Source organism: Streptomyces sp. NPDC002144 (assembly GCF_053593695.1).
Genome location: NZ_JBSFDB010000021.1, coordinates 1 through 56,899 on the forward strand (window position 1 = coordinate 1; position 56,899 = coordinate 56,899).

A 56,899-nucleotide genomic window follows, 5' to 3' on the forward strand; every position below is an offset into this window, starting at 1 on the left:
CCTTGCCGTTAATTCGGGGCAGCTGCTGTCTGAGAAGCAGAAAGCTCAACCCGCGAGGGAAGAATCTCCCGGCTTCAGCTGGGGGAGAAGTCAAGTGATCCTCTCGGCGGCCCGTGAGGGGGGCTCGGAGTGGGGTTCGGGGGAGCTCGTCGGCGCCGGGACCGCCGGGCTCCCGGTCGCTCGGGCCCGGAGTCTGGCCGCGGTCACCCGGGCGAGTCCGTCGGCGGCGACGACGGCACGGCGGTGGCCCGTCACGACGGCACGGCGGTGCAGCGAGCGGTAGCCGTCCTGGGCGACCGCGTCCAGGATCGCGCCGTACAGCACGAACGCGGCGCGGATGCACGGCCGGGAGACGGGGTCGAGCATGGCCAGGCCGGGGGCCGCCTCGCGGTAGAGCGCGCGGGTCAGCTGCTCGAAGTCCCTGAGCGCCGCGGTGATCCGGCGGTCGGGCCGTCCGGTGTCGCGGCTCCAGCGCAGCAGGTGCCGGTCCACGTCGTGTGCGGCCAGCAGATCGACGGGCAGGTAGACGCGTCCGCGGTCGAGGTCCTCGCCCACGTCGCGCAGGAAGTTGGTCAGTTGGAAGGCCACGCCGAGGGCGGCCGCGTGCGGTGCCGCCTCCTGACGCGGTACCACCGTGCCGAGCACCGGCAGCATCTGCAGGCCGATCACCTCCGCGGAGCCGTAGGTGTAGGTGCGCAGGTCGGCGTAGGTGGCGTAGTCCGTGACGTCGAGGTCGGCGCGCATGGCCGTCATGAAGTCGCTGAAGTGCTGGTGGTCGATGGCGTAGCGGTGGGCGGTGTCGGCCAGGGCGCGCACCACCGGCTGGGTGCTGTCGCCGTGGCGCAGCCCCTGTTCCAGCTCCCGCTGGAGGCGCAGGAGGGCGTTCGCGCGCTGGGCGGTGGTCGTGGTGCCGAGGGTGTCGACGATGTCGTCGGCCCAGCGGGCGAAGCCGTACAGGGCGTGCACGGCGGGTCTGCGGGCCACCGGCAGGAGGCGTGTGGCGAGGAAGTACGTCTTGCCGTGCCGGGCGTTGAGCCGCCTGCACTGTGTGTACGCCTGCCGCAGGCGCGCGTCGACGACGCCGGCGGCGTCGAGTTCACGGTCGGTCATGCGGGCCTCCGTTCCCGGGAGTTCGGTGCGGCGGGGCGGGTGCGGGCAGCGGTGGCCGGGGGCTTGCCGGCGCCCGTGATGCGGGCCGCGGCGAGCTTGCCCGACAGCAGGACGGTCGGGACGCCGACGCCGGGGGTGGTGCCGCAGCCGGCGAGGACGGCGTTGGCCGTTCCGCGCACCAGGTTGCGGGGCCGGAAGGGCCCGGTCTGGGCGAAGGTGTGGGCGGCGGAGAAGGGCGAGCCCGCCGCGTGGCCCTGGGCCTGCCAGTCGGCCGGGGTGATCAGGCACTGCTCCTGCACGGCGGAGGCGATGCCGTCCAGGCCGCGCCGCTCCAGTTCGCTCAGCAGGCGGGCGCGGTAGCCGGGTGCCAGGTCGCCCCAGTCGGCGGCGCTGGGGCCCAGGGCGGTGTTGGGGCAGGGGGCCAGGATGTAGTGCAGGTGACGTCCGGGCGGGGCGAGCGAGGGGTCGGTGGTGGTCGGTCGGGTGATGAGCAGGGAGGGATCGCTCATCAGGCGGCCCGTTTCGGTGAGTTCGGTGAACGTGCGGCGCCACTCCCTGCCGAAGGAGATGGTGTGGTGGCCCAGCCAGGGCCAGGTGCGGTCGGTGCCGGCGTGCAGGATCACGGCGGAGGGCGAGAACCGCAGCGCGGCCGGCCGCCTGGGGGCGCGGCCGAGCAGCCGGTAGGCGACGGGCAGGTCGGGGGTGAGGACCACGGCGTCGCAGGCGATGCGGTCGGTGTCGGTGACGACGGCCGTGACGCGGTCGCCGGAGCGTTCCAGACGGGTGACGGTCTCTTCGAAGCGCAGCTCGGCTCCCGCCTGGGCGGCGGCGTCCGCCATGGCCCGGGGCAGGGCGTGCATGCCGCCGCGCGGGAAGTGGACGCCCGCGACCGTGTCCATGTAGGCGATGACGGCGTAGGCCGCCAGGGCGCGTTCGGGTGCCACCCCCGCGTACAGGGACTGGAAGGAGAAGACCCGGCGCAGTCGCTCGTCGTGCAGGAAGCGTCCGATGCGCGCGTCCAGGCGTCCGAAGCCGCCGAGGGCGGCCAGACGCGCGAGGTCGGGATGCAGCAGTTGCAGCGGTGAGTCGAAGTTGGCGTCGATGAAGCGGCGCATCTGCACCCGGTAGAGCTTCTCCAGCCAGATCCGCAGCCGTCGGTATCCCGCTGCCTCACGGGCGCCCGCGAAGCGTTCGATCTCCGCCTCCATCGCCTCGGCGCCGGTGTGGACGTCCAGGGTGCTGCCGCCGGCGAACCGGGCACGGTAGGCGGGGTGCAGGGGGACGAGGTCGACGCGTGCGCGCAGACTGTCGCCGACCGCGGCGAACGCCTCGTCGGCGAGATGAGGCATCGTCAGCACGGTCGGGCCGGTGTCGATGTGGTAGCCGCCGCGCACCAGCCGCCCGGCGCGGCCGCCCGGTGACGCGTCCCGTTCGACGACGGTGACCCGGCGTCCGGCGCCGAGCAGATGCAGGGCGGCCGCCAGCCCGGACAGCCCCGCGCCGACGACCACGACGTGATCGGTGCGGCCGGGAACGGTACGCGTCATCGCTCGTCCCTCGGGTCCTGGGCGGTGAGGATCGGGGAGCCGGTGACCGTGCCGGACGTCAGGACGTCCACCACGCTCGTGGCCGGCACTCCGGCGGCGGACCGCAGCAGCCCCTGCAGGTGGTCGAGGGCCCGGGGTTCGAGCACCGCGCCGTCGAGGTGGCGCAGACCCTGGGCCACCAGACGGTGGATCTTGACCTCCACGGTGTCCTTGGCGCCGGTGGCCGCGAACACCTCGCGCACGGCGGCCACTTCGGCGTCGGAGGCGTCCCTGAGGCCGAGCGTGCCGCGCAGCACGGCCTGTGCGCGTTCGTCACCCGAGGCCTCCGCCCGCGCCTGGGCGACGGCGGCGAGGTAGGTGGGCTTGCCACTGCGGATGTCGCCGCCCGCGGGCTTGCCGGTGTCGCGCGGGTCGGCGAAGGCGTCGAGCAGATCGTCCCGCAGCTGGAAGGCCAGGCCGACGCAGCGGCCGGCCGAGCACAGCGCCCGGGTCGCTGCGGGTCCGGCGTCGGCGAGCGCGGCCCCCAGTGCGAGGGGGCGCTCCACGGAGTACAGGGCGCTCTTGAGGCGGGCGGCGCGGATCGCGCGGAGCAGGGAGCGTGCCGAGGTGGCCTCGCCGTGGACGTCCAGGTACTGCCCGGCCACCATCTCGGTGCGCATGGCGCTCCACAGTTCGCGTACCCGGCGGGCGGTCTCGCGGGGCAGTTCCGTGTCCGCCACCACGTCGTCCGCCCAGGCGAGGGCCAGGTCACCGGCCAGGATCGCGGCCGCTTCGCCGAGGCGCCCGGCCTCGGGGTACTGGGCGGCGACATCGATGTGCAGAGCCGGCCGTCCGCGGCGGGTCGGCGCCTCGTCCATCACGTCGTCGTGGACCAGGGCGCAGGTCTGGACGAGTTCGAGGGCCGCTCCGACGCGCAAAGCGGCCCGTGCGCGCGGGGGTTCGCTTCCGCCGCACGCGCGCAGGGCCCACCACACGAAGCGGGACCGGGTGAGTTTGCCGCCGTTCTCCGCGAAGCGGGCGACCCGGGCGGCCAGGTCCTCGCCGAACAGCGGATCGACGGCCTCGGCCGCCGCCAGCCGACGGGCGAGCAGGTCGCCGAGCACCGCGCGCACCGCGCCCGTCACGTCGGCGTCGACGGCGTGCGGGTCGGGGCCGTAGGGCGAGGGCGCCGGGCCCTCGCCCCGGTCGCCCAGCCCGGGGGCCGGTGCGCCGGCTGTGCGCTGCGCGGGCGCGGGGGAGCCCTCCTCGCAGCTCGGGTGCTCGCGTGGACGCCCGTTCGCACGGTGGTCCTGCGTCACGGTGGGGCTCATTCCGGTTCCCCTCATCGAGATCCTCGCGATCGGAGTTCGCGTCGTGGTCACCGGTTCGGCGGGAGCGGCCCGATCGGATGCGGTGGGGCTCGGAAACACCGGCAGGGGGCTTCCCCGGCCCGTTCGCCGGCGACCATTTCGATGCAAAGACGATGCGAGTTGTTCGCCTTGCATCGCTTCTGCACCGTGGAAGGGCCGCAGTAGCTCACGGCGACCAAAAGGCCCAGCGGAGGAGTAGCCATGACGACTGCCCAGCAAACCAGCGCGGACATCGGCGAGGCTCCCGCTCCCCGCCTGCCCACGCCCGGGTCGCTCCCCGGTCCGGACATCGATGAGGCCGATCTCGCCGATGGGTTCCTGGCTGGTGACGAGGCGTGTCTGGAAGCCGCGCACCGCCGCTGGGGCCCTTTGGTGTACGCCCTCGCCAGGCGCTCGCTGGGGGACGCGAAGGAGGCGGAGGACGTCACCCAACTGGTCTTCTTCGCCGCGTGGCGGGGGCGCTCGGGGTTCGCGCCCGGACGCGGCACGCTGCCCGGCTGGCTCATGGGCATCACCCGCAGGAAGATCGCCGACGCGCTCTCGGCCAGGACCCGGCGCACCGAACTGGTCGCCGCCGCGGGCGCCAGGCTGCTTCTGGTCGCCCCCGACGAGGCCGTGAGTCCGGAGGGCGCCATCGACCGGGTCCTGCTCGCCGACGAACTCTCACGGCTGCCCGCCCCGCAGCGACGGGTGCTCAATCTCGCCTTCTACGACGACCTGACCCAGACCCAGATCGCCGAGGTCACCGGATGGCCGCTGGGCACCGTCAAGAGCCACGCCCGCCGAGGGCTGCACCGCCTCGCGCGCCGACTCGGCACGGACGAACGCGTCGACTGCGCGGCGTGACAACGCTGCGCGACCGATGCGGCTGCTCCGAACGGACAACGGCAGGGTGGCGACCCGCACCCGAACGGGTACTGCACAGGGCATGTGTCCTCAAGACACGGCAGAAGACATGGCAGCACCGCAGGGGGAGTGAACCGATCGTGCCGGAGGCGGACATCGCCATCATCGGAGCCGGGGCCGCGGGCCTGTCCCTCGCTCACCGCCTCTCCTGCCCCCCGCCGAGGCCCGGCCGCCTGTCGGTCGTGCTGGTGGACGCCCCGCCCGGGCCACTGCGTCCGCCCCGGCGTACCTGGTGCTTCTGGGAGGCGGGCCGCGGACGCTTCGACGCGGCCGTCACCTGGTCGTGGCACCGCCTCCGCGTCCGCCACCCCTCCGGCGAGTCCGTCCAGCACGACATCGCACCGCTGACGTACAAGATGATCCGCTCGGACGACTTCGAGCGGCTCGTCGAACGCGACCTCGCCCGCAGCGCACAGGTGCAACGGCTGGAAGCCACGGTCGAGAGCATCGAAGACCTCCCGCAGGGCGCGCGTGTCAACACCCGCACGCCCGAAGGACACGCCGACTCCCTCCGCGCCCGCTGGGTGTTCGACTCGCGGCCGCTGGGCAGCCTTCCCGCCGCCCGCACTACCCTGCTGCAGCATTTCCACGGCTGGTTCGTGCGCACCGACCGGCCGGTCTTCGATCCGGCCCGCGTGGAGTTCATGGATTTCCGCACGGCGCAGCCCGCACGAGGCCTGTCCTTCGGCTACGTCCTGCCCACCGGTCCCCGCGCGGCCCTGGTGGAGTACACCGAGTTCTCGTCCGCGGTCCTGGCGCCGGACGTGTACGACAAGGCGCTGCGCCACTACACCGGCAGCGTGCTGGGCCTGGGCGACCTGGAGATCATCGGGACCGAGACGGGTGTCATCCCGATGACCGACGCCCGGTTCGCGCGCCGTACCGGGGCATGCGTCTTCCGTATCGGCGCGGCCGGCGGAGCCACCCGGCCCTCCACCGGCTACACCTTCTCCGGTGTGCAGCGCCAGACCGCGGCCGTAGCGGCCGCACTGCGCCAGGGCCGCGACCCCGTGCCGCCCCAACCCCACACCGCGCGGGCCCGCGGTATGGACGCCGTGCTGCTGCACGCCCTCGACAGCGGGCTGGTGGACGGCGCCGCCTTCTTCTCCCGGCTGTTCGCCCGAGTGCCCATGGCGCGCCTGCTGCGCTTCCTCGACGGGGAGACCCGCTGGCACGAAGACCTCGCCATCGGCCTGCGCACCCCCGTCCTGCCCATGCTTCGTGCGGCCCTGGAAGTGCCCGGGCTGCCCCGACGCCCTTTCCCCCGCTGACCCGCCCTGTGCCGCCACGGACTCGGCCGGCCCGCATCCCCCAACGTCCCGACGACCCGCCCCAGGAGGCAGCGTGACCGTGCTGCGTGACGCGGAGCTGGCCGCCGCATTCGACCATGCGGCGCACCGCTACGACCTGCTGGTGGCCGCCAACCCCGGCTACCACGCCCACCTGCGCCGCTCCGCGCGACGGCTGGGCCTGCCCGCTCCCGGCGCGGGACTGCGCGTCCTGGACCTCGGCTGCGGGACCGGCGCCTCCACGGCAGCGCTCCGGCACGTGCTGCCCGAGGCCGAGATCATCGCCGTCGACGCCTCGCCGGGCATGCTGGAGCGCGCCAGGGCCAAGGCATGGGACCCGCGCGTGAGGTTCGTGCGCGCCGCTGCGGAGGGCCTGACCGAGGCGGGCGTGGAGGGGCCGTTCGACGCGGTCTTCGCCGCCTACCTCTTCCGTAACGTGGCGGACCCGGACGCCGTGCTGGCCACCGTCCACCGTCTGCTCGCCCCGCACGGCCGGCTCGCCGTCCACGAGTACACCCTCAGCGGGCGCCCGGTCGACCGTGCCGTGTGGACGGCCGTGTGCCGGGCAATGGTGCTCCCCGTCGCCGCGGCGCTGGGCGACGGTGACCTCTACCGCCATCTCTGGCGCAGCGTCGTCGACTTCGACACCGTCGAGGAGTTCACGGACCGGGTGCGGGCCGGCGGATTCGACCGGGTGCGGGCCCTGCCCCTGCCCGGCTGGCAGACCGGCATCGCCCACACCGTCGTGGCCCGCCGCGCGGAGCCGCTCGCGTGGAGCCCACGGTGACCGGCACGGCGGCGCGCGGCCGCCGCCCCGGACGGGACCGGCAGGCCGTCCTCCTGCCCCCGCCGCCCGGAGCACCCGCGGTGAGCGGCACACCGCGCAGTACCGCGGTCGTGGGCGGCGGCATCGCCGGTCTCGCCGCCGCCACGGCGCTGGCCGAACGCGGCGTCGACGTCACGCTCCACGAACGCGAGGCCCACCTGGGCGGCCGGGTCGGCGGCTGGACGACCCGGCTGCGCGACGGTTCCACCGTGACCATGAGCCGTGGCTTCCACGCCTTCTTCCGCCAGTACTACAACCTGCGCGGCCTGCTGCGCCGCACCGACCCCCACCTCTCACGCCTCACCGGCCTGCCCGACTACCCGCTGCGGCACAGCGAGGGGCTGTACGACAGCTTCCGCAGGATTCCGCGCACCCCACCGCTCAGCGCGCTCGGCTTCGTGGCGCTCAGTCCGTCCTTCCGCTCCCGCGACCTGCTCCGCATGAATCCCGCCGCCGCGCTGCCCCTGCTCGACGTGCGTGTCCCTGAGGTGTACGCCCGCTACGACGACGTCAGCGCCCACGACTTCCTCGACACCCTGCGTTTTCCGCAGGCCGCCCGGCACCTGGCGTTCGAGGTCTTCTCCCGGAGCTTCTTCGCCGACCCACGGCACCTGTCGGCGGCCGAGATGGTGCTGATGTTCCACATCTACTTCCTCGGCTCCGCCGAGGGCCTGCTCTTCGATGTCCCGCGCGAGCCCTTCCCTGCGGGACTGTGGGACCCCCTCGGTGCCTACCTGGGGCGGCACGGCACCACCATCCGCACCTGCACCGAGGTCGAGACCGTCTCACGCACCCCCAAGGGCGCCTTCAGCGTCGTCGCCGACGGCCGGGAGACCGAGTACGACGCCGTCGTCCTGGCCCTCGACACCGCCGGACTGCGCTCGCTGGTCGCCCGCTCGACCGACCTGGGGGACGCAGAATGGCGGGAACGCGTCGCCCGGCTGCGCACCGCTCCGCCCTTCCTCGTCTCCCGGCTCTGGCTGGACCGTCCCGTCGCCCCCGACCGACCGGGCTTTCTGGGCACGGCCGGATACGGCTCCCTGGACAACGTCAGCGTGCTGGAGCGCTGGGAGGGCGAGGCGGCCCGTTGGGCCGTGCGCAGCGGGGGCTCCGTCGTCGAACTCCACGGGTACGCCCTGCCCGAACACGCGGACCAGGCCGTGGAGGTCAAACACCTGATCGAGCAGCTCGCGCACGTCTACCCGGAGACGCGGGACGCGCGGGTGCTCGACGCACGGCACGAGTGGCGCCAGGACTGCCCCCTGTTCCCCGTCGGCGGGTACGGCGACCGACCCGGGGTCAGGACGCCGGACCCCGGACTGGTGCTCGCGGGTGACCTCGTCCGCACCGACCTGCCCGTCGCCCTGATGGAACGGGCGGCCACCAGCGGCTTCCTCGCCGCCAACGTCCTGCTGCGGGACTGGGGAGTACGGGGGCACCCGCTGTGGACCGTGCCCAACCACGGCCGTCTCCGTCTGCGCCGTGCCGAGTACCCGAAAGGGGTATCCCGGGTGGGGCGGCCGGGGTGAGCTGTCGCCGGACGAGTGACCGGCCCGCGCACCCTTCGGACGTCACCACTCGTCGGCGCGCGGCGGGGCCCACTGCGGTGCGGCGGGTGCGATGCCGTACGTCTCCTGCCGGGCCCGCGCGGTCACGGCGGGACCGCCGAGGAGCGTGCCGTCGGGCCGGGGCGCGGGCGCGTCGGCCCGCGGGGGTGACGGCGACCGGTTCCACTCGCCGTCGCCCAGCACCAGCAGCGGGTCGAACATGACGACCACACCGGCCAGCAGCAGGAAGACCGCCGGTCCCAGCAGCATGGGCAGCAGCAGGGACGTGGGCGAGTCGCCCGCGAAGGTGCCGGAGCCGTGCACATGGACGCTGACCGCGGCCATCGCGGTGTAGTGCATGCCGGACACGGCCACGCCCATCACCAGGCTGGCGCCGAGGCTCGCCAGGAAACCGCGGATGGAGACCGCCGCCCACAGTGCGGCGGTCGCGGCGACGATCGCGATCAGCACCGACAGGCCGACGGTGACGGTGTCGTACACGATGTCCCCGTTGACCTGCATGGCGGCCATGCCGAGGTAGTGCATCGCGGCGACGCCCAGGCCGGTGATCACACCCGCGACGCCCAACGTCACGCGGCCGGCCCCCAGGTAGCCGACGATGAACACGCCGATGCCGACCACGACGATCGCCACGGCCAGACTCAGCAGTGTCAGACCCGTGTCGTAGCGGATCCCGGTCTGTGCGACCTGGAAGCCGAGCATCGCGATGAAGTGCATCGTCCAGATCCCGCAGCCGATGGACGCGGCGCCCAGCGCCAGCCAACCCGGCTTCCAGGACTGCTGGTTGAGCAGGGAGCGGACGATGCACCGCAGTCCGAGCGCCCCTCCCAGGCAGGCCGTCAGATAGGCCGCCACCGGGGTCACCGCGCCGTAGCGGAACCCGTCGATCGTGCCTTGCATACGCCAACTCCCCCCAGAGTCACCGCGGTTGTGGAGCAAGGTCTACGGGCAAGCACCGCACGGAATCAAGGGCTTACCGCCGGTAATTGAATAATTCTCAAATACCGACGATCGACTTCGGTCATCCATGGGCGAGTTCTCGCCATGATCGACCGTTCGGGGTCAGCCCTGCTGCACGGGCACCACCACGAGTTCGGCGATGTTGACGTGCGCCGGCGCGGCGACGGAGAAGGCGATCGCCTCGGCCACGTCCTCGGCGGCCAGCGGTCGCAGATCGCTGCGCATCCGGTCCAGCGTCGTCCGCATGTCGTCGTCCCGCATGTCCGCGCCGAGTTCCGTGACGGTCACACCCGGTTCGACGGTGCGCACGCGCACTCCGCGGGGGCCCAGTTCGGCGCGCAGATTGCGGGTGAGGTGGGCGATCGCGGCCTTGGTGGCGCAGTACACCGACCAGTTGGGGTAGAGGGAGTGGCCCGCCACCGAGCCGACATGGACCAGATCCGCGGGACGCCCCTCGGCCGCGGCGCTGAGCAGACCGCCGGTGAAGACCCGCGCGGTGTGCAGCACACCGCGCAGGTTGACGTCGAGCATGCGGTCCCATTCGTCGGTCCGGGCCGCCTCGAAGGGAGCGCCGAGCATCGCCCCGGCGTTGGCCACGACGAGATCCACCCGGCCGAGACCTGAGCCGACGGCCTCGGCGACGCCGTCAAGTGCCTCCACATCGGTGAGGTCGACGGCGAACGGGAGGACGGTGCCGGACGCCGTCGCCCTGAGCTCCTCGGCCAGTTCCTCGAGCCGGTCCTCGCGGCGGCCCAGCAGGGCGACATCGGCACCCCCGGCCGCCAGCCGGCGGGCGGTGGCGGCGCCGATGCCGCTGGAGGCGCCGGTGACGACGGCGACCCGACCGGTCAGAGGCGGGGCGAGGCGGTGGGTGTCGTAGGCCACGAGCGTGGTGTCCCCGTGGGGAGATGAAGAAGTCATGCCGCTGAGCCTGGTGCCGACCGGATCGGCGAACCAGGCCGCCGCTCTCCGCCGAGCGCCGATCGTAGGAGTACTGCGGCCACCATCCGGTCTCCCCTCCCGGGGTGCGCGTGCCTAGGGTTGTGGCCATGGACAGCGCGAACCCGCTCGGCGAGTACCTGCGCGCCCGGCGCGCCCTGGTGAGCCCCGAGGACAGTGGCCTGCCGGTCACGGGCCGGCGCCGGGTCGCAGGGCTGCGCCGGGAAGAGGTCGCGCTGCTGGCCGGTGTCAGCTCGGACTACTACGTACGCCTGGAGCAGGGCCGTGAACGGCACCCCTCCGCCCAGGTGGTCGACGCCCTGGCCCAGGCCCTGCGCCTGGACGCGGAGGCTGCCGACCACCTGCACGGCCTGGCCCGCCCGGCCCCGAAACGGCCCACGTCACGCGCACGGGCCGAGCGGGTCAGCCCGGTCCTGCTGCGGATGATGTACGACTGGCACCGCACCCCGGCCGTGGTCCTGGACCGCTGCCTGACGGTGGTCGCCCACAACGCCCTCGGCAAGGCCCTCTTCGCCGGCCACACCTACAGCGAGGATCTGGTGCGGCTGGTCTTCCTGGATCCGGACGCGCGCACCTTCTATCCGGACTGGGAGCGGGTCGCCGTCAACACCGTGGGCGGACTGCGCTCTTCGGCGGGCACGGGCCACGACGACCCCCGCCTGATCCGCACGGTCGGCGAACTCTCCCTGAAGAGCCCCGAGTTCCGGCACCTGTGGGCCCGCCACGACATTCGCCAGAAGAGTCACGAGACCAAACGCTTCCAGCATCCCCTCGTGGGTGAACTGACCTTGGACTACGAGTCCTTGACCGTCAACAGCGCTCCCGGCCAGCAACTGGTCGTCTACCAGGCCGCCCCCGGCAGCACCTCGGAACAGGCCCTCGCTCTCCTGGGAAGCCTCACGGCCGACCAGCCCGACCGTGACCGGGCAGCATCCGAGAACTGAACCGGGCCGTATCCGGGAACTGAAAGGCCGCCCCGACCTACCGCTCGCGGCGCAACGTCGCCGACAGGTGATGCCGCAACGGCTGGCCGACCGCCGCCAGGTCGTGGACGAACGCGAGGGTGTCCTCGTCGGTGAGGGTGTAGCGGCGGCGGGTGGCGTCGACCTGTTTGGCCGTGGGGGTCAGGGCCACGCTGTCGGTGGCGAGGTCGACCACACCGTCGGCCGCCCCGCCCACCGCGATCTCGGCGATCCCGGTCGGCTGGGTGATCAGCGCCTCCACCCGGCCCTCCGGCTGCAGCCGCCACCACCCGCTCTCGCGCGCCGCCGGTCGCACGGGCGCACCGTCCCCGTCGATCAGCCACGCCCGGGCCTCGTACCGCAGGAAGGGCCGACCGTCGTGGCTGAAGGTGACCTCCTGCGCGTACGAGAAGTCGGCATCGAGCGTCGGATACTCGCCCTGGCCGCGCCCGCGCCACACCCCCAGCAGGCCGAGCACCGGTTGCAGCAGTTCATGCGGCGGGGGAGACGTGTCCGGTCGTCGGCTCTCGGGATACGGGTACTCCGCTACGACGTCGAACACGGCTGCGCTCCTCGGGTTGTGCCGGTGCCGGGGCAGAGCCTAGGGCCGCCGCCCCCTGCGTCAGGCGTCGAAACGGCTGCGAGCCGCCTCGATGTGGCCGAAGTACCGGTGAGTCCAGTCGCACATGCTGTCGACCGTCGCCCGCAATCCCTGGCCGGCGTCGGTCAGGGTGTACTCGACCCGCGGCGGGACGGTGGGGTGCACCGTCCGCTCCACCAGGCCGTTGCGCTCCAGCATCCGCAGGTTCTGGGTGAGCATCTTGTGGCTGACGCCCTCGATCTCGTTGCGCAGTTCGGTGAAGCGGAGGGTGCCCTCGCCGAGCGCCTCGATGATCAGGAACGCCCACTTGTTGGCCACGTCGGAGAAGATCTCCCGCGCCAACGAGTCCGCCCGCCGCAGATCCGCCGCGTCGACCGAGCCACCGACCTGCTTGGTTCCCATCGGATCTCCCAGTGACTGAGCACCACTTTCCCGAAGGAACAGATATTACTCTCCTGTGGTTCCTCAGTAACCACAGGAGACCGAGGTCATCGGGCGGTCAACCGCCCTGCCGCGGTGGGGATTTCCCGAGGGGGGAAAGGCCTGGCAGCACGATGGTTCATGGAGGGGCGTGTTGCGAAGGTCGAGGTGTCCGAGCACCGCAGCGCCGCATCCGAAGGAATCTCCATGCGCAGCTCTCGTCTCGTCGCCGCTTGTCTGGTCGGCCTCGTCGTCCCCGGTCTTGCCGTGACGGCCGTCGTCCCCGCTTCGGCCGTGTCCGCCTCGCACGCCGCGCCGGCATCGGCAGGGTCGTCGAAGCCTGGGAAGGGGGTGACGCTCACGCTTCCCGCGCCGCGCGCCCGTTATGCCACCGGAGAGTCGTCCTTCCGGCTCGTCGACGGCCAACGCGCGGACCCGTGGGTGGCCGGCCGGCCTTACCGGGAGCTGATGATCAGCGTGTTCTACCCGGCGGTGCACACGGGTGGGCGGCCCTTCACGAAGCAGTTCCCGCCGGCCGTGGCCGCGGCGACCGGTGCCGCGGTCGAGGAGGGCGACATGCTGCCGGCCGGTCTGGTGGAGTGGGCCGCCACGAGGACGCACTCGGTCGCGGACGCCGCCATGGCACCGGGCCGTTTCCCGGTCGTCCTGTATTCGCCCGGTGCCGGGGACCCGAGGGGCTGGAACGTGTCCCTGGTCGAGGACCTCGCCTCGCGCGGTTACGTGGTGGTCACCGTCGATCACACGGGGGAGGCCCCGGCGGTGCAGTTCCCGGACGGCCATGTGGTGGGCAACGGGCCGATGACGGCGGCCTGGGACCAGGCGTTCCGCAACGGCACCACCCTGGCGTTCTTCACGAAGCTGATGGACACGCGCATCGCCGACACCGAGCTGGTGCTGGACCGGCTGACGAGTCTGCCGAAGCGGCTGAGCCACGGCATGGACCTGAACCGGATCGGCATGTTCGGGCACTCCGCCGGCGGGTTCACGGCGGCGAACACGATGTACGGCGATCGGCGGATCAAGGCCGGCGTCGATCTGGACGGCACGCTGGAGTACACCTCCAAGCCCGACGGAACCAACCTCAGCGAGGTCGCCCTGCACGGACTGGACCGGCCGTTTCTGCTGATGGGCAGCAGCTCGGCCGATGGGAGCGATGTACGCCGCGAGCCGTCGTGGGCGTCGTTCTGGCGGCACCAGCGCGGCTGGAAGGCCGACGTGACGCTGGACGACTCCGTGCACGCCTCGTTCACGGACGCCGAGGCGCTGCTGCCGCAGCTGGCGGGCAGGGTCCCGGCGGCGACGCTGGACGCGGCGGTCGGGACGGTCGACGCACATCGAGCGGTGGCGGCCAACCGGGCGCTGGTGGCCTCGTTCTTCGACCGGTTCCTCAAGGGCCGTGACGACCATCTGCTCGACGGCGGTCCGTCGCCGTACCCGATCACCTTCGTGCGGTAGCGGTAGGGCGTGGCACAGCGAAAGAACAGGTGAAGCACAGTTCTGCCGGGGGCGGGGGCCTCGCCCCCACCCCTCACCGAGGGATAACCCTTGACGCGCTCCTTACCTGCTGACATGTCTACGACAAGTCTGTCATTCTCCCTCTCAACTACCGCACGGTAGCCGCACGTCGCCGCCGCGCGTGCCCGGTCCCGCACAGCTCGGCTCGTCCCGGACAGCAGACCCGGCTGCCCGGTCTCTCACCGGTCGCCCCACGCGGCCGCAGCAGTAGGAGAACGAGTGAGACGCATCCCTCGCAAGCGGACCGCGGTAGGAGCCCTGCTCTCCACCGCCGCCTTCCTCGCCGTCGGCGTGCAGTCGGTCCCCGCGAACGCCGAGCCGGCATCCGCCCGCCCCAGCCCCCTGCGCACCGGGGGAGTCGAGGCGAAGCTGAGCCCGGCGCAGCACACCGCCCTGATCAGGGCCGCGCAGCAGAACACCACCGCGACCGCCCGCACCCTCGGCCTCGGCGCCAAGGAGAAGCTGGTCGTCAAGGACGTCGTCAAGGACAACGACGGTACGCTGCACACCCGTTACGAGCGCACCTACGCCGGTCTGCCGGTCCTCGGCGGCGACCTCGTCGTGCACACCCCGCCCGCCTCCCTCGCGGCCGGCACGGTGAGTACGACGTTCAACAACAAGCACACCATCAAGGTCGCCACCACCACGGCCGCCGTCACCAAGTCGGCCGCCGAGGCGAAGGCCCTCGCCGGCGCCAAGGCCCTCGACGCCGAGCAGACCAAGGCCGACAGCGCGCGCAAGGTCATCTGGGCGGGCACCGGCACCCCGAGGCTCGCGTGGGAGACCGTCATCGGCGGCTTCCAGGACGACGGCACGCCCAGCAAGCTGCACGTCATCACCGACGCCACGACCGGCAAGGAACTCCACCGCTACCAGGCGGTCGAGACGGGCACCGGCAACACCCAGTACAGCGGCACCGTCACGCTCAACACGACGCTGTCCGGGTCGACGTACCAGCTGTACGACACCACCCGCGGCGGTCACAAGACGTACAACCTCAGCAACGGAACCTCGGGCACCGGCACCCTGATGACCGACTCCGACGACGTCTGGGGCACCGGATCCGGCTCCAACACCCAGACCGCCGGCGCCGACGCCGCCTACGGCGCCCAGGAGACCTGGGACTTCTACAAGAACACCTTCGGCCGCAGCGGCATCAAGAACGACGGCGTCGCCGCCTACTCCCGCGTCCACTACAGCAGCAACTACGTCAACGCCTTCTGGGACGACGACTGCTTCTGCATGACCTACGGCGACGGCTCCGGCGGCACCCACGCCCTGACCTCGCTCGACGTCGCCGGTCACGAGATGAGCCACGGCGTCACGTCGAACACCGCGGGTCTGGACTACAGCGGTGAGTCGGGCGGGTTGAACGAGGCGACCTCCGACATCTTCGGCACGGGTGTGGAGTTCTACGCCAACAACTCCTCCGACCTCGGTGACTACCTCATCGGCGAGAAGATCGACATCAACGGCGACGGCACGCCGCTGCGTTACATGGACAAGCCCAGCAAGGACGGCTCGTCGGCCGACAGTTGGTACTCGGGCGTCGGCAACCTCGACGTCCACTACTCCTCGGGCCCCGCGAACCACATGTTCTACCTGCTGTCCGAGGGCAGCGGCAGCAAGACCATCAACGGCGTCACCTACAACAGCCCCACCTCCGACGGCGTCGCCGTCGCCGGCATCGGCCGCGCAGCGGCCCTGCAGATCTGGTACAAGGCGCTGACGACGTACATGACGTCCAGCACCAATTACGCCGGGGCCCGCACCGCCGCCCTCAACGCCGCCGCCGCGCTGTACGGCACCGGCTCCACCCAGTACGCCGGCGTCGGCAACGCCTTCGCGGGCATCAACGTCGGCAGCCACATCACGGTGCCGACCAGCGGCGTCACGGTCACCAACCCGGGCAGCCAGTCCTCGACCGTCGGCACCGCGGTGAGCCTGCAGATCTCCGCCACCAGCACCAACAGCGGCTCCCTGAGCTACGCCGCGAGCGGACTGCCGAGCGGTCTGTCGATCAACAGCTCCACCGGCGTCATCTCCGGCACCCCGACGACGGCCGGCACCTACAGCACCACCGTCACGGTGACCGACTCGACCGGGGCCACCGGCACCGCCTCCTTCACCTGGACGGTCAGCTCCAGCGGTGGCGGCGGCAGTTGCACCTCGGCCCAGCTCCTGGGCAACCAGGGCTTCGAGTCGGGCAACACCACCTGGACCGCCTCCAGCGGAGTGATCACCAACTCCAGCAGTGAGAGCGCCCACGGCGGCTCGTACTACGCCTGGCTCGACGGGTACGGCTCCAGCCACACCGACACGCTCTCCCAGTCGGTGACCATCCCGAGCGGCTGCAAGGCGACGTTCACCTTCTATCTGCACATCGACACGTCGGAGACCTCCAGCAGCACCGCGTACGACAAGCTGACGGTCACCGCCGGTTCGACCACCCTGGCGACGTACTCGAACCTCAACGCCGCCTCCGGCTACACCCAGAAGTCCTTCGACCTGTCGTCCCTCGCGGGCTCGACCGTCACCCTGAAGTTCAGCGGGGTCGAGGACTCCTCGCTCCAGACCAGCTTCGTCGTCGACGACACCGCCCTGACGACCGGCTGAGCCCTCGCACGGCCATGGGCCTCACCCCGCGTGGGGTGAGGCCCGTTCGCGTCAGTTGAAAGGATCGAGGGTCAGGTACGCCTGCTGCGGGTTGCCGTCCTGGACGAGCGACTCGTGGTTGCCGACGTCGTCGAAGGCGAACGCGTAGGCCTTGCCGTCGGCCATCTGCGCGTGGATCGCGCGGGCGTACTGGTTGGTCACCGCGTCCTGGTAGAAGTTCGCCGCGGAGCTGTCCGGCTGGTTGGGGTTGACCAGCAGGGTGGAGCGGTTGAAGCCCGCGCACAGGGTGCGTGAAATGGGGCCGCGCACCTGGTCGTTGGGGGCGTCGAGCAGCTTGTGGCAGCCGAAGACGCTGTCGGCGTCCGGCTTCTGGAAGCTGGTGACGACCGCGCCCGAACCGTTGGTGAAGTTCATGACGTTGCCCGAGACCCGGCCGAAGTACTTGGCGTTGGGCTGGTCGGCGAACGGTGTGACGGTCAGGGTCGTCGAAGCGTACTTCTGCCACACGCGGTTGATGTAGTCGTCCATCACGGAGGCCGGCAGCGCACCGGACTCCAGCCCGTGCCCCGGTGCCAGCGCCCGCAGCACCGTGCCGTCGGACCGGGTCTGGATCAGTCCGGCCCAGCCGCCGGACCGGCCGCGCAGATCGTTCAGGACCCCGTTGTAGCCACCCGACTTGAGGTGCCCGGTGCTCAGCGTGGTCCCGTCGGAGCGCTGCACACCCACCGCGTACGGGGCCGAGAACATGTCGACCTGCGTGCTGTTCAGCCACAGGCCGGAGTCGTTGAGCGTGTACTCGGACCAGTTGAACAGGATGTCGTGGTTGGGGTCGGTGGGGTTCTGCACCGCGGGCTGCACCAGGCCGCCGGTGGTCAGTTTGAACACCAGTTTCTGGCCGTAGGAGAAGTAGATCCGCCCGGAGAACTTGGGGATCCGGATGGTCGTGGACTGGCCGGCGGCGGGCCCGGGGATGGACGCGTCCGGTGCGGGAGTGGGCGGGTTGCCGCCGGCCGGCCATGCGTGGAAGGTGCCGTTCGCGTCCGCCCAGCCCTGCTGTCCGGTCGAGAGCAGGGTGCCGATCGTGTAGACGTAGACCGCGTCGCTCCGGCCGGAGTTGTTGGTCAGCTTCAGGGGGATCGTGGCGGGTACGGCCGCGTCGGCGGACGAGGGTGAGTGGACGGCGAGGACCGCCGCGAGCAGGGCGGCCGCCGCGGCCGGGGCCAGCAGCCGGTGAGTGAGCCTTCTGGGCACGCTCCACCTCCGTGGGGGTTCATCTGTTGTGGGGGGATGACCTGAGGGGAATGGTCCGGACCACGTTGAGAGCGCTCTCAACGTGCCACCGAGGCGCGTGCATGTCAATAAGTTGAACGGAAGACGACGGGCGGTGCCCGCGGAACGAACTCCGCGGGCAGCGCCCGTCGTTGGCCAATGGTGGTCAGAAGGTGCGGTCGAGCAGGTCGAGCAGCGCCGCCCAGTGCCGCTCGTCGCCCTCCTTGTTGTAAGCCGCCGTGTCGGCCTGGGTGTAGCCGTGGGGCGCGCCCGCGTAGACCTCGCAGCGGTGCCGTACGCCCGCCGCCGTCAGCGTCTCCTCCAGCAGCTGCTGCTGCTCGGGCGGCAGGGAGGGATCCTCGTCGGCGTGGCCGAAGTACAGCTCCGCCGTGACGCGCTCGGCCTCCAGGTGCGGGCTGTCGGGGGTGTCCGTCGCCAGCCGCCCGCCGTGGAAACCGGCCGCGGCGGCGACCCGGTCCGGATGGGCGCCGGCCGTGTACAGGACCAGTCGGGCGCCCATGCAGTAGCCGGTCACCGCGACCGGGCCGTCCGTCACCAGCGGGGAGTCCGCCAGCCACTGGAGGTAGGCGCCCGCGTCGCTCTTGGCGCGCTCGGGGGTGAGGGCCTGCATGACCGGCATGATCTGTTCGAACAGACCCGGCCGCGCGGCCGGGTCGATGAACTCGGGCAGGTCGAAGACCGGCGAACGTCCGGCCCGGTAGAAGACGTTGGGCACCAGGACCGTGTAACCGGCCTCGGCGAGCCGGTCGGCCATCGACTTCAGATGGGGGCGGAGCCCGAAGGCGTCCATGTACATCAGGACACCGGGCCGGGCGCTGCCGTCGGCGGCGTGCGCCACATAGGCGTCGGCGACGCCGTCCTCGGTGGTGATGTCAAGGGCTGTTCCCTGTACGGAGGTCATGGGGGCTGCCTCTCTGCGCGCTCGGCGGCGACCGGATGCACGGCCCGACGGGCCGGGTGCGGTCATCGTTGCACGGGCCACCTGCCGGGCCGAAAGGGCCCCCTGCCTCGGATGATGCTGAAGCTCACTCGAAGCGTGAGACGTCCCCGGCTCCCCGCCGCACGATCTGCGCCTCGCCGTCGGAGAAGTCGATGACCGTCGTCGGCTCGGTGCCGCAGTCGCCGGAGTCGACCACCGCGTCCAGCACATGGTCCAGGCGGTCCTTGATCTCCCAGCCCTGCGTCATCGGCTCCTCCTCGTCGGGCAGCAGCAGAGTGCTCGACAGCAGCGGCTCGCCCAGCTCGGCGAGGAGGGCGTGCGTGACGACATGGTCGGGGATGCGGACGCCGACCGTCTTCTTCTTCGGGTGCTGCAGCATCCGCGGCACCTCGCGCGTCGCCGGCAGGATGAACGTGTAGCTGCCGGGTGTGGACGCCTTGATCGCGCGGAAGACGTCCTTGTCGACGCGCACGAACTGGCCCAGCTGCGCGAAGTCCTGGCAGACCAGGGTGAAGTGGTGCCGGTCGTTGAGGTGGCGGATGGTGCGGATCCGGTCGATGCCGTCACGGCTGCCGAGCCGGCAGCCCAGCGCGTAGCAGGAGTCGGTCGGGTACGCGATCAGCGCGTCCGACCGGATGCTGTCCGCGATCTGGGCGATGGTGCGCGGCTGGGGGTTGTCGGGGTGCACGTCGAAGTACTTCGCCATCCGCAGAGCTTATGCCTGCCGCACCTTGGCCACGAACGCGGCGACGTTGGCGACCGTGCGCCGCACCTTCTCCTCCAACGTGATCGTCTCGTGCAGCCGGGCGCCGGGGCCCGCGTCCTTCCTGCCCCGCACGTACAGCGAACAGGCCAGGTCACTGCATATGTAGGCGCCCACCGAGTTGCCCTGCTGCCCGGCCTTGCCCGCGCGCGGGGCGACCATCAGCGAGACCCCGCCGGAGTGCGTGGTCAGGCACATCGAGCACATGCTGCGCCGCGTCTGCCAGGACCCGGCACTCGAACCGCGCAGGACGACGGCCCGCAACCGCCCCTCCAACTCGGCCACCAGATAGGCGCGATCGGGTGCCTGCGGGTCGCGCCAGCCCAGGAAGTCCAGGTCCTCCCACGGCTGCCCGGCCAGCTCCCGGGGGACGGACAGACGCTTGGCCTCGCCCTTGCTGCAGTTGACGAAGGCGGCACGGATCTCTTGCTCGGTCAGCGGCTTCATAAACGTGAGGCTAATTTGCCTAAAGCTATTAGGCAAACGCATAATCACTTCAGGCAGACCGAAGGGAAGCACATGGGACGCGTGGGCCTGACCACCGAACGCCTCGTCCGCGCGGGCGCCGAACTCGCCGACGAGGCCGGCTTCGAACAGGTCACCGTCTCCGCCCTGGCCAGACGCTTCGACGTCAAGGTCGCCAGCCTGTACTCCCACGTGAAGAGCTCCCAGGACCTCAAGACCCGCATCGCCCTGTTCGCCCTGGAGGAACTCGCCGACCTGGCCGCCGACGCCCTCGCCGGACGCTCCGGCAAGGACGCCCTGACCGCCTTCGCCAACGTCTACCGCGACTACGGCCGCGAGCACCCCGGCCGCTCGGCGGCCGCCCGGCTCCGGCTCGACCCCGAGACGGCCGCCGCCAGCGCGGGCGTACGGCACGCCCAGATGACCCGCGCCCTCCTGCGCGGCTACGACCTGCCCGAACCCGAGCAGACACACGCGGTCCGGCTGCTCGGAAGCGTCTTTCACGGGTACGTGAGTCTGGAGCTCGCCGGCGGCTTCAGCCACAGCCTCCCCGACTCCGAGGAGAGCTGGGCCCGCATGCTGGACGCCCTCGACGCGCTGCTGCGCAACTGGCCGACCCGACCGACAGGAGTCTGAGCAGATGACGAGCACCGCCGCACCCTTGATCTCCACCCCCGTCACCGCGTCCCTGCTGCGCGGCGCCCTGGAGGTCGAGCACACCGAGGACGGCGTGCTGCCCCACCGGCTGCCCGCCTGGGCCCGCGCCCAGTGCACCGACGGACAGCTCCTCATGGCGGAGTCCCAGCCCTCCGGCGTACGCCTCGTCCTCCGCAGCCGCACCCGGACCCTGGAGCTCGACGCGCGCCCCACCAAGCGCGTCTACCCCGGCCTCGCCCACCGCCCCGAGGACGGGATCTACGAGCTGTTCATCGACGGCGCGCCCTACGCGCAGGGCACCGTCACCGGCGGCAACACCCTCACCATCGACATGGCCGCCGGCACCGCCGAACTGCAGCCCGGCCCGACCGGCACGCTCCGCTTCACCGAACTGCCCGACGGCGACAAGGACATCGAGATCTGGCTGCCGCACACCGAGACCACCGAACTCATGGCCCTGCGCACCGACGCGCCGGTGGAGCCCGCCCCGTACTCGGGGCGCAGGGTCTGGCTGCACCACGGCAGTTCCATCAGCCACGGCTCCAACGCCACCACCCCCAGCACCACCTGGCCGGCGCTCGCCGCCTCCCTCGCCGGCGTCGAGCTCGTCAACCTCGGCCTCGGCGGCAGCGCCCTGCTCGATCCCTTCACCGCCCGCGCCCTGCGCGACACGCCCGCCGACCTGATCAGCGTCAAGATCGGCATCAACCTCGTCAACACCGACCTGATGCGGCTGCGTGCCTTCACCCCCGCCGTGCACGGCTTCCTCGACACCATCCGCGAAGGCCACCCCACCACACCGCTGCTGGTCGTCTCGCCGATCCTGTGCCCCATGCACGAGGACACCCCCGGCCCCACCGCCATGGACGTCAACAGCCTCGCCGCCGACCAGGTCCGCTTCCAGGCCATGGGCGACCCGGCCGAGGTCGCCGGCGGCAAGCTCACCCTGCACGTCATCCGCGACGAACTGGCCCGCATCGTCGCCCAGCGCTCGGCCGACGACCTCCACCTCCACTACCTCGACGGCCGCGAGCTCTACGGCGAGAAGGACGCCGAGGAATTCCCGCTCCCCGACGCCCTCCACCCCGACGGCCCCACCCATCGCCTCATCGCCGAGCGCTTCACGGAACTGGCCTTCGCCGCGGAGGGCCCCTTCACGGCCCGCTCCTGACGTCACGTCAGTCCGATCGTGCTCCTGCGGCCGCTGGGCACTCGTGAGGTAACGTCCCCGCGATACGCCGAGGCAGAAGCGATGCACGAGGAGAAGGGCGACATGGCAGGCCGAAGGGACGGAGGCCGTCCCGCGCAGACGACGGGTGCCGACGACGCGCTGTGGGCGCGACAACTGCTCGAACAGCTACGGCAGACCGGGCGCGACGTCCACCGGATCGTCTCCTGGCTCGCCGGAGCCGTCCACGGTTCGGCCTGTCTGCAAGGCGCCGACGGCAGCCTCGTCGCCGGAACGCCTGTGGCGCTGGACGCCGGTCTGGTGGCGGACATCGCCGCAGGACGCATCTCCTCCGCCGCCTGGGACGACACGGGCCGTCATCTGCGCCTGGTCGGGGTGGAGCAGCCCGGGTCCCCGACGGCCTGCGTCCTCGCGGTCAGCCGTGAAACGCCCTTCGACCGGCGCGCCTCCGACATCGTCGGTCACACCGCCCAGGTCCTCGAACTGGTGCTGCGGGCCCACGGGTCCACCGAGGCCGCCCACCGACTGAAACGCGCGACCTCCGATCTGCGGCTGGCGATCCTGCAGTTGCTGATGGTGGAGGACACCGTCGCCGCGCGCCGGGTCGCCGCCGGACTGTGGCCCGGCCTGCTGGACACCGACACCGCCTGCGTCTACGTCCTGGAGGGATGCGAGCAGGACCGTGACCGCATCGCCGAGGACTGCCTGGACGTGACTCGGGAACAGGCGCTGGTCGTGCGCTGCCCGGCGGTCGACGCGCACGTCATCGTCGTGGCGCCGCGCGACACCGCCGCCGTACAACTGCGCGACCTCGTCGGCCGGCGGCCCGGCATCCTGCTCGGCGGCAGCGCCCGGCAGAGCCTCGCCAGCACCGCGACCGCCTACGGACAGGCCGTCAGCGCCCTCGCCGTCGCCCGGTTCCGCCCGGACAAGCAAGCCGTGTACGCCGAACGCACCCATCCCGAGCGCCTGATGGACCCGGCCGCACTGCACGCCTGGACCGCCCGGCTGCTGCGCCCGCTCGACACCCTGGCCCATCACACCCGCGGCGAACTCCTCGCCACCACCCGCCTCGGCCTGGAGTTCACCGCCGTCAGCGCCGCGAAGATCCTCGGCGTCAGCCGCAACACCGTGCGCGCCCGCATGGAACGCGTGGAGGCACTGCTCCGCGCCGACTTCGCCGACCTCACCGTCCGCGCCGTCGTCCATCTCGCCCTCAACACCCAGGTCGGCCTGGCCCTCGACGCCGGTGAGCCCACCACACCGCATGCCCCGCTCGCCGACCTGCTGACCGGCCCTGCGCTGGGCACCTGGGCCCGGGACCTCATCGGCCGGCTCGACTCCGACACCCGCGACCTGCGCCGCACCCTGCGCACCTGGATCGCCGCCGGAGGCAACGCCGAACGCGCCGCGCAGACCCTGGGCATGCACCCGCAGACCGTCCGTGACCACGTCCGCAGCGCCGAACCGGTCCTCGAACGCCAACTCCTGGCCGCCGGCAGCGACCTGTACGAGGTCGTCCTCGCGCACCTCGCCCTCGGTGATCTGCGGACACCCGTCTTCCACGGGGCGAAACCGGACCATCCGGACTCACCTGTGCACGGGTGAGTCCTTCGGCCACGACAGCGGGCATCGACGCGGTACCGAACCGGTCGGCAGGCACGTAAGTTCGACCCCCCTAGGGGCGCGACCGGAGCGGGGGACCGGTCGGGCCCCTTTTGGCTTTTCACCGTGCGAGTGGCTTTCACCGTCCGAGCCGTGCCGAGCACGCTTGAATCGATCGTCGGAACAATCGATTCCGTCGCAAGGTCTTGATGTCGCCGTCATTTCCGTCGTACCGTCCCACTGTTCGCCCGCCACCACCCGGACCGACGCACAGAGGTGAGCCATGGACCGCCCCCGGCTTCAGGAGCTGCTGGCTCGCGAGAGCGCGGAGGCCACGCGCCGCTGCCCGCGCTCGCGGGACGCCTACGCCCGCGCCGACCACCTCTTCGGCCGGGTGCCGATGACCTGGATGAACAAGACGGCGGGCCCCTTCCCGCGCTATCTGTCCACCGCCCGCGGGGCACGCGTCACGGACATCGACGGGCACGAGTACGTCGACTTCTGCCTCGGCGACACGGGAGCGATGACCGGCCACTCGCCGGTGGCCGTGGCCGAGGCGGTCAACCGGCGCTTCACCGAGCTGGGCGGTTCCACCGCGATGCTGCCGACGCAGGACGCCGAGTGGGTCGGCGCCGAGCTGACCCGGCGCTTCGGTCTGACCCGCTGGAGCTTCTCGCTGACCGCGACGGACGCCAACCGGTGGGCGATCCGGCTCGCGAGGGCCGTCACCGGCCGATCGAAGATCCTTTTCAACAGCTACAGCTACCACGGCAGCGTGGACGAATCCCTCATCGTGGTCGGGCCGGACGGCGGGGGAGCGGCCCGGCCCGGGAACGTCGGCGCCCCCTGCGACGTGACGCTGACCAGCCGGGTCGCCGAGTTCAACGACCTGGAGCAGCTGGAGCGCGAACTCGCCCACGGCGACGTGGCCGCCGTTCTGATGGAACCGGCGCTCACCAACATCGGCATCGTGCTGCCCGAGCCCGGCTACCTGGAGGGCGTACGCGAGCTGACCCGTCGTCACGGAACCCTGCTCATCAACGACGAGACCCACACCTTCTCGGCCGGCCCCGGCGGCTGCACCGCCGCCTGGGACCTGGAGCCCGACCTGCTCACCATCGGCAAGGCGATCGGCGGCGGCATCCCGGCCGGCGCCTATGGCCTGTCCGCCGAGCTCGCCGACCGGCTCCTGGGCCGCGCCGACCTCGATCTGGTCGACATGGGTGGCGTCGGCGGCACCCTCGCCGGCAACGCCCTCTCGGTCGCCGCCATGCGCGCCACCCTCGAACTCGTCCTGACCGACGAGGCGTTCGCCCACATGGCCAAGCTCTCGGAACGCTTCGAGGCCGGCGTCCGCGCGGGCATCGACGCCCACGCCCTGCCCTGGTCCGTCAGCCGCCTGGGTGCCCGCACCGAATACCGCTTCGCCTCCCCGGCCCCGCGCACCGGCACCGAGTCGGCGGCCGCCGCCGACACCGAGCTGGAGGACTTCCTGCATCTGTACCTGGCCAACCGGGGCATCATGCTGACCCCGTTCCACAACATGGCCCTCATGTGCCCGGACACCACCGAGCAGGACGTCGACCTGCACACCGAGGTCTTCGCCGCCGCCCTGTCCGAACTGACCGCGTGAACCGGGGGCATCCGTGGACGAGATCGACCGGGCCATCCTGCGGGAACTGCAGGCCGACGGCCGGATCGCCTACGCCGACCTCGGCCCCAGGGTCGGCCTGTCCGCCTCGGCGGCACGCCAGCGTCTGCAGCGGCTGCTGGACTCCAGGGCCGTCCAGGTCGTCGGCGTCACCGACCCGATGGCCATGGGCGGCCAGGCCATGGCCCTGCTCGGCATCACCGTCGACGGTGACGTACGCGCGGTCGCCGACGAACTGGCCCGGCACCCGGAGGTCGTCTACTCGGTGCTGACCTCCGGCGGCTTCGACCTCTTCGCCGAAGTGGTCGCACCCGGCCCGCGCGAACTCCTCGACTTCGTCAACGACGTCGTACGCCCGGTCGACGGGGTCGAGCGGATCCAGTCGTTCCCGTACTTCGGCATCCACACCCACCGCTTCCTCTGGGATGTCGGCTGATTGCCCAGCGTGAGACGGGTACTCGTACGACTCCGGAACGACAACCGCTGGAGGAGGCCCGCATGACCAGCAGCACGGAGACCGGCGGCGTGACCGGTACGCCGGACAAGGACTACAACCTGATCTGGTACGTCGAGGCGTGTCTGAACAACGCCCTGCGCCTGGAGTCCTACATCCAGGACGCGGAGCGCGAGAAGGACTCCGAGGTCGCGGACCTTTTCCGCAAGGCCCAGGCGGACAGCCGCAAGGGCGCGGAACTGGGCAAGGACCTCCTGAGGGCACGTCTCAACGGCGGCTGAGTACCGCTCACGCCGGGACCCGGCACCGTGCACGCCACGGTGCCGGGCCTTTCGACGTCCGCGCACCCGGTGACGGCAGGCTCGCCTCCCGCTACCCTACTCGCCAGTAACCGGAGTGCATCCAGGAGGCGACCATGCCGCAGTTCGACGTCGACGGCGCGACCCTGACCTACGACGACGAGGGCCCCCGCGACGGCGAGCCCACGCCCCTGGTCCTCGTGCACGGCTGGACGGCGAACCGGCACCGCTGGGACCACCAGATGACCCACTTCGCCGACGCGCGCCGCGTGATCCGTCTCGACCTGCGCGGCCACGGCGACAGCACCGGGGGAGGCGTACGGACGATCGCGGAGCTGGCCCGGGACGTCCTGGCGCTGCTCGACCACCTCAAGGTCGAGCGGGCCGTCCTCGTCGGCCATTCGATGGGCGGCATGATCGCCCAGACCATCGCCCTGGACCACCCCGAGCGCGTCGAACGCCTTGTGCTGGTCAACTCCATCGGACGCATGGCCTACAGCCGGGGCCGTGGGCTGCTGATGGCGGCCTCCACCCTCGTGCCCTTCAAGCTGTTCGTCGCCGCCAACATCCAGCGCGCCTTCGCCCCGGGACATCCCCGCGAGGAGATCCGCGCCCACGTCAAGGCCTCGGCGGACACCCCGCGCGAGGTCGTCATGACCCTCTACGGCGCCATGCGTGCCTTCGACGTCCTGGACCGGGCCGGCGAGATCCAGGTGCCGACCCTGATGATCCACGGCTACCACGACATCCAGCTGCCCGTGCGCCAGATGCTGCGCATGGCCAAGGCCTACCCTGACGCGGTGGTCCGCATCATCGACGCCGGCCACGAACTGCCCGTCGAGCGGCCCGCCGAACTCACCACCGCCCTCGACCGGTTCCTGACCGCCGCGTGAGGTGATCAGCGCGCCAGCTTGGCCCTGACCCCGCCCGCGGCCACCGCCGGGCGCGCCGTCGCCCGCACCGAGCGCCGCACCAGATGTGCCTCCCGACGCAGGTCATGGGCGGCGTGCCGGCCACGCCACACCAGCGAGGGGGACCCGGCGGTGTCGTCGGCCGCGATCAGCAGTCCGCCCAACATCGAGAGGTTCTTCAGGAAGTGGATGCGCTGCTGGGCGCGCTCGTCGGGATCCTCCGCCTCCCAGAAGCGGTGCCCCGCCAGCGTGGTGGGCACCAGCGTGCCCGCGATGGCAAGCGCGGCCAGTCGCGGCAGCCGCCCGGTGCCCAGCAGCAGGCCCGCGGCCACCTGTACGGCACCGCTGAGGCGTACGGCCTGTTCGGTGCGGTCCGGCAGGGCGTCGACGCGTTCCGTGATCGGCTGGACGACGGGTTCGGCCGCGGGCGCGACCTTCTCCGGAGAGCGCAGGGAGTTCAGTCCGCCGGCCAGGAACATCGAGGCGAGCATGGGGCGGCCGACCAGTCGCAGGACACTCATGACTGTCTCCAAAATGGGTGAGGACATGGGTACGGAGACCGAACGGGTTCCCGCGCTCATGTGGTCGATGCCACGCCCTGTGACCGGTCGCAGGCATGTTCACCGGCCGTTGCCGCCCGCTACCGTTTTCCGCATATTCCCTGTCACACCCCGCAGTACGGACGGCCCCGCAGTGCTCACAGATCTCTCCCCGCTCATCGCGGCGACCGCCCAATGGCTGACCCGCGCCTATCCCTCCGGCGGCGGCGCGCTGGCCTCGGTCCTGTGCGAGGTGCAGGCACGCCAGGCCGTGACGGTCGCGGCGTGGCTGCGCTACCCGACCCCGATGGACGCCGCGCTCGTCGGCATGGCGGGCCCCGGCGGATCAGCCCGGCTGGACTGGATCGCCGGCGCGGAACCCGCCGACGACCCGGACGACGAGGACGCCCACGCCTGGCGCACCTGGGTCGACGAGGTCGTGGCGAGCTGGGCGGCAGCGCTGCTGAGCGACCCCGGCCTGGCCGCGACGGCGGTCGCCGCCCTCGCCACGGGCAGCCACACGACCGGTACGCCCGTCGAGTTCCGCCGCCTGCTCGCCCCCGACGACGCCGACCGCCGCGCCGCCGCCCTCCTGCGCCACCCCGACCTGCTCGCCCCCGTGGCAACACTCCACCAGGCCCAACTCCTGAACCGCCTCGACCCGGGCCAGGCCCTGACCGCCTGAGCGCCGACCGGACCGCTGTCCACCCGGGCGCCGGTCGGCCTCCCGGCGCCCTGAGCCTGCTCGCCCCTCGGGCCACCTCCGGCCGGGTCGGGCTTCATCGCCTGAGCGGCGACTGGGCCGTTGTTCAGCCGGGCGCCGGTGGGCCTGCCGGCGTCCTGAGCCTGCTCGTCCCCACGGGCGACCTTCGTCCGGGTCGGGCCTTCATCGCCTGAGCGGCGACCGGACCGTTGTTCAGCCGGGCGCCGGTCGGCCCGCCGGCGCCCTGAGCCTGCTCGCCCCCTCGGGCGACCTTCGGCCGGGTCGGGCTTCATCGCCTGAGCGGCGACTGGGCCGTTGTTCAGCCGGGCGCCGGTTCGCCTGCAGGGCTCCTGAGCCTGGTCGCTCTTGTCGTAGCGCTCGGGACCACCTCCGGCCGGGCCACGCCTCACCGCTTCAATGGGCCGGTTCGCCTGCTGGCCTGCTGCGTGTGCTCGCCGCTGTGGCCGGGGCAGCCGTCATTGCTTCTGCGGTGACTGGGCGGAGGGCGGCCGGGTGGCCGTTCGGTGCAAGGCCTCCCGAGCAGGGTGGCCGTTGTCAGCGCTCGGGACGGGCTCCGGCCGGGCCCAGCCCCTGTGGGCCGGGTGTCGTTCGGACGCTCAGGCTGCCGTGCCCAGCGTGTCCCGGTCGGTGACGTCGCCCTCCTCCTCGCGCACCATGACCGGCTGCGGAACCCGGCGTGTGCGCAGCAGGAGGCCGGACGCGATGGTGCCGGTGATGAGCAGACCGCCGGCGATCAGGGCGCCGCGGACCCCGGCCAGTTCCATGAGCAGGCCCAGCGCCGGCGGTCCGCCCAGGCTCCATACCGTGCCGATGCTGCCCCACACGCCCAGCACCCGGCCGCGCAGATGGACGGGCGGGTCGGTCTGCAGTACGGCGGTGCCCGCGGTGTCGGAGACGGACTCCACCACGGCCATCGGCAGCACCAGGACCATCAGCATCCCCAGCGACGGCGACAGTCCCGCCGCCACCTGCAGCAGCCCCCCGACGGCGGCCAGCACGCCCACCAGCCGCACCGACGGCCGGCGTAGCCGCCCACCGAGTATGGCCCCCACGATGCCGCCCACGGCGAGCGCCGTGGACACCGTGCCGAACGCCCCGGCCCCGCCCGCGAGCGGCCCGGTGACCAGCACCGCCAGCGTCAGCCCGTAGTTGCGGCCGAAGACCGCGCTGACGGCCGTGACACCGGCCAGCGCGACCAGCCGCGGGCGACGGGCGAAGTAGCCCAGTCCCTCCCGGACCGTCATCGCGGCAGGCTCACCCGCGGGCACCCCGACGACACGGCCGGCCCCGCGCACGGGACGCAGGAAGGGGATCACCGAGGCGACGAACAGGAACGACAGCCCGTTCGCCGCGTAGGCGGAGGCCGTGCCGAGGAAGCCGACGGCGACCCCGGCCAGGGCGGCGCCCACCAGCCGGCCCGCGCTGTGCACGAGAGCGCCCACCCCGATGGCGGAGGGAACGTCCTCGGCCGGGACGAGATCATTGCCCAGCAGGGCGCACGCGGGCCCGTCGACCGTGGCGACGACGCCGGTCACGGCGGCCAGCACCATCAGCACCGTCATGTCCAGCCGGTCCAGAGCCACCAGCACGGCCATCACGAAGGCCACGACACCCAGCAGGGCCTGGCTGACGGCGGCCGTCAGCTTCCGCGGCCAGCGGTCCACCGCCGCCCCGCCCAGCAGGCTCATCAGCAGGGCGGGCGCGGCCTGCACGGACATGGACAGTCCGGTCGCGGCGGCGGACCCGGTGATCTGCAGGACCAGCAGGTTCTGCACGGTCAGCTGCATCCACGTACCGGCGTTGGACACGAAGTTGGCGACGGACCACCAGCGCATGCTCCGGTAGCGGAGCGAGCGCCAGGGCGAGCGCGAAGGAGTGATGGAGGAAGACACAGTGCGGTACTCGAAGACGAGTCGGACGACTCAGCGAACGGACGACGAGGGAGTACCTTGCTGCGCTGCACGGGTCTCCATGAGCCGGGATACGGCGCGGCCCATGGTGGCAGAAGAGATGAGCGGGGCGGTGCGGAAGGCGTCGCCAAGGGCGAGCGGTGTCGAGCGGTGTCGATCAAGTCCGATGGGGTTCAGGGGACTTGGTGCCCGGAGTGCAGTTGCTCACAGAAGCGCTGGGTGGGGACGTGCGGGAGCCCGCCGCCTGAGGGCGACGGGCTCCTGTGTACGGGGCTGCCGGGTCAGTCGTCCATCTTGCCGCGGCCGCTGAGCGCGTCCCGCAGCCGGTCGACCAGTCCGGCCCCGGGCGCCAGCATCTTGTTGGCCGGGGGCTTGTCCGGCGCGGAGGGGTGCGGCCGGGTCGGCGCCATCTTCTTCGCCTGACGCACCTTGTCACCCAGCTTGTCCAGCGCCTCCGGGGAACACGCCGCACGCAGCCGGGGGAAGAGGTTCTCCTCCTCGTCCGCGATGTGCGAGCGGATCTCCGTCATCAGCAGGCCGATGAGCCGGTCGAACTCCCTGTGGTCCGCCTCGCAGCTCTCCAGATCCTTCATGATCTGCTCTGCCTTGGCGTGGTCCTCGAGTTCCCTGTCCGCGATGGCGTCCCCGCCGGCGACGTGCTCACGCACCGCCGGGTAGAGATAGGCCTCCTCGGCGACCGAGTGCCGTACCAGTTCCATCGTGGCCTGGTCCGCGTACACCTTGCGGTTCTTGTCGCCGGGCGGCAGTGCCTCGATCCGGCCGAAGATCTCCTCGACCTCGCGGTGATCGGTCATCAACTCGTCAATGACGTTCCCACCGTGTCCCATGCTCCTCACCTCCAGCCAGGAAGCGGCGTCTCCCCGTCCGGATCCGCCACGCACTCCGAGTGCCCTGGCCTTCGACTCGCTAACGCCCCGCCCCCTCCCTCGGCCCACGGGGTGTACGACGCGTGCTCGTTGGAACTCGCCTCCGTGAACACCGACAGGACTGACCGGGGAGGCCGAGGTGTCCGATGCCGTCGACGAGGTGCTCGGGAGGGTGGGCGGCGAGGTGGCCGTCCGGGCGGAGCGGCTGTGGCAGACGGCGCTGGCGCTGCACGCGGACCCGGAATGCTCGTTCGCGGAACACCACGCGGCCGAGCTGCTGAGCGGGGAGCTGGAACGCGAGGGCTTCACCGTCGAGCGCGATCTCGCCGGACTGCCCACCGCCTTCGCCGCCAGGGCGGGCACGGGCCCGCGTCCCGCGGTGGCCCTGCTTCTCGAGTACGACGCCCTGCCGGGCCTGGGGCACGCCTGCGGGCACAACCTGATCGCCGCGGCCGGACTCGGCGCCGCCCTCGCCGCGCGGGCCGCGCTGGGCGACGCACCCGGGACCGTGTGGGCCGTGGGGACGCCGGCGGAGGAGGGCGGCGGCGGGAAGGTCATCGAGACCGACGCCGGCGTCTTCGACGACCTCGACGCCGCGCTCATGTTCCACCCCGGGGTCCACGACTGGCAGTGGGCGCCGCTGACCGCGCAGACCCAGTACCGCGTCGGCTTCCACGGCCGCGCCGCGCACCCCACCGGAAACCCCACCGAGGGCATCGACGCGCTGGCCGCCCTCATCCAGTTGTTCAACACCCTCGCCGTCGTCGAGCGGCGGCTGCCGGCCGGCTCGCACATCCAGGGCATCGTCACCGACGGCGGGCGGGCGACGAACATCGTCCCCGAGTACGCCGAAGGCCTCTTCGGCCTGCGTGCGGCGACCACCGCCGGTCTCGAGGACCTGGCCGGTGAGCTGCTGACCTGCGCCCACGGCATCGCCCGGGCGACGGACACGACCGTGACGGTCGAACGCGCCACACCCCGCTACGAGCACTTCCGCGACAGCCGTGTGCTGTCCGCCCGCTTCGCCCACCATCTGGCCCACGCGGGCATCGAGCTCACCCCGCCCGAACCGGGTGTGTTCCTGGGCTCCTCCGACATCGGCAACGTCAGCGGCCGCGTACCCGCCATCCATCCCTTCGTGGCGATCATGACGTCGGAAGGTTCCGATCACACTCCCGAGTTCGCCACCGCGGCCTCCTCCGAGCGCGGTCGCCGGGTGATGCTCGCGGCGGCGGAGGCCCTGGCCCGCACGACGGTGGAGACGCTGCTGTCCGCCGACCTCAGGGACCGGGCGTGGAGCGAGCACGAGCTCAACGTCAGTGTGCGGGCGTGAGCCAGGGCAGGGGATCGGTGTACTGCCCGTCGATCAGCACCTCGAAGTGCAGATGCGGCCCGGTCGACAGCCCCGTGGAGCCCACCAGCCCGACCGGGGTGCCGGTCGTGACGCTCTGTCCGGCGGTGACCTGCAGCGCGGAGAGATGACTGTACGTCGTCTCCAGCCGCTTGCCTCCGATGGTGCCGTGGTCGATCACGACCCGGTTGCCGTACGCCGTGGTCATGCCGGCGAACTCCACCCGCCCGTCCCGTGCGGCGGACACCTGCGCTCCCTGCGGCGCACCGAAGTCGACCCCGGTGTGCAGCTTGGTCACCCCGGTGAGCGGGTGCTTGCGGGAGCCGAACGGGGAGGTGACGGTGAGCGTGGTGACCGGTGGCGCCAGGGCGGCGGTCGGTGCCTGGTTTGCGTTCTGCTCGGGGTTCTGCCGTACGAGCGCCTCGTACTGCGGCAGCCGGGCCTTGACCTTTTGCACGAAGTCCTGGGCCGCGGCGGGCACACGGCCCGCCTTCTCGACCGCGCCGGTCCCGGCCCGGTAGGCGGCGAGAGTGAGATCGACCAGGTCCCCGTTGACGGTTCCCTTGGTCCTCAGCGTGGTCACCTGGTGCACGAGGGAACAGTCCTGCCGCCCGAGCGCCATGATCGCGTCCACCGCGTCGTGCGGGGAGGAGCGCCCGTTGCCGTCCTCGTCGCGCCCCCAGGTGCGCCACTGCGCGTCGGTGAAGCGGGCGATGCCCTGCTGGGACAGGCTCGCGGTGTCGTCGGTCCAGCCGGACAGCTGATCGATCTGCGCGGCGAGCACGGAGGGGGTGACGACGGTGCAGGATCGGGTCGCCTTGCGCAGCCACGGCACGTAGGAGCCGTCGACCTTGCTGGTGGCGGAGTCGGCCGCGTCCGACCCCTGGGGCAGTACGGAGGACAGGCCTCCGGTGGAGGCCAGGAACACCGACACACCGGTCATCGCGACCAGCCCGGGCATGACGATCAGCAGGAAAGGACCGGGCCCCTTCCGCCGTGGACGGCTTTTCACGCTCGCGCTGTCCTGAACGACCGGAGTGTCCTGCGTCTGCTGGGGCACGCGACTCACGCTCGCAGGCTAGCCATCCCCTGACATGACGTCACCGGACGCCGGGTCAAAGGGAGTTGCCCGAAAGGGCAGGGCTGCCGCGGGGCATGCGCGGATCAGGGTTTCTTGGTCTCCGACTCCAGCGAGGCTCGGGTCGCCCTGCCGTACACGCCCGATTCGTCCTGCAGGACGAGACGGGTGAACTGGTAACTGCGGACCGCGCTCTGCACGTCGCTGTCGTAGACACCGTCGGCGTCCTGGCTGTACAGGCCCACTTGGCGCAGCCGCAGCTGGAGTTCGACCACTTCCGGACCGGTGTCGCCCGGCCGCAGGACGGGGGGCTGTCCGCTGGAGGCGCTGGGAGAGGGGGTCGCCGAGGCGGTGGCGGACGGGGTGCCTTCCGTGGGCGCCGGGTCTGTCGGGGTCGCCGTCTGGCTGGGCGTCGCGCCGGCCGACTCCGACGTCGTCGCTGACGGCGAGGCGGACGACGCGGTCGCGGACGGCTGCACGGCTGCCGCGCTCGTGGAGGTGCCGGGATCCGGCAGGGGTGCCCGGATGCCGTCCGACCGCGAGGTGTCGTGGGAGGGACCCTCGTACAACAGCCCGCCCACCGTGCCTCCCACGGCGAGGACGGCGACGGCGGCTCCCGCGAACAGGAGCCCGACGCGGCGACGCGGCACGACCGGCTCGTCGACGGACGGGAAGGGCGTTGTGGGGGTGTCGTCCTCGCCCGGCGCCGAGCTGTCCGGGGCGTCCACGGCTGACGCGTGGACGCCGTCAACTGCTGCGATGGCGTCGGGAGTTGCCGAGTCGTCGGAGTGGCCGGAGCCGCCCTCGTCCTCCAGTTCCACGAAGGGCCGGATCCGCACCGGGTCGAAATCCTCGGCGGCTGCTGCCGCCGCCGTACGGCTGTGGCGGTGGGCGTCGGAGACGCGTCGTCCGCAGGCGCAGGACGGAGTGCCGTCCGCTGCCCTGGGTGCGCCGCATAACGGGCAGACATGGGGGGTGTGTTCAGTCACGCCGGATCCCTCTCCGTGAAGAATCCAGAGTTTATTCATATGTTCAACACGCAATCTCCGGGGGTGGGAGATGGCGTGTGTCGTTCCTTTTGTCGGGAGCCGGGACCGCTCAGCTCGCGGCCGGCGCGGTGCCCGGGCGGGACGGGGCCAGGACCCAGCGCACCGCCGACGTCATCGCGGACCCCAGGGGCCGTACACACCACTCGTCGACCACCGGCAGCCGGGGCAGGCGCAGTTCGCGTGCGGCCCAGGAGGGCAGGAGGGAGACCGCGTTGGCGGCGAGCACGCCGTAGGGGAGCCGGGCGGCCAGCGGTACGGGGGGATTGAGCAGCAGGAAGCGTGCGGCCTCGCGGGCCTGCGCCGAGGCGCGCAGCTCGGGACGGTAGGCCTCGAGGACCCGCGCGAGTTCCTCGCGGTTGGTGGGCGGGTCGACGACGCCGAGTTCGGCGGCGATCCGCGCGGCGTCGGCGACGTACGCGTCACAGCCGTCCTCCGGCAGCGGCCGCGCGCCGTAGCGCTGGTGCGCGCGCAGGAAGCTGTCGACCTCGGCAGCGTGCACCCAGGCGAGCAGGTGCGGGTCGGCGGCCTGGTAGCTCTCGCCCTCGGGGGTTCTGCCGCGCACCCGCTCGTGCACCGCTCGGACCTGGGCGCACGCCTCCTGGGCGTGGGCGGCGGTGCCGAACGTGGTGGTGGCCAGGAAGGTGCTCGTCCGCTGCAGCCGGCCCCAGGGGTCCCCGCGGTAACCGGAGTGCGCCGCCACGGCCGCCATGGCCAGCGGGTGCAGGGACTGCAGGAGCAGCGCCGACAGACCGCCGATGAACATCGAGGCGTCCGAGTGCACCCGGCGTATCGGGCGTTCGGGGCCGAACCAGCGCGGGCCGGGCGTGCCATGGATCCGGGCCCGGTTGCGCGGGCCGTCCGGGCCGGCGACACGGGCGAAGAGGCCTTTGCCCAGTTGCTCACGCAGACCGAGTGCGCCGGATCCGGCGATTTTCGTCAGCACCTGGTCCTCCTCCAGATCGCCATGATCACGCCTGTCACGCCGTGCACGCGAACAGGTCCCGTCGGCTTCCTGCCCACGGGACCCGCTCACCACCCTGATGTCCTACCAGCGATACCAGCGGCCCCTGCGGCCACCATGCCCGGCGGGCCGCGCCACGAATCCCAGCAGCCACAGCACGAGAACCGCGATGGCGACCCACCACAGTGCCTTCAGGGCGAATCCGGCACCGAAAAGAACAACAGCCAGCAGCAGTACGAGAAGCAAGGGAACCATGTTTGTCTACCTCCGCCGTTTCTGGTGCCCCGGGAAAAGCGGGTCACGCACGTCAATTTCCCCTTGTTTGTTTCCGTCAACGCCGGGAATTCGGTCCGTTTCGTGGTTCCCGGCCGGGCCGTGCGAGACGCCTGGTTCAGCCCTTGGCGGCCTTCGCCGCGTCCGCCTCCGTGTCGGCGCGGGACGTGGAAAGGGTGCCGCCCGCGTTCTCCAGATGGGCGCGGACGAACCACTGGAACTGCTCGAGGTCGCGCAGCTGCTCGATGAGCAGGTCCTCCGTCGCCGGGTCGATCTCCCCGACGGTCTTGACGGCCGCGCGTACGTCCTCGATGAGGCCGGTGTAGACGACATCCAGCGCTCCCAGGTGCGCGATGGCGTCCTCGCGGCCGATCGAGTAGTCGTCCCAGGTGCGCTCCTTGACGAGGGAACCGGGCGTGCCCTGGGCGACTCCGCCGAGGGCCGCGATCCGCTCGGCGACGTCGTCCGCCATGTCGCGCACGCGGTCGACCTGCGGGTCGATCATCTGGTGCACGGCGATGAAGTGCGGTCCCACGACGTTCCAGTGCACATGCTTGAGGGTGAGGTGGAGGTCGTTGAGGGCGTGCAGCCGCAGCCGCAGGACATCGATGAGCCGGCCGGCCGCCTCGCGCTCGATACCCGGGACCGTGTACTTGGGGGTGAAAGCCTTCGCCATCTCGAAACTCCTTGTCCGTGGGGTGACGGTAGAAGTCCGGATGCCCCGCCTTCGAGTTCCCAGACCAGCGATTTCACTGTGACGGGTGCAGTTTCACCAGACGCGTGAGGCCGGAGATGGTCAGCACCGGATGCAGCAATGGCGGGGCGACCAGTTCGATACGGTCGACATGCGCGAACAGCACGTTCAGGCCCGCGCTGTCGAGGTATTCCACACCCGTCAGATCGACGAGGAGGGGACCGGATTCGGCGCCCAGCGCCTCGGCGAGCAACTCGCTGTTGCTCATGTCTATCTCGCCCTCGATGCCCAGGACGGCTCTGCCGTCGGCGGCGCGGCGGTGCGTGAGAGTCAGCTCAGTGGACATCACGGGATCCTCGTGTGCATTTCAACGGTGGTGCCGTCCGGGCCCGGCGTGATGGTGACGTCCCCGGCCAGGGCCCGCATCATGGCGATTCCCCGGCCGCGGTGGGGAGTGGAGTCAGGATCCCCCGGCTTCCAGCTTCCGGTGTCGGCGACGGTGACCCGCACGGTGTCCGTGGACGCCTCGGCGGCCAGCCGGACGTCCCCGCCCGGCGTGTCGCGGTGGCCGTGCTCGATGGCGTTGGCGCAGGCCTCGCCGGCGGCGATGAGGACGTCCTGGGCGACACGCCGGGGCATGTCGCAGCGCGTGAGCCAGTCGCGCAGCGCGTGGCGCGCGAGGGCGAGCCGGCCGGACTCGGCGGGGAAGTACACCCGCAGCGGGGCGGGATGGCGGTAGAGCAGCAGGGCGACGTCGTCCTCGTAGCCGCCCTCGGGGGCCAGCTCGGCCATGACGTGGTCGGCCAGCCCACGCACGTCCATCCGGCGGCCTGCGTGCAGCGCTTCGGCGGCTCGCTGGATGCCCGTGTCGAGCGGCTGGCGCCGGCGTTCGACGAGGCCGTCGGTGTACAGCAGGAGTGAGGAGCGGCCCGGCAGTCGGCAGACGTCCTCGGGGCGCTGGAGACCGGGACGGATGGCCAGCGGCAGGGCGTGCCCGCGGTCGAGGAGGCGGGTGCCGCCGTCCGGCAGGGCGAGCACGCTCGGCGGGTGGCCGGCGCTCGAATAGGTCAGGCTGCCGGTCATCGGGTCCAGCACGGCGCAGAAGACGGTCGTGCACAGGGCACCGGGGATGCCCTTGGCGAAGTGGTCGAGCGCCATGAGGGTGCGCGCCGGGCTGGGGTCCTGCAGGAACAGCGCCCGGCAGGCGCTGCGCAACTGTCCCATGACGGTGGCCGCGCGCAGCCCGCGCCCGACGCAGTCGCCGACCACGATGCCGATCCGGTCGTCCGGCAGCGCGATGACGTCGTACCAGTCGCCGCCGATCTCCAGGGGAGGAGTGGCCGGCTCGTAACGCACGGCGAAGCCCTCGGGCAGCTGGGCCGGGCCGAGGATGGCGCGCTGCAGGGCGAGTGCCGTCTCGCGCTGCTGGTCGATCTGGTGGGCGCGGGTCAGGGCCTGGGCCAGGTGACCGGCGAGCAGTGCCAGCAGCAGCTCGTCCTCGCTGCCGAAGCGGCGGGCGGGACCCAGCTCGATCCACAGGGCCATGGGCCCTTCGGGGTGTTCGAGGAGGATGCCGGCGCCGGTGTCCTCACGCAGCGGGGCGAGGGGCGGTCGCCGGCGGAGCCCGGAGATGGCCTGCTGCCGGTCGGGCGGGATGTCGGACCAGGTGCGTGGGGCGGTGGCCGTGACGCGTGGGGCGGCGCCCGCGGTGAAGACGGCCGACAGGACGTTCTCGGCGCGCCACACGCGCCGGAACAGGTCCAACACCGTGCTGAGCGCCTCGTGCACACCGGTCGTCCCGGCCAGCCGGGTGCTGAGCGCGGCCAGAGCGCTCTCCCGTTGGGCGGCCCGGCGTTCGGCCGTGATGTCGCGCAGCGTGCCCACGATCATCCGGCGTCCGCTGTCGGGGTCGCGGGCGTCGTTGAAGGAGGCTCTGACCCACAGCCGGTGTCCGTCGGCGTGGGTGAGGGGCAGGGTGTGGTTGCCGCATCCGCGCCCGAGGAGGTCGGCGAAGGCGTCGGCGACCGTGCGATGGGCCTCGGGGTCGGTGGCGGCGTCGGGCCACCAGGGGTGCGGCAGGGCGGAGGGAAGGCTGTCGGTGCCGTGGCCGAGCATGCCGGTGAAGGCGGTGTTGATCTCCAGAACGCTCCCGTCCTCGTCCATGACGAGCAGCGCTTCCTGCAGTGAGTTCACCAGCGCGGTGCGCCAGCGCACGTGATGGGTGCGCAGGCGGGCCAGCTCCACATTCGCCCGTACCCGGGCGAGGAGTTCGGCCGCGGCGAAGGGCTTGACGAGATAGTCGTCCGCGCCCGCCGCCAGTCCCTCGATGGAGGCCTCCTGGCCGGCGCGGGCGGACAGCAGCAGCACGGGTACCGAGGCGGTACGGGTGTCCGCGCGCAGGGCGCCCAGCAGCGCGAGCCCGTCCATCAGCGGCATCATCACATCGCTGATGATCAGGTCCGGAGCATGCGTGCGGGCCGACGACAGAGCCTCCAGGCCGTTGCTGACGGCCTCCGCCGCGTACCCCGCGCCGGTGAGGAGGCGGACCAGGTACGCGCGCATGTCGGTGTTGTCGTCGGCCACCAGTACCCGGGCGCGCAGTGGCGGGGCCGCTACGGCGGACGGCGAGGGGGCGTCGGGGGAGGCTCTGTCCCGTACGGCGGTGCCGCTGTCGGCGGGCAACCAGCGCAGCGCCTCCTGCACGTACGGCACGGCGGTGTCCGAGGCGGCTCGTGCCGCGGCGGACTCCCGGACGGAGTCGGCGGGCAGATGCGCGGTTCCGAACGGCAGCCGGATGGTGAAGCAGGTGCCCCGGTCGGGGACGCTGTCGGCGGTGATGACCCCCCCGTGCTGCGCGACGAGTTCCCGGACGAGGGCCAGGCCGATGCCGCTGCCCTCGTGGGAGCGGGCGCGGACGCCGTTGATGCGGTGGAAACGTTCGAACAGGTGCGGCATCTCGTGTGCGGGGATGCCGACGCCGGTGTCGCGGACGGTGACGACCGCCTCGTTCTCCTCCTCGCGGACGGTGACCGCGATCGAGCCGTGGAAGGTGAACTTCAGCGCGTTGCTCAGCAGGTTCAGGATCACCTTCTCCCACATGTCCCGGTCGACGTGGACCCGCCGGTCCAGCGCGGGGCAGTCGACGACGAGGTCGAGTCCGGCACGGTCGACGGCGGAGCGGAAGACGCTGGCCAGTTCGGCCGTCACCGCCGACAGATCCACCGGCTCGTAACCGGCCTGCATCCGGCCGGCCTCGATGCGGGAGAAGTCCAGCAGGGTGTTGACCAGCTTTCCCAGCCGCTGGGCGTTGCGGTGGACGGCCTCGAGCTCCTGCCGCACACGCGGGTCTGAGCCGTCGAGCCGCTCGCGCAGTTCATCGACCGGCCCGGAGATCAGCGCGAGCGGGGTGCGGAACTCGTGGCTGATGTTGGAGAAGAAGGCGGTCTTGGCGCGGTCGAGCTCGGCCAGTTCCTCCGCCCGCCGCTGCTGCGCACGGTAGCTGCGGGCCGAGCCGATTCCGGTGGCGATGTGTCCGGCGACGAGCTCGACGAATCCGCGGTAGCCCTCGTCGAGGGTGCGGTAGCGGTTCAGCCCGGCGACGAAGAAGCCGTACGGCTCACCGCCCTGCTGCACCAGCGGCACCACCAGGGCCTGCAGCGGCGGCTGCCGCCAGACGCCGGTGGGCAGACCGGGCACGGCGTCGAGCGGGACGCACACGGAGGCGGTGTCCGTCAGGGCCGCGAGCGGCCAAGGGCCGGAGGCGTCCTTGGGCGACAGCAGTTCCGGGGCGGCGGGATGGCCGGCCGGTATGCCCGTGGCGGCGGCCAGACGCGCGCCGTCCTCCGCCAGGAGGTAGGTCAGGGTGAAGGGCAGATCCTCCTGGTCGCCATCGAGTTGCCGGCACAGGAACGCGAGCGTCTCGGCCTCGGTGCGCACGACGTCCGCAGCGGAGCCGAGATCGCGCAGGGTGGCCATCCGCCGGGCCCCGACGACGCGTTCGGTGTCCTCACTGACCACGCACAGCATGCCCACCACGGTGCCGGTGTCGTCGCGCAGCGGACTGTAGGAGAACGTGTGATACGTCTCCTCGCGATAGCCCGACCGTTCCAGGAACAGTTGCAGGGCCTCGTCCCAGGTGGCCTCTCCCGTGGTAAGGACCTGGTCGATGCGGGGTCCCACGTCGGGCCAGATCTCCGACCAGACCTCACTGGCCGGACGGCCCAGCGCCCAGGGGTACTTGCGCCCCAGCGTGTCGCGTCGGTAGGCGGCGTTGCAGAAGAAGGTGAGGTCCGGTCCCCAGGCCATCCACATGGAGAACCGCGACGACAGCAGGATGTCCACCGCCGTCAGCAGGCTCTGCGGCCACCGGGACGGCGGCCCGAGCGGCGTGGCCGACCACTCCACGGCGGCCAGGTCCGCGCCCATGACGGGATCGGCGGCGAAGGCCTCGGGCCAGGCCGCGTGCTGAGGGTCGTCTGCACTGTTGTCCGCGTGGGCCACCGGATTCCCGCTTCTCGTCCTCGTCGACTCGGAGCTCCGCCTTCTGTTCCGCCGCGACCCTCTCGGCGGATGCACCGCCCGCGAAACGGGGCTAGGCCACCCGGACACCCACGATGCAGGTGTCGTCGTCGGTGTCGGACCGGCTGTAGGTCAGCAGCCGGTCCAACTGCTGGTCGAGCGTGGGCGGGACCGTGCGGGCCGCCGTCAGCAGCTGCGCCAGGGACTCCTCCACGGAGCGGTCGCGGCGCTCGATCAGACCGTCGGTGTACATCAGCAGGGTGTCGTCCACCGCCAGCTGGACCTCGTGCTCCTCATACCCCGCTTCCGGCACGGCACCCAGCAGCATCCCCTTGACCAGGGGCAGCGCAGCGGCCTCGCCGACGCGCACCAGGACGGGCGGCAGATGACCCGCCCGGGCCCAGCGCAGGGTGCGCCGCTCGGGATCGTAGAGACCGCAGACCGCGGTGGCGGTGACGGCGCCGTTGAGATGGTGGGCCACCATGTTCAGCCAGGCCAGCAGCTGTCCCGGCCCGGCGCCCGTCACGGCCAGTCCGCGCAGCGCGTTGCGCAGGACGACCATGCTGGTGGCCGCCTCGATGCCGTGTCCGGCGACGTCGCCCACGCACAGCAGCACCAGCCCGGAGGGCAGCACGACCGCGTCGTACCAGTCGCCGCCGACGAGGTTCTGCGTCTCGGCGGGGCGATAGCGCACGGCCACCCGCAGGCCGGGAGCCTCCAGCGGCGCCTGCGCGGGCGGCATGATCGCGTGCTGCAGCTGGAGGGTGAGCCGGGCGCGTTCGCTGGCCTGCTGCTCGGTGTGGACGAGCTGGTCGCGGGTGGCGGCCAGGGCGACCTCCGTCCAGTGCTGGGCGGAGATGTCCTGGTAGGCGCCCCGGACGACGAACAGGCGGCCGTCGGAGTCCAGCACCGGCTCGGCCACCACGCGGATGTGCCGGGTGACGCCGTCGGGCCGCTGCAGCCGGAACGCGGTGGACGCCGGCCGGCGATGGTGCAGCAGGGTGCGCAGGAACCGGCCGATGGCGACGGCGTCGTCGGGGTGGGCGTGGGCGGGCAGGTCCTCCAAGGGGACCGGGCCGCTGGAGTCGGGCTTGCCGTAGAGGCTGTAGAGCTGGCCGTTCCAGGTGATCTCGCCGGTGAGGAGGTTCTCCTCGAAGCCGCCGATGCGGCCCAGTCGCTGGGCGTGCTGGAGCAGGCTCGCCAGCCGGGCCGTCTCGTCCTCTATGCGCCAGATCAGCAGGACACTGCCACCGTGCCGGGTGATGTTGATGTCGGCGACGGCGGCCAGCGGGACGTCGTCCACCAGCGCGGTCAGCCGCATGCGATGGGTGCGGTACGGCTCACCGGTGGCGTAGACCCGTTCCACCTGCTCGAACAGCTCGCTGTGGCCGGCGGCCATGGGGTAGGCCTCCAGCAGCAGCGCACCGCTGACGACGCCCCGCGGCCGGCCGGCGGGGTCGAGGAAACGGCTGTTGACGTGCTGGATGCGGAAGTCGACGAGGTCGCCGCCGGCGTCCAGGTACGGCACGAGCACCAGGGCCGGGTCGTGCAGTCCGTCGGCGAGGTCCATCAGTTCGGCCACGTCCGGCAGGATCCGGGGCTTGTGGTCGTCCTCCGGGTGCTGGTGGGCGGAGGTCTCCAGGGTGTGCGCGCACAGTTCGCCGAGCGCCTCGATCTGCCGGACGATCTGCGGCGGCTGCGGCTCCAGCGGCGCCGGCCAGACGATCTCCAGTACGCCGTGGATCCGGCCGCCCGCTCCGGCGGGTACGGCGACGCGGCCGCCGTCCGGATACTGGTACTGGCCGAGGGAGGGCAGACCGGTCTTGGACAGGGAGGCGATCCACTGGTCCTCGCGGTCGCCGAGCCCGCGCCGCGCCACCGTCGCCACCCCCGGCGGCACGTACCGCCAGCGTTCCGCCTCGGCGGCGGAGAATCCGGCGCTGCCGGCCAGGGTGAGCGCGCCGTCGGGGCTCAGCGCCCAGATGGCCACCGCCACCGCGCCCAGCGGCATGAGGGCGTGGTCCAGCAGGGAGTCGGCCACGGCCTGGGCGTCGCGGGCGGCCAGCGCACCGCTCTCGGCGGCCCGCAGCCGTACGGCGGAGGAACCGTCGCCGTCCGCGCGGCCGGTCGCCGCGGCCAGGAAGGCCGTGGTGACCTCGGAGAGCCGGTCGCGCGAGGCCTGGTTGATGACGTCCACGGCGAACTCCAGCGGGGTCACGCCCGCCTGTTCGGCCAGCTCCTCCAGCTGCCGCGCCGCCTGTGTGGGCCCACAGCCCAGCCGTTCCACCAGGATGCCCTTGGCCAGTTCGACCAGGGCGCGCCCGTCCGCCTCGGCCTGGGCGGCCCGCACTTCCTGCCGCAGCCGTTCCACGGTCGCGGCCAGCCGGCCGACGGGGGAGGTGTGCCCGTCCTTCCCGGTCGTCGTCGTGCCGGGCGCCTCCGCGCCGGTGCGGGCGGCGGGCACCACGGTCCCCGGATCGGAGCCGGCGAGGTCGATGCCCGGGGCGGAGGGTGCCGGCTGGCCGCCCGTGCCGGAGGCGCTGCCGTCCGGCACGGGCGGCTGGTGGAGATTGCTCACGGTTGACCTGTTCCTCGGCTCGGACGTCCAGGGACGCCGCACGATCGGCGGATGGGCACGCTGGTGGGGGTACCCCTCACTCCGCCAGCCAGTGTCGGACGCGGCCGATGAGGTCGTTGGTGTCGACGGGCTTGGTGACGTAGTCGTTGGCGCCCGAGGCGAGGCTCTTCTCCTGGTCGCCCGGCATCGCCTTGGCGGTGACGGCGATGATGGGCAGCTCCGCGTACTGGGGCATGGCGCGGATCTCGGCGGTGGCGGTGTAGCCGTCCATCTCCGGCATCATCACGTCCATCAGGACCAGCGCGATGTCGGGGTGGGCGAGCAGCATCTCGATGCCCTTGCGGCCGTTGTCGGCGTGCAGGACCTGGAAGCCGTGCAGCTCCAGCACCCCGCTGAGGGCGAAGAGGTTGCGCGCGTCGTCGTCGACGACCAGCAGCGTACGGCCGACGAAGGCGTCGTCCACGACATGGGCGGCCGGACGGTGCGGTTCCTCGGAGCGGACCAGCGACAGCACGTCACCCGGCTCCTCGGCGGACAGGTGCAGCGTGATGCGTTCGCGCAGCTCGTCGAGGCTGGAGAGGAAGTCCAGGGGCCGGCCGTCCGCGCCGGCGCGCAGCCGCTGCTCGTGGGCCAGGTCGACCCGGTGCCCGGTGTGCACCAGCACCGGCACGCTGGCCAGTGCCGAGTCGCCCCGCATGGCCTCCAGCAGGTGGGCGCCCTCGTCGTCGGGCATGCCGAGTTCCAGGACGACGCAGTGGCAGGGCTCGGCGGCCAGTGTGCTCGCCGCCTCCTGCGCCCCGACCGCCGTGATGATGTCGATCGGCCCGTGAGGGTCGTCGGGATCGGGCGCGAGGTCGGCGACCGCCCGTTCGGCGACGAGGGTCAGCAGCCCGCGGGGACGCTCCTCGACCACCAGCAGGCGCCTGCGGCGCTGCTCGGGCCCCTGGGCGACGGGGGTTTCCGCCCCCTGCGCCGGCGCAAGCTCCGCGGTGGTCGTGGCGTGGGGCTGCTCCAGCGGCCTGCCGCCGTCCAGCAGATCCTCGAAGTCGTCACGGGCGACGGGCAGATACAGCGTGAAGGTGCTGCCCTGACCGGGCGTGCTGTCGACGGTGACGGCGCCGCCGAGCAGATGGGCGATCTCCCGGGTGATGGACAGGCCCAGGCCGGTGCCGCCGTACTTGCGGCTGGTCGTGCCGTCCGCCTGCTGGAACGCCCCGAAGATCGTCTCGAGCTGCTGCTGGGGGATGCCGATGCCGGTGTCCTTCACGCGGAAGGCCACCACCGGGCCGCCGCGGTGGACCCCCGCGGGCACCTCCCGGTCCGCGGCGGGCTCGATGTGCAGCTCCACGCCGCCCTGCTCGGTGAACTTCACCGCGTTCGACAGCAGGTTGCGCAGGATCTGCCGCAGCCGGGAGTCGTCGGTGAGCAGGTCGGCGGGGGTGCCCGGCGCGGTGGCCACCGTGAACTCCAGGCTCTTCTGTGTCGTCATCGGCCGGAACGTGGCCTCGACGTACTCCAGCAGCTGGCGCAGGGGGACCCGCTCGGGAGCGACGTCCATCTTGCCGGCCTCGACCTTGGACAGGTCCAGGATGTCGTTGATCAGCTGGAGCAGGTCCGAGCCGGCGGAGTGGATGATGCCCGCGTACTCGACCTGCTTGGGGGTGAGGTTGCGGGAGGGGTTCTGCGCCAGCAACTGGGCGAGGATCAGCAGGCTGTTGAGCGGGGTGCGCAGCTCGTGGCTCATGTTGGCCAGGAACTCCGACTTGTACTTGGAGGCAAGGGCCAGCTCCTGGGCGCGGGTCTCCAGTTCCTGGCGCGCCTGCTCGATCTGCAGGTTCTTCGCCTCGATGTCGCGGTTCTGCGAGGCCAGCAGGGACGCCTTCTCCTCCAGCTCGGCGTTGGAGCGCTGCAGTTCGTCCTGCTGGACCTGCAACTCCTCCGAGCGGGCCTGGAGTTCGGCGGTCAGCCGCTGCGACTCGTCCAGCAGCTCGTCGGTGCGGGCGTTGGCGACGATGGTGTTGAGGTTGACGCCGATGGTCGGCATCAGCTGGCTGAGGAAGTCCTGGTGGATCTTGGTGAAGCGGGTGACGGAGGCCAGTTCGATGACGCCGAGGACCTGCTCCTCCACGACGATCGGCAGCACGACCAGGGCGCTGGGTACGGTGTGCCCGAGTCCGGAGGAGATGGTGACGTAGTCCGGCGGCAGTTCCTCCACGCTGATGGGCTTGTGGTTGCGCGCGGCCTGTCCGACCAGCGAGCGTCCGACGGGGATGCGCTCGGGCCGGTCGGTGTCGTCGGGGTAGCCGTAGGAGCCCACCAGCCGCAGTTCATGGCCGCGTGCGCTCTCCTCCGCCAGGTAGAAGGCGCCGTACTGGGCGCTGACCAGCGGCGTGAGCTCGTCCATGATGAGCTCGGCGACCACGGGCAGGTCGCGGTGGCCCTGCATCAGGCCGGAGATGCGGGCGAGGTTGGTCTTGAGCCAGTCCTGTTCCTGGTTGGCCCGGGTGGTCTGCCGCAGGGACTCCACCATGGAGTTGATGTTGTCCTTCAGCTCGGCGACCTCGCCGGAGGCCTCCACCGTGATCGAGCGGGTCAGGTCACCCTCGGCGACCGCGCTGGCGACCTCGGCGATCGCACGGACCTGCCGGGTGAGGTTGCCGGCCAGTTCGTTGACGTTCTCCGTCAGCCGCTTCCAGGTGCCCTCGACGCCCTCGACCTCGGCCTGTCCGCCGAGCCGGCCCTCGCTGCCGACCTCGCGGGCCACGCGGGTGACCTCGGCCGCGAACGACGACAGCTGGTCGACCATCGTGTTGATGGTCGTCTTCAGCTCCAGGATCTCGCCGCGGGCGTCGACGTCGATCTTCTTCGACAGGTCACCGTTGGCCACCGCGGTCGTCACCAGGGCGATGTTGCGCACCTGCCCGGTGAGGTTGTTCGCCATGGAGTTGACGTTGTCGGTGAGGTCCTTCCAGGTGCCGGCCACGTTCGGCACGTGCGCCTGTCCGCCGAGGCGGCCCTCGGTACCGACCTCGCGGGCGACGCGGGTGACCTCGTCGGCGAACGCGGAGAGCGTGTCGACCATGGTGTTGATGACGTCCGCGAGGGCGGCGACCTCGCCCTTGGCCTCCACGGTGATCTTCTGCGAGAGGTCACCGCGGGCGACGGCCGTGGCGACCTGGGCGATCGAGCGGACCTGACCCGTCAGGTTCGACGCCATCACGTTGACGTTGTCGGTCAGGTCCTTCCAGGTGCCCGACACGCCCCGCACGATGGCCTGTCCGCCGAGGTTGCCCTCGGTGCCGACCTCGCGGGCGACGCGGGTGACCTCGTCGGCGAACGCGGAGAGCTGGTCGACCATCGTGTTGATGGTGTTCTTCAGTTCGAGGATCTCGCCGCGGGCGTCCACGGTGATCTTCTGGGAGAGATCGCCCTGCGCCACCGCGGTGGCCACCTGGGCGACGTTGCGGACCTGCGCGGTGAGGTTGCCGGCCATGAAGTTCACGGAGTCCGTCAGGTCGCGCCAGGTGCCCTTGACGCCCTTGACGTCCGCCTGACCGCCGAGCCGCCCCTCGGTACCGACCTCACGCGCGACGCGGGTGACCTCGTCGCCGAAGGCGGAGAGCTGGTCGACCATCGTGTTGATGGTGTTCTTCAGTTCGAGGATCTCGCCACGGGCGTCCACGGTGATCTTCTGGGACAGGTCGCCCTGGGCCACCGCGGTCGTCACCTGGGCGATGTTGCGGACCTGGGAGGTGAGGTTGCCCGCCATGAAGTTGACCGAGTCGGTCAGGTCACGCCAGACCCCGCCGACACCGGGCACCTGGGCCTGTCCGCCGAGCCGGCCCTCGCTGCCGACCTCGCGGGCGACGCGGGTGACCTCGTCGGCGAAGGCGGAGAGCTGGTCGACCATCGTGTTGACGGTCTCCTTCAGCTGCAGGATCTCGCCGCGCGCGGGCACGTCGATCTTCTGCGACAGATCGCCCTTGGCGACCGCCGTGGCCACCTGGGCGATGTCGCGTACCTGCGTGGTCAGATTGCCCGCCATGGCATTGACCGAGTCGGTCAGATCGGCCCAGGTGCCCGAGACGCCCGGCACCTCCGCCTGACCGCCCAGCGTGCCCTCGGTGCCCACCTCGCGCGCCACCCGCGTCACTTCGGACGTGAACACCGACAGCTGGTCCACCATGCCGTTGAAGACCGTGGCGATGTCGCCCAGCAGGCCCTCACCGTCCGACGGCAGCCGGGTGCCGAAGTCACCGTCCCGTACGGCGGTCAGCCCGGCCAGCAGCTGCCGCAGCTCCTGCTCACCCGGGGCCCGCTCGACGGCCTCGGTCGTCCTGCTCGCCATGCGTACCCCTTGTTCCGCTCCCCAAGAGCCCTCACCCCGAGGACCCGGAACCGCGCCGGGGCCGCGTACGACCCCGCCCCACCGTCCGCGTTTACGCAGTTCACGGAGCGGCCCGATGAGAAAATCCGGTGAAGATTAACGCAGTTGTCGTGCGACAACCAAAGCCTCAAAAGAACATCGCAGCCGGCTCGAAATTCCGCGACCCGAGCTGCATGAAGGGTGTCTTCCCGGGTACACGGGCTGGTTTGCCGACCGGGTCGCACCGGGCCGGGCGGGGGATCAAAATCGGCCACTTGTCCGTCCGGCGCGCAAGAATGTGATGAGAAGCAGAATCCGGGGTATCCGCCAGCCCGAGCGGCTGGCAGGCCGCGAGTCGATACGAGGGAGAGGCATCCATCATGACGGCGGCGTTGACGACCGAAGCCGGGACGGACCAGCTGTCGGAGGTAGCCGACCCCATCAACGTCACCCCTCGCGACGCCCGCGAGCTGACCCGGCACTTCCTGGCCCGGCTGGCGGAGCTGGAAGAGGGCACCCCGGAGTACCAGTACGCGCGCAACACGCTGATCGAGATGAACATCTCACTCGTGCGCTACGCCGCCTCCCGGTTCCGCAGCCGCGGCCCGGCGGAGATGGAGGACATCGTCCAGGTCGGCGTGATCGGCCTGATCAAGGCGATCGACCGGTTCGAGGTCTCGCGCGAGGTGGAGTTCACCTCCTTCTCCATCCCCTACATCGTCGGCGAGATCAAGCGGTTCTTCCGTGACACCTCCTGGGCCGTCCACGTGCCCCGCCGACTGCAGGAGGCCCGGGTCCAGCTGGCCCACGCCACCGAGGAGCTCAGCAGCCGCCTGGGCCGCACGCCCACGGTGGCGGAGCTGTCGCAGCTGATGAGCCTGTCGGAGGAGGAGGTCATCGAGGCCCGCGTCGCCTCCAACGGCTACAACTCCTCCTCGCTCGACGCCGCCGTCTCCACCAGTGAGGACGGCGAGGGCGTGCTCGCGGACTTCATCGGCACCGAGGACGCCGCTCTGGAGCTGGTGGAGGACTTCCACTCCCTGGCGCCCCTGATCGCCGAACTCGACGAGCGGGAGCGGTTGATCCTGCACATGCGCTTCGTGGAGGAGTGCACCCAGGCCGAGATCGGCAAGCGTCTGGGCATCTCGCAGATGCATGTCTCCCGCCTGCTCAACCGTCTTCTGGCCCGGCTGCGCGCGGCCCTGCTCACCACGGGCTGAGCCTCAGGAGGCCGGCGCGTCCCGGCGGTCCGAGGCCGGCCACACATAGGGCAGATCGTCGGGCACTCCGGGAAACAGCTCGCCGTAGACGGCGGGGTCCTTGCGGACGAGCGCCGAGCGGTGACTGCGGTGGAACCGCTCGTCGCCCAGCCAGGGCGGCAGTTCCCGCTCGGCGGCCAGCCGCCCCTGCTCACGCACGGCATGTCCCGGGCGGTGTGCCGCGAAACCGGCGACGAGCGAGGCGGCGCAGCTGTCCTGGTGCCCCAGTTCGCGCCACACCCGGCAGATCTCCAGCCCGTAGCGGACGAGAGCCTCCTCGTACCCGGCCCACATCCGCACTGCCGGGTGCCGACGCCAGCCGTAGCCCGGCACGGTCAGGCCGCGCAGCACCTGAAGCGCCTCGACGCGTTGCTTGCCCAGGCGGCGGCGGTCCAGGAGCTGGGCCGTCGTCCTGAAGTCCGGGTCGGGGAGGAAGGTCTGCATGGTCGCCCTCCGTCATTCTCTGGCAGCACGGGCGAGGTTGACGTCGATGACGCGGTGCCAGTCGGCGGGGTCGGAGGCGGCGAACGGGCCGCCCTCGGCTATGCCCGCGTTCGCGATCACGGCGGACGGGGGCCCGAGGCGCCGGCGGATCTCGCGGGCGACGTCGGCCAGCGCGCCCGGGTCGGTGACGTCGACGCCGAGGGAGAGGGCGGGCGTGGGAAGGGAGGCCGCGACGGCGTCGAGCGTGGGCGTTTCGTGGCCGAGCAGGGCGAGGCGGGCACCCCGTTGGGCGCACGCGCGGGCGAGTGCCGCGCCGAGGCCGCGCGCGGCCCCGGTCACCACCACCGTCCGGTTCTGCAGCGGACTGCTGTGCGTCGCCATGACACGTCCCTTCGGTGCGGGGCGGCATGTCCTCTACCAGCGCTTCCCGCCCGGGGCCGGTGTCGGATGCACGAGCGGCAGGACCGCGCTGCGCGGCACCGGCTGTGTGGTCACCGCTCCTTCCCGGTGCGGTCGCGGTGGGCCAGGATCCGTTGGGCGCGTGCCAAGCCGGGGGGCCGGTTGCGGCGCAGGGCGGCGCGGGCGGCGTTGGCCCCGGGCGCGCCGTGGACGCCTCCGCCCGGGTGGGCTCCGGCGGAGGCGAGGAACAGACCCGTCACGGGCGTCTCCGGCCGTCCCGTGCCCGGCACGGGCCGGAAGACCAGCTGCTGGTGAAGGGCGGTCGTGCCGCCATTGATGGCGCCGTTGTACAGATTGCCGTCGAGTGACTGGAGAGTCGGGGGTGCCAGCACGCGGCGGCCCCGGACCAGCGCCCTGAACCCGGGCGCGAAGCGTTCCACCTGGTCCTCGACCCGGTCGGCCATGCGGTTCTGCTCGTCGGTGTCCCAGATGCCGGTGATGCCGTCGCCGCCGGCGTCACCGGCGATGTCCTGCGGGACGTGGGTGTAGGCCCAGGCGGACTCGGTGCTGTCGGGGGAGCGGGACGGGTCGGCCGTGGTCATCTGCCCGAAGAGCAGGAAGGGGCGGTCCGGTACCTGGCGCATGGCGATCTGGGCGGCGAACCGGGTCAGTTCGTCCATGCCGTCGGCCAGATGCACCGTACCGGCCCGGGAGGCCTGCCCGGCCCGCCAGGGCACGGGGCCGTCGAGAGCCCAGTCCACCTTGAACGTGGCGAAGTCCCACTGGAAGCGCCGGAGGTCGGCCAGGAGCTGGTCGGGAAGGTGCTCGGGGTCGACGAGGTCGCCGTACAGGGCGGGTACGGACACGTCCGCCAGCACGGCCCGGCGCGCGGCGGCCGTGTCACCGCCTGCCGTGCGCACCCCCACGGCCCGGCCGCCCCGGACGACCACGGATTCCACGCGCTGTCCGCAACGGATCCGGCCGCCGCGGGCCTCCAGGCGGCGGATCAGGGCCTGGCTGAGGGCGCCGGATCCGCCGACGGGTGCGGGGAAGCCGTAGGTCTGCCCGAGCATGCACATCAGCCAGCCGAACCCCCCGCTGCCGGCCGATTCCGGGGCGAGGTCGGCATGGAGCGCGTTGCCGGCCAGCAGCAGCCGGCCGCCCTGTCCCGCGAACTCCTCTTCGCCCATGCGGCGCACCGGCAGGGCGAGGGTGCGCGCCATACGCAGACCTCCCGCCGCCCGCAGCCTTACGGCCAGGCGTGTCGCCGCGCGCAGCGGCGGGAACGGCGTGAACAGCGCGTTCAGCAGGTCGGGCTGCAGGCGGTCCCAGACGCGGTGCAGCCGGTGCCAGGCGGCGCCGTCACCGGGCGCGAACGTCTCAAGGGAGGCGGCGGTGGCGTCGATGCTCCGCTCGAGGACGGCGCAGCTGCCGTCGGTGAGCGGGTGCGCCAGCACGCTGGGCGCGTGGCTCCAGCGCAACCCGTGGTCCTGCAGGCGCAGTTCGGCCAGGACGGGGGAGGCGGCGGCCAGCGGGTAGAAGGAGCTGAAGAGGTCGTTGACGAACGCGGGGTCGACACCCCGGTCATGGCGTACCGCGCCGCCCGGCTCGGGCTGTTCCTCCAGCACCAGTACGCTCCAGCCGGCGTCGGCCAGCAGGTTGGCGGCGACCAGACCGTTGGGTCCGGCGCCGATCACGACGGCGTCGGTCATGGCCCGCCCTCCCGGCCCCCGGCCGTCGCTGCGGGCTCCGGGGCCTTCTCGCCGCACTCCTCACGGGGCCCGGCCTCGCACAGCCGGGCGAGGCGACCGAGCATCGCCCGGTGACGCAGATGGATCAGCGGCTCGAACGTCACGTTGTGCAGTCGGCCCCCCGCTCCCTGGAGGGGGTGCTCGTCGACGATCACCAGGCAGTGATCGCCCCAGGGCCGCAGTTCGATGGCGATGCGGGCCGTGCCCAGGGGCCCGGCGTGTGCCTCCAGCTCGAGCCGCCTGTCCTCCTCGCAGTACCGCACGATGGTCTCGTTGACCAGCCGCAGCGGCCCCAACCGCACCTGGAAGCGGATCGCCGCGTTCTTCGCGGGCCACTGGCCGCGGACCGGGCGGGAGGCGGACGTTCCCACCACCCACTCCGCATACCTGGTGCCGTCGGCGAGCACCGCCCACACGGCGCTGGGACTCACCTTGATCAGACGATGGCGAACGGCCACACACGCCTCCCGTGCTCACGGCCGATATGATCATCGGCCCCCGCCGAGTGCCCCGCACGACGAAGCCCAACCCGAACGACCGTTCACCCGTGGGGCCGCTACTGCACATGCCCTCCCGGGTGTCCCCCGAACTGTGCAAAAGGGCAGCGGTTGACATCTCCCACGCCAGGGGTGGCTAGGCCTTTGGGGCTACCCGAACCCGCGCCCCACCGTAGGAGGTACGCCCCCATGGCAGGCAGATCCCGTGCGCGCGCCCGCAACGCCACCCTGGTCACGCTCGGCACACTCGTCCTGACCGCGCTCCACCCGGCCGCGTCGGCCCAGCCGCTGTCCAGCCCCGCCCCCAGTGCCGCCCAGACCCTCGGAGCCGACAAGCCGTCCGCCCAAGTCCTGCGCGCGCTCGAGCGAGATCTGCGCCTGACGCCGACTCAGGCGTCGGCCCGCCTGGTCAACGAGGCGGAGGCCGGAACCCGGGCCGGCATCCTGCACAACGCCCTGGGCACCCGCTTCGCCGGCGCCTGGGTCAAGGGCGCGACCTCCACCCAGCTGAGCGTCGCCACCACCTCCCGCGCCGACTTCCCGGCCATCCGGGCCCAGGGCGCCAAGCCGGCCCTCGTCCGCTGGACCCTGAACGACCTGCGCACGGCCCAGAGCAAGCTGGACAAGGCGGCCGCCCACCGGATCACCGCCAACACCCCCGTGTGGTACACGGACGCCCGCACCAACCGGGTGGTCGTGGAAGCCAGAAGCCGTTCGGCGGCAGCCGCGTTCGTCAAGGCCGCCGGCGTCGGGGCCGACCGCATCCGCGTCCGCGTCACGGCCGACCGCCCGCGCCTGCTGAAGGACCTCGTCGGCGGGGACGCCTACTACATCGACGCCACCGCCCGCTGCTCCATCGGATTCTCCGTCACCAAGGGAACCCAGCGGGGCTTCGTCACCGCCGGCCACTGCGGCAGGTCCGGGGCGAAGACCACCGGTTTCGACCAGACCGACCAGGGCACCTTCCGGGCCTCCACCTTCCCCGGCAAGGACATGGCCTGGGTGGGCGTCAACGCCAACTGGACCGCCACCCCCGACGTCAAGGCGGACAACGGGCAGACGGTGCAGGTCGCCGGCTCGGCCGAGGCACTGGTCGGCGCGTCCGTGTGCCGCTCCGGTTCCACCAGCGGCTGGCACTGCGGCACCATCCAGCAGACGGACGCGACCGTCAACTACGCCGAGGGCACCGTCAACGGCCTGACCCAGACGAACGTGTGCGCCGAGCCCGGTGACTCCGGCGGCCCCTACATCTCCGGCGCGCAGGCGCAGGGCACCACCTCGGGCGGTTCCGGCGACTGCACCAGGGGCGGCACCACCTTCTTCCAGCCCATCAACGCGACGCTCGGCGACTTCGGTCTCACCCTGAAGACCACCGGCCAGACCGCCGCCTCGCAGACCCCCGGCACGACCGACGCCTGGAGCGCGGGACGCGTCTACCGGGTGGGCACCACGGTGACGCACGGACAGGCCCGCTACCGGTGCCTGCAGACCCACCAGGCGCAGAGCGTCTGGGCCCCCGACGCCACGCCGGCCCTCTGGCAGCGTCTGTGAGACCCGCGCTCCGCCCGGGTGCGACATCACGTCGCACCCGGGCGGAGCCGGTACGGCGCTAAGCGCCCGCCAGCAGTCCGTACGCGGTCGCCACGAACGGGTCGTTGGCCCGAAACCGCCGGGTGCACACCGCCACCAGCGCGGTGGCGGTGTCCGGTCGAAACCCCAGGAACGCCTGCTGGCCGAGCGTGAGCCCGCTGTGGAAGTACAGCGGCCCACCAGCGGTCGGATGCCGGAACCAGCCCACCGTGTGCACATGCCGGTGCCCCAGCCCGCGCCGCAGCACGGGACGCCGTACCGCACCGAGAGCGCCCTCCAACGGCGCACCGGCGGGCCGGAGATGGGCTTCGAGGAACGTGAGCAGGTCGTGCGGGGTGGCACGCACGGCGCCCGCGGCCTGGAAGCCGCCCGCGTCGAAGGCCGGTGTCGGCGTACGGCCGTCCTTGCGGTGCCCGACCGCGTCGGCGCCCGGCTCGTCCGGCCGTGTCGCCGAGGCCGAGGGGCTCAAGCACCCGCGTGGACAGAAGGTCCTCCCACGAGGTGTTCGTGACCGTGGCGAGCGCGTGCCCGAGGACGGCCACCCCGAAGTTGGAGTAGTGCCAACGCGTCCCGGGGCGATGCCGGCCTGCCCTTCTTGGGCCGCGGCGTCGGCGGCGACAGCAGGAGGGATGTCGTGCCGGACGAGAGCGCCGGTGCGGCGCATTCCCTGCTGTCCCGGTACACGCCGTCCGGCTCGGCGGGGTCGAAGCACCGCCTCGAGGTCGACGTCACGCACACGGACCTCGTCGGTGATCTTCTGTGGCGAAGCCATACCACCATCTCCTCATGTGGTTGTGGGTTCGGCTCACACCCCTAGCGTCCCGTTCATCCTATATGACATGGAAAGAACGGAAAAATAGCACTTCCATGTTCAACTTCAAGCAAGTCAGCGACCGCCGACCGGTCGCACCACGCGCGTCGTGGAGACCACGCCCGGCAACCCCTTTCGGCCCGTGAGCAGGCCCTCGCCGGAAGGATCGCCCTTGAGGTGCTTGTCGAAGAAGGCGAGGGCATAGGCGCTCAATGCGTCCTGCTGCGTCCGGGGACCCAGTTCGTGGTCGGCGCACGTGCTGTCGTCCTCGCCCAGGGCGGCGGGAGGGGTCCACTGCGTGTTGAAGAAGTTGTGGTTCCCGTCGCGCAGGGAGACGGAGTAGGCCGGTTGACCGGTGAGACCCTCCACGTCGTCCAGGTACTGCTGCCCCCTCTCCCCGACGGCGCCGTCACACCCGGACGTCACCACGGCGACCGGAGTCCGCGTGATGAGCGTGTCGCTGTTGTCCCCCTCCGGGACGTCGAACTTCACCGGCGCCAGGGCCAGTACGGCGCCGACGCGCACACCGCCGGGAACCTCGCCCCGGTGCTTGTCCGAGGCCTCCCACATCACCCCCTTGCCGGCGCGCGAATGCCCCAGCGTCCCGACGCGCCGCATGTCCAGATGCCCGCGCAGCACGGGGAGTTGCCGGGCCAGCGGACCGCCGCCCAGGTCGAGTCGCCGTAGCAGGCGCAGATGCTCGTTGATCAGACGCGCCCGGTCCCCGTAGTCGTACGACGTCATGTTGATGCCGTCGGCGCTCAGGGACACGACGACGAAACCGCGCGCCGCGAGCGCCTGCCCGAGATAGTCGTAGCCCCGGTGACTGGGGTACGGCTCACCCTTCTCGCACGGCCAGCTCTGGGCGTCGGTGTCCGTGCACGCGTACCAGGAGCCGTGCGACATCACCACCACCGGCAGCCGCCCCCGCAGCCGGCCCGGATAGTGCACCACGGCGCGTACCTCGCTGACCGTGCCGGTCTGCGGATCGGTGAAGGCGCTGTCGCCCAGGTCGTAGGAGGCCGTCACCACCCGCGCGCCGGCGTCCGCGTCGACGGCCGCCGGCGGCTTCACGGCGTTCGCGGCGGCCGCCGTGGCCGAGGACGTGAGCCCGGCCCCCAGCAGCACGGCGGCCATCAGCGCCCCGCCCACCGGCAGACGTAATCCGGCGGGCCGGCTCGCTCGTTTCGACATCCTCGTGACTCCTTGTCGTCCACCCGCACAGGGAGGCGCCCCTGTGCTCGTCGCGCGGCGGTTGCTTGCCGCCGCACTCCTGGAGACGAAACAGGAGCCTCATGGGTTGGACCGACTTCCTTGAGTCACACGGGAGTTACGGCAGCGGGGTGCCGCCGGTCGCGTTGAGGATCTCCGCGGTGATGAAGCTCGCCTCCTGGGAGGCGAGATAGACGTACGCCGGGGCCAGTTCGGCGGGCTGTGCGGGACGGCCCATGGGCGCCTGTTTGCCGAACTCCGCCGTGTCCGGCATCGTGGCCGGGATCAACGGCGTCCAAACCGGCCCGGGCGCAACGGCGTTGACGCGGATGCCGCGCTCCGCGACCATCTGGGCCAGCCCCTGCGTGAAGGTGACGATCGCGCCCTTGGTCATCGCGTAGTCCAGCAGATGCGGACTGGGCTTGTACGCCTGTACGGACGTGGAGTTGATGACGCTGCCGCCTTCCGGGATGTGCGGCAGGGCGAACTTGGTCAGCCAGAACATCCCGTACAGGTTGGTCCGCATGACGCGGTCGAACTGCTCGGTGGTGATGGCCTCGATGCCGTCGGGCTGCGACATCTGGAAGGCCGCGTTGTTCACCAGGACGTCGATGTGCCCGAACTCCGCGACGGCCCGGTCGATCAGCGCCCGGCAGTTGTCCTCCTCGCGGATGTCGCACGCGACGGCGACCGCCTTGCGCCCCGCGTCCTCCACCAGCCGCGCCGTCTCCCGCGCGTCGTCCGCTTCCTCCTCCAGATGCGTGAACAGTACGTCCGCACCCTCACGCGCGAAGGCCAGGGCCACGGCCCGTCCGATACCCGAGTCCCCGCCTGTGATCACCGTCTTGCGGCCCGACAGGCGGCCGGTGCCGCGGTAGGACTCCTCACCGTGGTCGGGCGGCGGGTCCATCGGCCCGGTCCAGCCCGGATGCGGCTGGTCCTGGGAGGGGAACTCGGGCTGGGGATGCTGGGTGGTCGGGTCCTGCTGCACGTTCTGCTCGTCGCTCATGCCGGCCTCCTGTTCGTCCGGGCGGTACGCACAGGCCACTGGGTTCCCGGATCCCCGGCCCCGAAAAGCCGCCCGGCCGCCTGCGACCGCCCAGGCCGGCTACCGGCCGCAGTCGCAGATCTCGG

General features: G+C 71.8%; 47 protein-coding genes and 3 pseudogenes (1 of these 50 cut by a window edge). 18 read left to right on the forward strand and 32 right to left on the reverse strand.

Annotated elements, in window-relative coordinates:
- Positions 1 to 90 precede the first annotated feature (90 nt).
- The 3 genes from ACWCQ1_RS28460 to ACWCQ1_RS28470 are packed head-to-tail and all read right to left on the reverse strand — an operon-like array spanning position 91 to position 3,967.
- Positions 91 to 1,110 (reverse strand): phytoene/squalene synthase family protein, encoded by a 1,020-nt coding sequence (locus ACWCQ1_RS28460; RefSeq protein WP_358601526.1) that lies wholly within the window; start codon positions 1,108 to 1,110, stop codon positions 91 to 93.
- On the reverse strand, positions 1,107 to 2,657 hold the full coding sequence (gene crtI / locus ACWCQ1_RS28465; RefSeq protein WP_451027661.1) for a phytoene desaturase family protein: 1,551 nt from the start codon (positions 2,655 to 2,657) through the stop codon (positions 1,107 to 1,109). Before crtI ends, ACWCQ1_RS28460 begins: the two co-directional genes overlap by 4 nt.
- Positions 2,654 to 3,967, reverse strand: a complete 1,314-nt coding sequence (locus ACWCQ1_RS28470; protein ID WP_451027662.1) for a polyprenyl synthetase family protein — start codon at positions 3,965 to 3,967, stop codon at positions 2,654 to 2,656. The genes crtI and ACWCQ1_RS28470 overlap by 4 nt, the downstream gene beginning before the upstream one ends.
- Before the next feature lie 240 nt (positions 3,968 to 4,207).
- Here ACWCQ1_RS28470 and ACWCQ1_RS28475 point away from each other — a divergent pair, with 240 nt between their 5' ends.
- From ACWCQ1_RS28475 to ACWCQ1_RS28490, 4 genes are all read left to right on the forward strand, one after another.
- Positions 4,208 to 4,852, forward strand: coding sequence for an RNA polymerase sigma factor (locus tag ACWCQ1_RS28475; protein WP_358601517.1), 645 nt, complete (start codon positions 4,208 to 4,210; stop codon positions 4,850 to 4,852).
- A gap of 140 nt (positions 4,853 to 4,992) precedes the next feature.
- Positions 4,993 to 6,183 (forward strand): lycopene cyclase family protein, encoded by a 1,191-nt coding sequence (locus tag ACWCQ1_RS28480; protein ID WP_451027663.1) that lies wholly within the window; start codon positions 4,993 to 4,995, stop codon positions 6,181 to 6,183.
- Positions 6,184 to 6,256: 73 nt separating this feature from the next.
- Positions 6,257 to 6,988 carry a class I SAM-dependent methyltransferase gene (locus ACWCQ1_RS28485; protein WP_451027664.1) on the forward strand — a complete coding sequence of 244 codons (732 nt, stop codon included), beginning with the start codon at positions 6,257 to 6,259 and terminating at the stop codon, positions 6,986 to 6,988.
- On the forward strand, positions 6,973 to 8,556 hold the full coding sequence (locus ACWCQ1_RS28490) for an FAD-dependent oxidoreductase (protein ID WP_451027665.1): 1,584 nt from the start codon (positions 6,973 to 6,975) through the stop codon (positions 8,554 to 8,556). The genes ACWCQ1_RS28485 and ACWCQ1_RS28490 overlap by 16 nt, the downstream gene beginning before the upstream one ends.
- A gap of 42 nt (positions 8,557 to 8,598) precedes the next feature.
- Here the strand turns inward: ACWCQ1_RS28490 and ACWCQ1_RS28495 are convergent, their stop codons facing one another.
- Positions 8,599 to 9,495: an MHYT domain-containing protein gene (locus tag ACWCQ1_RS28495; RefSeq protein ID WP_358601505.1), complete on the reverse strand. Its 897-nt coding sequence runs from the start codon at positions 9,493 to 9,495 to the stop codon at positions 8,599 to 8,601.
- Positions 9,496 to 9,657: 162 nt separating this feature from the next.
- Positions 9,658 to 10,476 (reverse strand): SDR family oxidoreductase, encoded by an 819-nt coding sequence (locus ACWCQ1_RS28500; protein WP_451027666.1) that lies wholly within the window; start codon positions 10,474 to 10,476, stop codon positions 9,658 to 9,660.
- 128 nt (positions 10,477 to 10,604) lie between these two features.
- On the opposite strand from ACWCQ1_RS28500, the gene ACWCQ1_RS28505 reads away from it, so the two are divergent.
- Complete coding sequence (locus tag ACWCQ1_RS28505) at positions 10,605 to 11,459, forward strand: helix-turn-helix transcriptional regulator (protein WP_451027667.1); 855 nt, start codon at positions 10,605 to 10,607, stop codon at positions 11,457 to 11,459.
- A 37-nt stretch (positions 11,460 to 11,496) separates the two neighbouring features.
- Here the strand turns inward: ACWCQ1_RS28505 and ACWCQ1_RS28510 are convergent, their stop codons facing one another.
- Both ACWCQ1_RS28510 and ACWCQ1_RS28515 read right to left on the reverse strand, forming a co-directional pair.
- Positions 11,497 to 12,039, reverse strand: coding sequence for an FABP family protein (locus ACWCQ1_RS28510; protein WP_133042581.1), 543 nt, complete (start codon positions 12,037 to 12,039; stop codon positions 11,497 to 11,499).
- A gap of 60 nt (positions 12,040 to 12,099) precedes the next feature.
- Positions 12,100 to 12,480, reverse strand: coding sequence for a winged helix-turn-helix transcriptional regulator (locus ACWCQ1_RS28515; RefSeq protein ID WP_133042580.1), 381 nt, complete (start codon positions 12,478 to 12,480; stop codon positions 12,100 to 12,102).
- A gap of 225 nt (positions 12,481 to 12,705) precedes the next feature.
- Between ACWCQ1_RS28515 and ACWCQ1_RS28520 the strand changes: the two genes are divergently transcribed.
- Positions 12,706 to 13,974 carry an alpha/beta hydrolase family protein gene (locus ACWCQ1_RS28520; protein ID WP_451027668.1) on the forward strand — a complete coding sequence of 423 codons (1,269 nt, stop codon included), beginning with the start codon at positions 12,706 to 12,708 and terminating at the stop codon, positions 13,972 to 13,974.
- 279 nt (positions 13,975 to 14,253) lie between these two features.
- Entirely contained in the window at positions 14,254 to 16,650 is a 2,397-nt protein-coding gene (locus ACWCQ1_RS28525) for a M4 family metallopeptidase (protein ID WP_451027669.1), read from the forward strand.
- Between the two features lie 51 nt (positions 16,651 to 16,701).
- Here ACWCQ1_RS28525 and ACWCQ1_RS28530 read toward each other — a convergent pair whose 3' ends face one another.
- The 4 genes from ACWCQ1_RS28530 to ACWCQ1_RS28545 form a co-directional block, all read right to left on the reverse strand.
- The gene (locus ACWCQ1_RS28530) at positions 16,702 to 17,901 is read right to left on the reverse strand and encodes a glycoside hydrolase family 64 protein (protein WP_451027670.1); all 1,200 of its coding nucleotides are present in this window, start codon (positions 17,899 to 17,901) and stop codon (positions 16,702 to 16,704) included.
- 184 nt (positions 17,902 to 18,085) lie between these two features.
- The gene (locus ACWCQ1_RS28535) at positions 18,086 to 18,841 is read right to left on the reverse strand and encodes a dienelactone hydrolase family protein (protein ID WP_451027671.1); all 756 of its coding nucleotides are present in this window, start codon (positions 18,839 to 18,841) and stop codon (positions 18,086 to 18,088) included.
- A gap of 124 nt (positions 18,842 to 18,965) precedes the next feature.
- A complete protein-coding gene (locus tag ACWCQ1_RS28540) occupies positions 18,966 to 19,586 on the reverse strand; it encodes an L-threonylcarbamoyladenylate synthase (protein ID WP_165954785.1) in 621 nt (206 codons plus the stop codon).
- A gap of 9 nt (positions 19,587 to 19,595) precedes the next feature.
- Positions 19,596 to 20,090, reverse strand: coding sequence for an FBP domain-containing protein (locus ACWCQ1_RS28545; protein ID WP_133042575.1), 495 nt, complete (start codon positions 20,088 to 20,090; stop codon positions 19,596 to 19,598).
- A gap of 72 nt (positions 20,091 to 20,162) precedes the next feature.
- On the opposite strand from ACWCQ1_RS28545, the gene ACWCQ1_RS28550 reads away from it, so the two are divergent.
- The 7 genes from ACWCQ1_RS28550 (at position 20,163) to ACWCQ1_RS28580 (ending at position 26,856) form a co-directional block, all read left to right on the forward strand.
- Entirely contained in the window at positions 20,163 to 20,744 is a 582-nt protein-coding gene (locus ACWCQ1_RS28550) for a TetR/AcrR family transcriptional regulator (protein ID WP_133042574.1), read from the forward strand.
- A 4-nt stretch (positions 20,745 to 20,748) separates the two neighbouring features.
- Entirely contained in the window at positions 20,749 to 21,936 is a 1,188-nt protein-coding gene (locus tag ACWCQ1_RS28555) for a GDSL-type esterase/lipase family protein (protein ID WP_451027672.1), read from the forward strand.
- A gap of 102 nt (positions 21,937 to 22,038) precedes the next feature.
- The gene (locus ACWCQ1_RS28560; RefSeq protein WP_358601483.1) at positions 22,039 to 23,562 is read left to right on the forward strand and encodes a helix-turn-helix domain-containing protein; all 1,524 of its coding nucleotides are present in this window, start codon (positions 22,039 to 22,041) and stop codon (positions 23,560 to 23,562) included.
- A 280-nt stretch (positions 23,563 to 23,842) separates the two neighbouring features.
- Entirely contained in the window at positions 23,843 to 25,192 is a 1,350-nt protein-coding gene (locus tag ACWCQ1_RS28565; RefSeq protein ID WP_358601480.1) for a transaminase, read from the forward strand.
- A 13-nt stretch (positions 25,193 to 25,205) separates the two neighbouring features.
- Positions 25,206 to 25,646, forward strand: a complete 441-nt coding sequence (locus ACWCQ1_RS28570) for an Lrp/AsnC family transcriptional regulator (RefSeq protein ID WP_133042570.1) — start codon at positions 25,206 to 25,208, stop codon at positions 25,644 to 25,646.
- A gap of 62 nt (positions 25,647 to 25,708) precedes the next feature.
- A complete protein-coding gene (locus tag ACWCQ1_RS28575) occupies positions 25,709 to 25,945 on the forward strand; it encodes a hypothetical protein (protein WP_133042569.1) in 237 nt (78 codons plus the stop codon).
- Between the two features lie 134 nt (positions 25,946 to 26,079).
- Positions 26,080 to 26,856, forward strand: a complete 777-nt coding sequence (locus tag ACWCQ1_RS28580) for an alpha/beta fold hydrolase (protein ID WP_451027673.1) — start codon at positions 26,080 to 26,082, stop codon at positions 26,854 to 26,856.
- A gap of 5 nt (positions 26,857 to 26,861) precedes the next feature.
- Here ACWCQ1_RS28580 and ACWCQ1_RS28585 read toward each other — a convergent pair whose 3' ends face one another.
- Entirely contained in the window at positions 26,862 to 27,395 is a 534-nt protein-coding gene (locus ACWCQ1_RS28585) for a DoxX family protein (RefSeq protein WP_133042567.1), read from the reverse strand.
- 172 nt (positions 27,396 to 27,567) lie between these two features.
- Between ACWCQ1_RS28585 and ACWCQ1_RS28590 the strand changes: the two genes are divergently transcribed.
- Positions 27,568 to 28,098, forward strand: a complete 531-nt coding sequence (locus ACWCQ1_RS28590; protein ID WP_133042566.1) for a hypothetical protein — start codon at positions 27,568 to 27,570, stop codon at positions 28,096 to 28,098.
- Between the two features lie 635 nt (positions 28,099 to 28,733).
- Here ACWCQ1_RS28590 and ACWCQ1_RS28595 read toward each other — a convergent pair.
- Positions 28,734 to 29,972, reverse strand: a complete 1,239-nt coding sequence (locus ACWCQ1_RS28595; RefSeq protein WP_358601472.1) for an MFS transporter — start codon at positions 29,970 to 29,972, stop codon at positions 28,734 to 28,736.
- 356 nt (positions 29,973 to 30,328) lie between these two features.
- Positions 30,329 to 30,895, reverse strand: coding sequence for a hemerythrin domain-containing protein (locus ACWCQ1_RS28600; RefSeq protein WP_133042564.1), 567 nt, complete (start codon positions 30,893 to 30,895; stop codon positions 30,329 to 30,331).
- Positions 30,896 to 31,073: 178 nt separating this feature from the next.
- On the opposite strand from ACWCQ1_RS28600, the gene ACWCQ1_RS28605 reads away from it, so the two are divergent.
- On the forward strand, positions 31,074 to 32,267 hold the full coding sequence (locus tag ACWCQ1_RS28605; protein ID WP_451027674.1) for an amidohydrolase: 1,194 nt from the start codon (positions 31,074 to 31,076) through the stop codon (positions 32,265 to 32,267).
- Here the strand turns inward: ACWCQ1_RS28605 and ACWCQ1_RS28610 are convergent.
- The 9 genes from ACWCQ1_RS28610 to ACWCQ1_RS28650 form a co-directional block, all read right to left on the reverse strand.
- Positions 32,251 to 33,246 carry a M23 family metallopeptidase gene (locus ACWCQ1_RS28610; protein ID WP_451027735.1) on the reverse strand — a complete coding sequence of 332 codons (996 nt, stop codon included), beginning with the start codon at positions 33,244 to 33,246 and terminating at the stop codon, positions 32,251 to 32,253. The two genes, ACWCQ1_RS28605 and ACWCQ1_RS28610, sit on opposite strands and share 17 nt — an antisense overlap.
- 203 nt (positions 33,247 to 33,449) lie before the next feature.
- Positions 33,450 to 34,352: a peptidoglycan-binding domain-containing protein gene (locus ACWCQ1_RS28615; RefSeq protein ID WP_358601468.1), complete on the reverse strand. Its 903-nt coding sequence runs from the start codon at positions 34,350 to 34,352 to the stop codon at positions 33,450 to 33,452.
- Between the two features lie 109 nt (positions 34,353 to 34,461).
- Positions 34,462 to 35,355 carry an oxygenase MpaB family protein gene (locus tag ACWCQ1_RS28620; protein ID WP_451027675.1) on the reverse strand — a complete coding sequence of 298 codons (894 nt, stop codon included), beginning with the start codon at positions 35,353 to 35,355 and terminating at the stop codon, positions 34,462 to 34,464.
- Between the two features lie 102 nt (positions 35,356 to 35,457).
- A complete protein-coding gene (locus ACWCQ1_RS28625; protein WP_133042561.1) occupies positions 35,458 to 35,628 on the reverse strand; it encodes a hydrophobic protein in 171 nt (56 codons plus the stop codon).
- Between the two features lie 136 nt (positions 35,629 to 35,764).
- Entirely contained in the window at positions 35,765 to 36,322 is a 558-nt protein-coding gene (locus ACWCQ1_RS28630; RefSeq protein ID WP_133042560.1) for a Dps family protein, read from the reverse strand.
- Between the two features lie 73 nt (positions 36,323 to 36,395).
- Positions 36,396 to 36,686 (reverse strand): STAS domain-containing protein, encoded by a 291-nt coding sequence (locus ACWCQ1_RS28635; protein WP_358601460.1) that lies wholly within the window; start codon positions 36,684 to 36,686, stop codon positions 36,396 to 36,398.
- On the reverse strand, positions 36,686 to 40,840 hold the full coding sequence (locus ACWCQ1_RS28640) for a SpoIIE family protein phosphatase (protein ID WP_451027676.1): 4,155 nt from the start codon (positions 40,838 to 40,840) through the stop codon (positions 36,686 to 36,688). Before ACWCQ1_RS28640 ends, ACWCQ1_RS28635 begins: the two co-directional genes overlap by 1 nt.
- A 91-nt stretch (positions 40,841 to 40,931) precedes the next feature.
- Positions 40,932 to 43,436, reverse strand: coding sequence for a SpoIIE family protein phosphatase (locus ACWCQ1_RS28645; RefSeq protein ID WP_451027677.1), 2,505 nt, complete (start codon positions 43,434 to 43,436; stop codon positions 40,932 to 40,934).
- Positions 43,437 to 43,512: 76 nt separating this feature from the next.
- Positions 43,513 to 47,784: a HAMP domain-containing protein gene (locus ACWCQ1_RS28650; RefSeq protein ID WP_358601454.1), complete on the reverse strand. Its 4,272-nt coding sequence runs from the start codon at positions 47,782 to 47,784 to the stop codon at positions 43,513 to 43,515.
- A gap of 398 nt (positions 47,785 to 48,182) precedes the next feature.
- Between ACWCQ1_RS28650 and ACWCQ1_RS28655 the strand changes: the two genes are divergently transcribed.
- Positions 48,183 to 49,022 carry a SigB/SigF/SigG family RNA polymerase sigma factor gene (locus ACWCQ1_RS28655; protein WP_133042556.1) on the forward strand — a complete coding sequence of 280 codons (840 nt, stop codon included), beginning with the start codon at positions 48,183 to 48,185 and terminating at the stop codon, positions 49,020 to 49,022.
- A 3-nt stretch (positions 49,023 to 49,025) separates the two neighbouring features.
- Here ACWCQ1_RS28655 and ACWCQ1_RS28660 read toward each other — a convergent pair whose 3' ends face one another.
- From ACWCQ1_RS28660 to ACWCQ1_RS28675, 4 genes and pseudogenes are all read right to left on the reverse strand, one after another.
- Positions 49,026 to 49,505, reverse strand: a complete 480-nt coding sequence (locus tag ACWCQ1_RS28660; RefSeq protein WP_451027678.1) for an MSMEG_6728 family protein — start codon at positions 49,503 to 49,505, stop codon at positions 49,026 to 49,028.
- A 21-nt stretch (positions 49,506 to 49,526) separates the two neighbouring features.
- A pseudogene (locus ACWCQ1_RS28665) lies at positions 49,527 to 49,886 on the reverse strand (SDR family NAD(P)-dependent oxidoreductase); the annotation flags it as partial.
- A gap of 110 nt (positions 49,887 to 49,996) precedes the next feature.
- Positions 49,997 to 51,616, reverse strand: a complete 1,620-nt coding sequence (locus tag ACWCQ1_RS28670) for a phytoene desaturase family protein (protein WP_451027679.1) — start codon at positions 51,614 to 51,616, stop codon at positions 49,997 to 49,999.
- Positions 51,613 to 52,113: an SRPBCC family protein gene (locus ACWCQ1_RS28675; protein ID WP_133042553.1), complete on the reverse strand. Its 501-nt coding sequence runs from the start codon at positions 52,111 to 52,113 to the stop codon at positions 51,613 to 51,615. Before ACWCQ1_RS28675 ends, ACWCQ1_RS28670 begins: the two co-directional genes overlap by 4 nt.
- Positions 52,114 to 52,341: 228 nt before the next feature.
- Between ACWCQ1_RS28675 and ACWCQ1_RS28680 the strand changes: the two genes are divergently transcribed.
- Complete coding sequence (locus ACWCQ1_RS28680; RefSeq protein ID WP_451027680.1) at positions 52,342 to 53,703, forward strand: trypsin-like serine protease; 1,362 nt, start codon at positions 52,342 to 52,344, stop codon at positions 53,701 to 53,703.
- A 58-nt stretch (positions 53,704 to 53,761) separates the two neighbouring features.
- Here the strand turns inward: ACWCQ1_RS28680 and ACWCQ1_RS28685 are convergent.
- From ACWCQ1_RS28685 to ACWCQ1_RS28705, 5 genes and pseudogenes are all read right to left on the reverse strand, one after another.
- Positions 53,762 to 54,284: pseudogene (locus ACWCQ1_RS28685) on the reverse strand (serine hydrolase).
- Between the two features lie 46 nt (positions 54,285 to 54,330).
- A pseudogene (locus ACWCQ1_RS28690) lies at positions 54,331 to 54,514 on the reverse strand (hypothetical protein); the annotation flags it as partial.
- A gap of 114 nt (positions 54,515 to 54,628) precedes the next feature.
- On the reverse strand, positions 54,629 to 55,747 hold the full coding sequence (locus ACWCQ1_RS28695; RefSeq protein WP_358601442.1) for an alpha/beta hydrolase family protein: 1,119 nt from the start codon (positions 55,745 to 55,747) through the stop codon (positions 54,629 to 54,631).
- A gap of 136 nt (positions 55,748 to 55,883) precedes the next feature.
- Positions 55,884 to 56,774 carry an SDR family oxidoreductase gene (locus ACWCQ1_RS28700; protein WP_133042550.1) on the reverse strand — a complete coding sequence of 297 codons (891 nt, stop codon included), beginning with the start codon at positions 56,772 to 56,774 and terminating at the stop codon, positions 55,884 to 55,886.
- 99 nt (positions 56,775 to 56,873) lie between these two features.
- Positions 56,874 to 56,899, reverse strand: partial view of an ANTAR domain-containing protein gene (locus tag ACWCQ1_RS28705; RefSeq protein WP_358601436.1) — the 3' end only. The gene runs 403 nt beyond the window's last position; 26 of the gene's 429 nt are visible here — the last part of the coding sequence; its start codon lies beyond the right edge, outside the window — the gene reads right to left on this strand; the stop codon is at positions 56,874 to 56,876.

Excerpts from the sequence above, each read along its gene's own strand:
- ACWCQ1_RS28460 (WP_358601526.1), bottom strand. The coding sequence starts at position 1,110 with ATGACCGACCGTGAACTCGACGCCGCCGGCGTCGTCGACGCGCGCCTG.
- crtI (WP_451027661.1), bottom strand. The coding sequence starts at position 2,657 with ATGACGCGTACCGTTCCCGGCCGCACCGATCACGTCGTGGTCGTCGGC.
- ACWCQ1_RS28470 (WP_451027662.1), bottom strand. The coding sequence starts at position 3,967 with ATGAGCCCCACCGTGACGCAGGACCACCGTGCGAACGGGCGTCCACGC.
- ACWCQ1_RS28475 (WP_358601517.1), top strand. The coding sequence starts at position 4,208 with ATGACGACTGCCCAGCAAACCAGCGCGGACATCGGCGAGGCTCCCGCT.
- ACWCQ1_RS28495 (WP_358601505.1), bottom strand. The coding sequence starts at position 9,495 with ATGCAAGGCACGATCGACGGGTTCCGCTACGGCGCGGTGACCCCGGTG.
- ACWCQ1_RS28500 (WP_451027666.1), bottom strand. The coding sequence starts at position 10,476 with ATGACTTCTTCATCTCCCCACGGGGACACCACGCTCGTGGCCTACGAC.
- ACWCQ1_RS28505 (WP_451027667.1), top strand. The coding sequence starts at position 10,605 with ATGGACAGCGCGAACCCGCTCGGCGAGTACCTGCGCGCCCGGCGCGCC.
- ACWCQ1_RS28515 (WP_133042580.1), bottom strand. The coding sequence starts at position 12,480 with ATGGGAACCAAGCAGGTCGGTGGCTCGGTCGACGCGGCGGATCTGCGG.
- ACWCQ1_RS28520 (WP_451027668.1), top strand. The coding sequence starts at position 12,706 with ATGCGCAGCTCTCGTCTCGTCGCCGCTTGTCTGGTCGGCCTCGTCGTC.
- ACWCQ1_RS28535 (WP_451027671.1), bottom strand. The coding sequence starts at position 18,841 with ATGACCTCCGTACAGGGAACAGCCCTTGACATCACCACCGAGGACGGC.
- ACWCQ1_RS28540 (WP_165954785.1), bottom strand. The coding sequence starts at position 19,586 with ATGGCGAAGTACTTCGACGTGCACCCCGACAACCCCCAGCCGCGCACC.
- ACWCQ1_RS28545 (WP_133042575.1), bottom strand. The coding sequence starts at position 20,090 with ATGAAGCCGCTGACCGAGCAAGAGATCCGTGCCGCCTTCGTCAACTGC.
- ACWCQ1_RS28550 (WP_133042574.1), top strand. The coding sequence starts at position 20,163 with ATGGGACGCGTGGGCCTGACCACCGAACGCCTCGTCCGCGCGGGCGCC.
- ACWCQ1_RS28555 (WP_451027672.1), top strand. The coding sequence starts at position 20,749 with ATGACGAGCACCGCCGCACCCTTGATCTCCACCCCCGTCACCGCGTCC.
- ACWCQ1_RS28560 (WP_358601483.1), top strand. The coding sequence starts at position 22,039 with ATGGCAGGCCGAAGGGACGGAGGCCGTCCCGCGCAGACGACGGGTGCC.
- ACWCQ1_RS28565 (WP_358601480.1), top strand. The coding sequence starts at position 23,843 with ATGGACCGCCCCCGGCTTCAGGAGCTGCTGGCTCGCGAGAGCGCGGAG.
- ACWCQ1_RS28575 (WP_133042569.1), top strand. The coding sequence starts at position 25,709 with ATGACCAGCAGCACGGAGACCGGCGGCGTGACCGGTACGCCGGACAAG.
- ACWCQ1_RS28580 (WP_451027673.1), top strand. The coding sequence starts at position 26,080 with ATGCCGCAGTTCGACGTCGACGGCGCGACCCTGACCTACGACGACGAG.
- ACWCQ1_RS28585 (WP_133042567.1), bottom strand. The coding sequence starts at position 27,395 with ATGAGTGTCCTGCGACTGGTCGGCCGCCCCATGCTCGCCTCGATGTTC.
- ACWCQ1_RS28595 (WP_358601472.1), bottom strand. The coding sequence starts at position 29,972 with ATGCGCTGGTGGTCCGTCGCCAACTTCGTGTCCAACGCCGGTACGTGG.
- ACWCQ1_RS28600 (WP_133042564.1), bottom strand. The coding sequence starts at position 30,895 with ATGGGACACGGTGGGAACGTCATTGACGAGTTGATGACCGATCACCGC.
- ACWCQ1_RS28610 (WP_451027735.1), bottom strand. The coding sequence starts at position 33,246 with ATGCCCGGGCTGGTCGCGATGACCGGTGTGTCGGTGTTCCTGGCCTCC.
- ACWCQ1_RS28625 (WP_133042561.1), bottom strand. The coding sequence starts at position 35,628 with ATGGTTCCCTTGCTTCTCGTACTGCTGCTGGCTGTTGTTCTTTTCGGT.
- ACWCQ1_RS28630 (WP_133042560.1), bottom strand. The coding sequence starts at position 36,322 with ATGGCGAAGGCTTTCACCCCCAAGTACACGGTCCCGGGTATCGAGCGC.
- ACWCQ1_RS28635 (WP_358601460.1), bottom strand. The coding sequence starts at position 36,686 with ATGTCCACTGAGCTGACTCTCACGCACCGCCGCGCCGCCGACGGCAGA.
- ACWCQ1_RS28650 (WP_358601454.1), bottom strand. The coding sequence starts at position 47,784 with ATGGCGAGCAGGACGACCGAGGCCGTCGAGCGGGCCCCGGGTGAGCAG.
- ACWCQ1_RS28655 (WP_133042556.1), top strand. The coding sequence starts at position 48,183 with ATGACGGCGGCGTTGACGACCGAAGCCGGGACGGACCAGCTGTCGGAG.
- ACWCQ1_RS28660 (WP_451027678.1), bottom strand. The coding sequence starts at position 49,505 with ATGCAGACCTTCCTCCCCGACCCGGACTTCAGGACGACGGCCCAGCTC.
- ACWCQ1_RS28670 (WP_451027679.1), bottom strand. The coding sequence starts at position 51,616 with ATGACCGACGCCGTCGTGATCGGCGCCGGACCCAACGGTCTGGTCGCC.
- ACWCQ1_RS28680 (WP_451027680.1), top strand. The coding sequence starts at position 52,342 with ATGGCAGGCAGATCCCGTGCGCGCGCCCGCAACGCCACCCTGGTCACG.
- ACWCQ1_RS28695 (WP_358601442.1), bottom strand. The coding sequence starts at position 55,747 with ATGTCGAAACGAGCGAGCCGGCCCGCCGGATTACGTCTGCCGGTGGGC.
- ACWCQ1_RS28700 (WP_133042550.1), bottom strand. The coding sequence starts at position 56,774 with ATGAGCGACGAGCAGAACGTGCAGCAGGACCCGACCACCCAGCATCCC.